The sequence below is a fragment of the Paenibacillus sp. NN59 genome, assembly GCF_057597225.1.
Genome location: NZ_CP199678.1, coordinates 2,364,272 through 2,421,942 on the forward strand (window position 1 = coordinate 2,364,272; position 57,671 = coordinate 2,421,942).

General features: G+C 46.3%; 44 protein-coding genes (2 of these 44 running past the window's edge). 34 read left to right on the top strand and 10 right to left on the bottom strand.

Going from position 1 to position 57,671, the window contains the following annotated elements:
• The 3 genes in view from ACT89M_RS10565 to ACT89M_RS10575 are tightly spaced (at most 20 nt apart) and all read left to right on the top strand, a layout consistent with a single transcriptional unit that may run on beyond the window.
• Nucleotides 1–963, top strand: the 3' portion of a protein-coding gene (locus tag ACT89M_RS10565) for a sensor histidine kinase (RefSeq protein WP_308722061.1). Its footprint begins 855 nt before the window's first position; the window shows 963 of its 1,818 coding nt (coding positions 856–1,818); its start codon lies off the left edge, out of view; the stop codon is at nucleotides 961–963.
• Entirely contained in the window at nucleotides 960–2,561 is a 1,602-nt protein-coding gene (locus tag ACT89M_RS10570; RefSeq protein ID WP_308722060.1) for a helix-turn-helix domain-containing protein, read from the top strand. Before ACT89M_RS10565 ends, ACT89M_RS10570 begins: the two co-directional genes overlap by 4 nt.
• 20 nt (nucleotides 2,562–2,581) lie before the next feature.
• Entirely contained in the window at nucleotides 2,582–5,161 is a 2,580-nt protein-coding gene (locus ACT89M_RS10575; RefSeq protein ID WP_308722059.1) for a beta-mannosidase, read from the top strand.
• Nucleotides 5,162–5,267: 106 nt separating this feature from the next.
• Here ACT89M_RS10575 and ACT89M_RS10580 read toward each other — a convergent pair whose 3' ends face one another.
• Nucleotides 5,268–6,398 (bottom strand): FAD-dependent monooxygenase, encoded by a 1,131-nt coding sequence (locus tag ACT89M_RS10580; protein WP_308722058.1) that lies wholly within the window; start codon nucleotides 6,396–6,398, stop codon nucleotides 5,268–5,270.
• A 286-nt stretch (nucleotides 6,399–6,684) separates the two neighbouring features.
• On the opposite strand from ACT89M_RS10580, the gene ACT89M_RS10585 reads away from it, so the two are divergent.
• Entirely contained in the window at nucleotides 6,685–7,167 is a 483-nt protein-coding gene (locus tag ACT89M_RS10585; protein WP_090924395.1) for a MarR family winged helix-turn-helix transcriptional regulator, read from the top strand.
• Between the two features lie 95 nt (nucleotides 7,168–7,262).
• Here ACT89M_RS10585 and ACT89M_RS10590 read toward each other — a convergent pair whose 3' ends face one another.
• Complete coding sequence (locus tag ACT89M_RS10590; RefSeq protein ID WP_154886493.1) at nucleotides 7,263–7,562, bottom strand: hypothetical protein; 300 nt, start codon at nucleotides 7,560–7,562, stop codon at nucleotides 7,263–7,265.
• Nucleotides 7,563–7,770: 208 nt separating this feature from the next.
• On the opposite strand from ACT89M_RS10590, the gene ACT89M_RS10595 reads away from it, so the two are divergent.
• The 4 genes from ACT89M_RS10595 (at nucleotide 7,771) to ACT89M_RS10610 (ending at nucleotide 11,785) form a co-directional block, all read left to right on the top strand.
• A complete protein-coding gene (locus tag ACT89M_RS10595; RefSeq protein WP_154886491.1) occupies nucleotides 7,771–9,801 on the top strand; it encodes a Na+/H+ antiporter in 2,031 nt (676 codons plus the stop codon).
• A gap of 79 nt (nucleotides 9,802–9,880) precedes the next feature.
• Nucleotides 9,881–10,672 (top strand): polysaccharide deacetylase family protein, encoded by a 792-nt coding sequence (locus ACT89M_RS10600; protein WP_154886488.1) that lies wholly within the window; start codon nucleotides 9,881–9,883, stop codon nucleotides 10,670–10,672.
• 292 nt (nucleotides 10,673–10,964) lie between these two features.
• The gene (locus tag ACT89M_RS10605; protein WP_090924399.1) at nucleotides 10,965–11,177 is read left to right on the top strand and encodes a YwbE family protein; all 213 of its coding nucleotides are present in this window, start codon (nucleotides 10,965–10,967) and stop codon (nucleotides 11,175–11,177) included.
• Entirely contained in the window at nucleotides 11,174–11,785 is a 612-nt protein-coding gene (locus tag ACT89M_RS10610) for a DUF4269 domain-containing protein (protein ID WP_154886486.1), read from the top strand. The genes ACT89M_RS10605 and ACT89M_RS10610 overlap by 4 nt, the downstream gene beginning before the upstream one ends.
• On the opposite strand, the gene ACT89M_RS10615 is transcribed toward ACT89M_RS10610, so the two are convergent.
• Nucleotides 11,778–13,193, bottom strand: coding sequence for a hypothetical protein (locus ACT89M_RS10615; protein WP_253500242.1), 1,416 nt, complete (start codon nucleotides 13,191–13,193; stop codon nucleotides 11,778–11,780). The genes ACT89M_RS10610 and ACT89M_RS10615 overlap by 8 nt on opposite strands.
• Before the next feature lie 517 nt (nucleotides 13,194–13,710).
• Between ACT89M_RS10615 and ACT89M_RS10620 the strand changes: the two genes are divergently transcribed.
• The 20 genes from ACT89M_RS10620 to ACT89M_RS10715 all read left to right on the top strand — a co-directional run bounded on the left by ACT89M_RS10620 (nucleotide 13,711) and on the right by ACT89M_RS10715 (nucleotide 43,341).
• Nucleotides 13,711–15,504 carry a sensor histidine kinase gene (locus ACT89M_RS10620; RefSeq protein ID WP_090924401.1) on the top strand — a complete coding sequence of 598 codons (1,794 nt, stop codon included), beginning with the start codon at nucleotides 13,711–13,713 and terminating at the stop codon, nucleotides 15,502–15,504.
• On the top strand, nucleotides 15,479–17,086 hold the full coding sequence (locus tag ACT89M_RS10625) for a response regulator transcription factor (RefSeq protein WP_154886484.1): 1,608 nt from the start codon (nucleotides 15,479–15,481) through the stop codon (nucleotides 17,084–17,086). Before ACT89M_RS10620 ends, ACT89M_RS10625 begins: the two co-directional genes overlap by 26 nt.
• A gap of 181 nt (nucleotides 17,087–17,267) precedes the next feature.
• Nucleotides 17,268–18,254: an ABC transporter permease gene (locus tag ACT89M_RS10630; protein ID WP_186809556.1), complete on the top strand. Its 987-nt coding sequence runs from the start codon at nucleotides 17,268–17,270 to the stop codon at nucleotides 18,252–18,254.
• 17 nt (nucleotides 18,255–18,271) lie between these two features.
• Entirely contained in the window at nucleotides 18,272–19,180 is a 909-nt protein-coding gene (locus ACT89M_RS10635) for a carbohydrate ABC transporter permease (protein ID WP_090924403.1), read from the top strand.
• A 143-nt stretch (nucleotides 19,181–19,323) separates the two neighbouring features.
• Nucleotides 19,324–20,853 carry an ABC transporter substrate-binding protein gene (locus ACT89M_RS10640; RefSeq protein ID WP_090924404.1) on the top strand — a complete coding sequence of 510 codons (1,530 nt, stop codon included), beginning with the start codon at nucleotides 19,324–19,326 and terminating at the stop codon, nucleotides 20,851–20,853.
• Between the two features lie 175 nt (nucleotides 20,854–21,028).
• Entirely contained in the window at nucleotides 21,029–21,727 is a 699-nt protein-coding gene (locus ACT89M_RS10645; RefSeq protein ID WP_154886482.1) for a hypothetical protein, read from the top strand.
• A gap of 509 nt (nucleotides 21,728–22,236) precedes the next feature.
• Nucleotides 22,237–23,991, top strand: a complete 1,755-nt coding sequence (locus tag ACT89M_RS10650) for a sensor histidine kinase (RefSeq protein WP_154886480.1) — start codon at nucleotides 22,237–22,239, stop codon at nucleotides 23,989–23,991.
• 26 nt (nucleotides 23,992–24,017) lie between these two features.
• Nucleotides 24,018–25,646: a response regulator gene (locus ACT89M_RS10655; protein WP_154886478.1), complete on the top strand. Its 1,629-nt coding sequence runs from the start codon at nucleotides 24,018–24,020 to the stop codon at nucleotides 25,644–25,646.
• Between the two features lie 124 nt (nucleotides 25,647–25,770).
• Nucleotides 25,771–27,462, top strand: coding sequence for a type 2 periplasmic-binding domain-containing protein (locus tag ACT89M_RS10660; RefSeq protein WP_154886476.1), 1,692 nt, complete (start codon nucleotides 25,771–25,773; stop codon nucleotides 27,460–27,462).
• Between the two features lie 282 nt (nucleotides 27,463–27,744).
• Nucleotides 27,745–28,635, top strand: a complete 891-nt coding sequence (locus tag ACT89M_RS10665) for an ABC transporter permease (RefSeq protein ID WP_090924409.1) — start codon at nucleotides 27,745–27,747, stop codon at nucleotides 28,633–28,635.
• A gap of 29 nt (nucleotides 28,636–28,664) precedes the next feature.
• Complete coding sequence (locus ACT89M_RS10670) at nucleotides 28,665–29,543, top strand: carbohydrate ABC transporter permease (protein WP_090924410.1); 879 nt, start codon at nucleotides 28,665–28,667, stop codon at nucleotides 29,541–29,543.
• A 32-nt stretch (nucleotides 29,544–29,575) separates the two neighbouring features.
• A complete protein-coding gene (locus tag ACT89M_RS10675; RefSeq protein WP_308722057.1) occupies nucleotides 29,576–30,661 on the top strand; it encodes a glycoside hydrolase family 53 protein in 1,086 nt (361 codons plus the stop codon).
• Nucleotides 30,662–30,713: 52 nt separating this feature from the next.
• Entirely contained in the window at nucleotides 30,714–32,786 is a 2,073-nt protein-coding gene (locus ACT89M_RS10680) for a beta-galactosidase (protein ID WP_308722056.1), read from the top strand.
• A 273-nt stretch (nucleotides 32,787–33,059) separates the two neighbouring features.
• Nucleotides 33,060–34,499: an NAD-dependent malic enzyme gene (locus tag ACT89M_RS10685; RefSeq protein ID WP_308722055.1), complete on the top strand. Its 1,440-nt coding sequence runs from the start codon at nucleotides 33,060–33,062 to the stop codon at nucleotides 34,497–34,499.
• Nucleotides 34,499–35,167: an HD domain-containing protein gene (locus ACT89M_RS10690; protein ID WP_154886468.1), complete on the top strand. Its 669-nt coding sequence runs from the start codon at nucleotides 34,499–34,501 to the stop codon at nucleotides 35,165–35,167. The genes ACT89M_RS10685 and ACT89M_RS10690 overlap by 1 nt, the downstream gene beginning before the upstream one ends.
• A gap of 318 nt (nucleotides 35,168–35,485) precedes the next feature.
• Nucleotides 35,486–36,553: an FUSC family protein gene (locus tag ACT89M_RS10695; protein ID WP_090924416.1), complete on the top strand. Its 1,068-nt coding sequence runs from the start codon at nucleotides 35,486–35,488 to the stop codon at nucleotides 36,551–36,553.
• 162 nt (nucleotides 36,554–36,715) lie between these two features.
• A complete protein-coding gene (locus ACT89M_RS10700) occupies nucleotides 36,716–37,162 on the top strand; it encodes a pyridoxamine 5'-phosphate oxidase family protein (RefSeq protein ID WP_261771721.1) in 447 nt (148 codons plus the stop codon).
• Between the two features lie 271 nt (nucleotides 37,163–37,433).
• Nucleotides 37,434–39,809, top strand: a complete 2,376-nt coding sequence (gene helD / locus ACT89M_RS10705) for an RNA polymerase recycling motor HelD (protein WP_154960113.1) — start codon at nucleotides 37,434–37,436, stop codon at nucleotides 39,807–39,809.
• Nucleotides 39,810–40,195: 386 nt separating this feature from the next.
• Nucleotides 40,196–41,998: an adenine deaminase gene (locus ACT89M_RS10710; RefSeq protein ID WP_308722263.1), complete on the top strand. Its 1,803-nt coding sequence runs from the start codon at nucleotides 40,196–40,198 to the stop codon at nucleotides 41,996–41,998.
• A 413-nt stretch (nucleotides 41,999–42,411) separates the two neighbouring features.
• Nucleotides 42,412–43,341: a hypothetical protein gene (locus tag ACT89M_RS10715; RefSeq protein ID WP_154886462.1), complete on the top strand. Its 930-nt coding sequence runs from the start codon at nucleotides 42,412–42,414 to the stop codon at nucleotides 43,339–43,341.
• Between the two features lie 144 nt (nucleotides 43,342–43,485).
• Here the strand turns inward: ACT89M_RS10715 and ACT89M_RS10720 are convergent, their stop codons facing one another.
• A complete protein-coding gene (locus ACT89M_RS10720; RefSeq protein WP_308722054.1) occupies nucleotides 43,486–44,421 on the bottom strand; it encodes a helix-turn-helix domain-containing protein in 936 nt (311 codons plus the stop codon).
• 169 nt (nucleotides 44,422–44,590) lie between these two features.
• On the opposite strand from ACT89M_RS10720, the gene yicI reads away from it, so the two are divergent.
• From yicI to bcbE, 3 genes are all read left to right on the top strand, one after another.
• On the top strand, nucleotides 44,591–46,909 hold the full coding sequence (gene yicI, locus ACT89M_RS10725; protein WP_154886460.1) for an alpha-xylosidase: 2,319 nt from the start codon (nucleotides 44,591–44,593) through the stop codon (nucleotides 46,907–46,909).
• Nucleotides 46,910–47,026: 117 nt separating this feature from the next.
• Nucleotides 47,027–48,103, top strand: a complete 1,077-nt coding sequence (locus tag ACT89M_RS10730) for a phosphotransferase family protein (RefSeq protein WP_186809555.1) — start codon at nucleotides 47,027–47,029, stop codon at nucleotides 48,101–48,103.
• Nucleotides 48,104–48,198: 95 nt separating this feature from the next.
• Nucleotides 48,199–49,578 carry a bacillibactin exporter BcbE gene (gene bcbE / locus ACT89M_RS10735; protein WP_308722053.1) on the top strand — a complete coding sequence of 460 codons (1,380 nt, stop codon included), beginning with the start codon at nucleotides 48,199–48,201 and terminating at the stop codon, nucleotides 49,576–49,578.
• 209 nt (nucleotides 49,579–49,787) lie between these two features.
• Here bcbE and ACT89M_RS10740 read toward each other — a convergent pair whose 3' ends face one another.
• Both ACT89M_RS10740 and ACT89M_RS10745 read right to left on the bottom strand, forming a co-directional pair.
• Nucleotides 49,788–51,134, bottom strand: coding sequence for an MFS transporter (locus ACT89M_RS10740; RefSeq protein ID WP_308722052.1), 1,347 nt, complete (start codon nucleotides 51,132–51,134; stop codon nucleotides 49,788–49,790).
• 29 nt (nucleotides 51,135–51,163) lie between these two features.
• Complete coding sequence (locus ACT89M_RS10745; RefSeq protein ID WP_487345223.1) at nucleotides 51,164–51,631, bottom strand: MarR family winged helix-turn-helix transcriptional regulator; 468 nt, start codon at nucleotides 51,629–51,631, stop codon at nucleotides 51,164–51,166.
• Nucleotides 51,632–51,796: 165 nt separating this feature from the next.
• On the opposite strand from ACT89M_RS10745, the gene ACT89M_RS10750 reads away from it, so the two are divergent.
• A complete protein-coding gene (locus tag ACT89M_RS10750; protein WP_154886452.1) occupies nucleotides 51,797–52,270 on the top strand; it encodes an RbsD/FucU family protein in 474 nt (157 codons plus the stop codon).
• A gap of 13 nt (nucleotides 52,271–52,283) precedes the next feature.
• Here ACT89M_RS10750 and ACT89M_RS10755 read toward each other — a convergent pair whose 3' ends face one another.
• Genes ACT89M_RS10755 through ACT89M_RS10770 form a run of 4 tightly spaced genes read right to left on the bottom strand, consistent with a single transcriptional unit; the run spans nucleotide 52,284 to nucleotide 56,292 of the window.
• Nucleotides 52,284–53,402 (bottom strand): GerAB/ArcD/ProY family transporter, encoded by a 1,119-nt coding sequence (locus tag ACT89M_RS10755; RefSeq protein ID WP_154886450.1) that lies wholly within the window; start codon nucleotides 53,400–53,402, stop codon nucleotides 52,284–52,286.
• Nucleotides 53,403–53,419: 17 nt separating this feature from the next.
• Nucleotides 53,420–53,626: a hypothetical protein gene (locus tag ACT89M_RS10760; protein WP_090924428.1), complete on the bottom strand. Its 207-nt coding sequence runs from the start codon at nucleotides 53,624–53,626 to the stop codon at nucleotides 53,420–53,422.
• A gap of 48 nt (nucleotides 53,627–53,674) precedes the next feature.
• A complete protein-coding gene (locus ACT89M_RS10765; protein WP_154886448.1) occupies nucleotides 53,675–54,850 on the bottom strand; it encodes a Ger(x)C family spore germination protein in 1,176 nt (391 codons plus the stop codon).
• Nucleotides 54,847–56,292 carry a spore germination protein gene (locus tag ACT89M_RS10770; RefSeq protein WP_154886446.1) on the bottom strand — a complete coding sequence of 482 codons (1,446 nt, stop codon included), beginning with the start codon at nucleotides 56,290–56,292 and terminating at the stop codon, nucleotides 54,847–54,849. Before ACT89M_RS10770 ends, ACT89M_RS10765 begins: the two co-directional genes overlap by 4 nt.
• Nucleotides 56,293–56,562: 270 nt before the next feature.
• On the opposite strand from ACT89M_RS10770, the gene ACT89M_RS10775 reads away from it, so the two are divergent.
• On the top strand, nucleotides 56,563–57,054 hold the full coding sequence (locus ACT89M_RS10775) for a GNAT family N-acetyltransferase (protein WP_154887396.1): 492 nt from the start codon (nucleotides 56,563–56,565) through the stop codon (nucleotides 57,052–57,054).
• Nucleotides 57,055–57,107: 53 nt separating this feature from the next.
• Nucleotides 57,108–57,671, top strand: partial view of a TraX family protein gene (locus tag ACT89M_RS10780; protein ID WP_253495521.1) — the 5' portion only. Its footprint extends 57 nt past the window's final position; 564 of the gene's 621 nt are visible here — the first part of the coding sequence; its start codon is at nucleotides 57,108–57,110; its stop codon lies off the right edge, out of view.

The following is a 57,671-nucleotide window of genomic DNA, read 5'->3' on the forward strand; positions in this document are numbered from 1 at the left end:
GAGAATAGTTACATTATCATTTTGACAGCAATTGCGGTTGCCTTGTCAGCGTTAATCAGCGGTGGCTTGGTCTGGTTCACGGTTCGCAGGATTACGAGGCCGCTGATTGTATTAACCAGACATTTGTCTCGAGTTGACCCGAAGCGCCCTCTGCCGTTATTTCAAGCAGAAAGTGATGACGAGATTGGCAAGCTTGGGGAAAGTTATAATCTGCTTGGTGCACATATTGAATCGCTTAAGGAAGAGATCATTCGTGGGGAAGCTCGCAAAAAAGAAGCAGATCTGCGTGTACTCCAGGCTCAGATTAATCCTCATTTTCTGTATAACACGCTCTCCTCCATTCATTGGATCGCGCTGATGTCCAAAGAAAACCGGATCGCGGATATGGTAGAGGGACTAAGTGATTTTCTACGAATCAGTTTGAATAAGGGACAGGATTACTGCCCGGTTGCCCAGGAGATTGCGCATATCCGTCATTATGTACGGGTACAGTCGATTCGTTTTCCGGATCAATTCGTGCTGCATTATATTGTTGATCCTGCATTGGAGCAACGAATGATGTTAAAGCTTCTGCTACAGCCACTGGTGGAGAATGCGATGATTCACGGGATTCAACAGGCAGGAAACCAAGGCACGATAACGATTATGATTCAGAAGGATTCCGCGGTTGAGCGCATGAACATTTTGGTACTGGACGACGGTGCGGGCATGGGACTGGAACAATTGGAGCAATTGCGGGCCAGTATTATCCCCGCGGATGAGAGTAACATGTTGCCGCAGGGCAGTCATTCCCAAGGGAAGCAACTGGGGCAGTCGTTGTCCGATGGAGGGTATGGTCTCCGTAATGTAAACGAAAGACTGTTTCTTCACTATGGGACGGATGCGTTACTTGAAATACACAGCAAAAAGGGTGGGGGCACCCGAATTTCGTTCTCCATTCCAATTCTGGAGGAATCGCCATGAGATTATTGATTGTGGACGACGAAGTCATCATTCGCACAGGGCTCGCGAGTGTGATCGCCTGGCATGAACTTGGCATTGAGATTCTTCCGCCAGCTGCTTCTGCCGAGGAGGCTTTAACTCGACTAGCGGAGGAACACCCGCATATTTTGATGACCGATATTCGAATGAACGGCAAGTCGGGGCTGGAGCTAGCGGAAGAAGCACAGCATCTGCTTCCGGAGCTGGAGGTCATTATTTTATCGGGTTACGATGATTTCTCTTACGCCCAGCAAGCGATCCGTAATGGAGTCACAGACTATCTCTTGAAAACGAGCAAACCGGAAGAGATCATCAAAACGGTGTTGCAGGCCAAAGGAAGAATTACAGAACGATGGGCAGAGAAGTCCCGTGAGGGACAATTGTTACGTGAGAACCGGGAGAGGAAGTTTGCCAGATGGGTGATCGAAGGTCATACGAATTCGGGGAGTTGCCCATCCTTTCTCGCATTTGATGTGGAACATGCGCTCCCCGTTCAATCCATAGAGCAAGTTAGTGGGGACAAACGGCCTGTGAGCAGGCAAGTTGTTGTGATTGAGGCAGAGGGTTGGGGCCGCTCTTCCGATGCGCTGCTCCGGTTTGCAGTGCAGAATATGATTGAAGAAGTGCTCCCAGGAACGATTGCTCAGGTTGACAAACAATATATTGTCTGTGTTCTACCTGTGGCTTCCGAAAATGAAGTAAGCGTATACAGGATCAAGGAAGGCATAGATCGTATGGAGGCATGGTTGAAATGTTCACTTCGCGCTGTGCTTGGTGAACCTGTTAACCACTCTTCTGAATTGCACCGTAGTTATCAAACGGCGTTGTTAGCTTTACAGTACCGTGGACTGCTGGATTCAAAAGTGTGGCGATATCAAGAGGTTAACGGCAGGCGAGGTGGCAAAACGGTGTTGACACATGAGGAGGAGACCACCCTCGGTACGTTGCTCATGGACAATGATCCAGTCACACTTACAACATGGATACGTGAACTGATTACGAGGTTGATTGCAGAACCTGATGTCACACCAGGATCATATGTAGCTTGTCTACATTCGGTGATCATTGCAGGACACCGCTGGCTAGCGCGAACACTTCAAGCGATTGGAAGGGAACAACCCTCCAGGCTTGAGCCTTGGACTCCTGAAACCGACAAGAAACCGGCAGAGATCGGGGATGAATTGTTCCACCATTTATATGATGTGATGCAGGCATATCACAGTCGTATGGGACAAGGGCAGGCCGCACATGTGCAAAAAGCGATAGGTTATATTGAAAATGCACTGGCACAGGATATTAGCTTGCAGCAGGTGGCCGGACAGGTTCATTTGCATCCAGGACATCTTAGTGAATTGTTTAAAAAAGAAATGGGTGTAACCTTTGGTGACTTTGTTACAGATATGAGGATCAGGCGGGCAATGGATATGCTCGTTGTGTCTCCGGCAAAGGTCAGTGAAATCGCAGCAATTAGCGGTTATGAGGATGTGAAGTATTTCAGCAGACTGTTCAAAAAGCATACAGGCAAAACACCGAGTGAATACCGGGAGCAGGCACTTGCATTTAAATCTTCAGGCAGCTAGACGGGAGGAGCAGGAGTACAATGGTCAACGTTTGTCGTACAAGTCAGGATTTATCAGGACAGTGGAAGATACAACATTACGAGGTTGAAGAAAAGCGAGCAATGGATGTTGCCGCTGCAGCGCTGGATGACCGATTCTGGATCGGGGCAACCGTGCCTGGTGATGTTCATGGGGCACTTGCAGAGCGCGGCATTATAGATCCGATTTATTTTGGACATAACGATGTCAAGAGTCGCTGGATCGAGCAGAAGGAGTGGTGGTATCGCACCACCTTTAATTTGGACGCGGGTGCATCTTCCGAGGAACGTATTGAACTTGTGTTTGAAGGCTTGGACACGTTTGCAACGGTATATGTCAATGGACATGAGGTTGGAAAAACCGCTAATATGCTGATGTCTCATACATTGGATGTGACCCGTCTGGTGCGAAGCGGTTGGAATGCGATTGCGGTACGCTTTGACCCGCTTCATCTTCATCATCGTGAGAAGGAGACGTTTGACTGGTCTTCGTATACGAAAGAACGCCCGTGGCTGCGTAAAGCGGCTATGAATTTTGGCTGGGACTGGGGGCCGCGCATCGTTACGGTAGGGATCTGGGGAGCGGTCCGTCTGGAGCGAAGCACGATTGCCAAACTGCAACATGTGTATGCCCGAACCAACGCCGTAAGCAAGGAACAGGCTCAAGTACAAGTCACTGCAGAGGTACAATCTGTTTTATCTTTGCGTAGCAAGCAAGAACGGACACAACCAGTTGTGACTACTTGTGATATCCGGCTTCTGGATAAGCATGGAGAGGTTGTAGCCAGTGCTATTTCTTTGCCTGTAAAACAGGGGGAGGCAGAGGTAACGTTAGATGTGGCTCATCCCTGCCTATGGTGGACTCATGATCTGGGGGAACCCTATCTGTACACACTTGAAGTTACGCTGTATGCAGATGATATAGCAGTGGATCGGTACTGTCAGTCATATGGCATACGGACGATTGAGCTAGCTTTGCATAATGAGCAGGGAGAGAGCCGGTTTGCTTTTATCCTGAACGGGGTCAAAATCTACGCCAAGGGAGCAAACTGGATACCTGCCGATCAGCTGATTGGAACGATTCCGAATTCGCGGTACCGCGAGCTTGTGGAACTGTCCGTTGAAGCACATATGAACATGCTGCGTGTGTGGGCAGGCGGCATCTATGAGAAAGAAGTCTTTTACGACGAATGTGATCGGCAAGGGGTACTTGTCTGGCAGGATTTTGCCTTTGCCAACGCTTTATTTCCGGATTTCAATCGTGACTTCATGCAAAATGTACAGCAAGAGGTCGAGAATAACGTACTTCGTTTACGTAACCGGGCTTCGCTAGCGATCTGGTGTGGCAACAATGAAATCGACTGGCTGTATGACATGAAAACAGCTAGCGGTGATATCACAAGTCCGTTCTACGGCGAACAGATTTACCACGAACTGATTCCTGAGGCATTGGAGCGGCTTGATCCGTCCAGGCCGTACTGGCCTTCTTCACCTTATGGCGCAGATCATGGACAGGATGCGAATGACCCGGATACCGGAGATCGGCACAACTGGCAAGTGTGGCACGGTTCTGTATACCCGAGGAAACAGGGAGAAGTACCTGTGCTGGACTATAGCATTGAAGGGGTCACGTTCAAAAATTATAAAAAGGATCAAGCACTCTTCAGCAGTGAATTTGGCATGCATGCTTCAGCTAATCGGTATACGCTGGAGAAAAATATACCTGCCGGCCAGTTTTACTGGGGGAGTCCCGAAATGGCCTATCGTAATAAGGATACGAATCATCAGAAAGGTATTTTGCTAATGGAAGGGTACACGGGCATTCCACAAAATGTAGAGGATTACATGAACTTCTCCATGTTGACCCAGGCAGAGGGGCTACGCTATGGGATAGAACATTTCAGGCGAATCAATGACCGTAACAGCGGTGCGCTGGTATGGCAGCTGAATGATAGCTGGCCGGGAACAAGCTGGTCGATGATCGATTATGAACTGCTGCCGAAGGCTTCCTTTTATTATGCCAAAACGTTCTTTCATCCTGTACTATTGTCGCTCGAGCATGAGCCAGGACATTCGCTTAACGTATGGGTAGTTAATGATACACAGGATGAAGTGGGAGGACAACTTCGACTGAATGTTTATGGTCTGACTGGAGAGCGACTGTACACTTCAGCATATGGAGTGAAGGTGCCCGCTCAGTCATCTATGCAGATCACAGCTTTAGAGGAAGCCGAAGTGCTTGGAACCAAACGGGCGGAAGAAGTGATGGTGGAATTGCAAGCCGAAGGGTTTGTTGCACCCATGAATCGTTACTTTTTGCGTGATCCCAAAGATGTGATGTTACCGCACTCACGGCTCAGCGTTCATGTAAACGAGGAAGAACAATCCGTAACCGTTAATGCGAGTGTCGCCATTGCACGTATGGTGAAGCTGGAGTTGCCGGTTGGCCGGGTTCGATTCAGTGATAACTATTTTGATCTATTGCCAGGAGAGAGCCGCACAGTAACGCTACAGCATCCAGAGATGCAAGCTTTACCACTTAAAGAGCTGCGAGTAAGTGCGATGAATGCAAGCGAGGCTTGATTTAACCCAGAAAAACCTCCATTGGCGTGGAGGTTTTTTAGATTGAACGGAAAAATATATCACGAAAAAAGAAATACGCTGATGTTGTGTATTCATGGATTCGCAATCAGCGAAAGGATTCATACCGTTGCTGAAAAGAGGACTCCATGTGCACTTGGCGTGCCAGTTGTTGCTGTACTTTGGAGCCACGAATGACCTGCAGTTGCTGTAGCACATCGGAAGATGTGAATTTATTTTGTGCCATCTGCATAAGCAGTTCGGCAAGAACATCGGCATCCTCAAGCGCAGCATTCAAGCCAAATGCTCCTGTAGGTGTCATCGTATGAGCAGCATCGCCAATGAGTACGACATTATCCTCCGCCCACTTGGAGCTATAACTGCTCTCTACAGACAGTAGCACAAAGTCACTCCAGTCCTTAATATGCGCAGCGACAGAATCCGCAAGACAGGGGAAAGCTGCTACCAGCTTGCCTACAAAAGGAGCAAAGGGTTGTTCACGCAACTTAGCATATCCTCCTTCGGGAATGTTCCATCCAATCTGTACATAACCGCCGTATTGTGAAAATAACGCGAGTTGTTGCCCATCCATACTTGCCATACGAACAGCAGGTTCCCATCCTGGTGGGGCAGGAATACGAGCCCATAACAGATCGTAGCCGTGTTTGCGAATCTCGGGTGCAAGGCCGGCATGTTTGCGCACCGCCGAATATCTACCGTCCGCTCCAATAACGACAGATGCTCTAATGGAGGCAGGAACACCGTTTTGACGCACGTTAATGCCAACAACATGACCATCTTTGTCCCGAAGCAACCCGGTCATGACTGTATTGAAGCGAACCTGATATAACGGGCTTAGCGCTTCAGTCTGGGCCGTAATCGCTTCGAGGAGATGATCTTGTGGTACGTGAACGCCAACATGATGCTCCCCTTTGCTTGGATCGGGGTTAATGGTATGGATGATGTTTCCTTCTTCCCAATATTGAATCTGCTCTAGATGCAACAAGCCCTGCTCTTGAATATGGGAATATAATCCGTGTTTGTTCAAAATAGCTTCGCCATCTGCATTCAGCAGTTCTCCACGGAATGATTTATGCAGATGAGGCTGTCGCTCAATGAGTAATGTAGAGATACCTTTCTGGTTAAGCAAATATGAAAGCAAGGCGCCTCCGGGCCCTGCCCCGACAATGCAGACATCCGTGTAGAGTGTATCGTTTGTCTGAGATTTCATCAATTTCATGTACATTATTCCCTTGCTATATAGTAGTGAAAATCTAGTAGTGGACGGAAGTTTACTTTATGATAACAAATTTATTTAAATAATTAAGTAACTAAAAGTAACCTAGTAGATATACGTTATTATAAACAAAGTGTTCTTTATATACAATAGGCCAAATTCAATTTTTTTATCAACATAAAGGGACGCAACCATTTTGCTCACCAGGCAATCTTTTTTTTCACAACCAAATGTGTGTAAATATGTTACAATATAAGGCAGGTTACAATGAAAGGCAGGAGGAACGGATATGAGCCCGAATACGGAGCGAAACTCGCAATTGGCAAACGTTGATCAATTGTTGGAGGCCTTCTTCAGATATAAAAACAAAGTATTGGATCAACAGCAAAAGTCAGAAACGAACTGCAAGCTGAATCCAACAAAAAGCCATATATTGGGCATGATTTTACGTGAAAAACGCTGCATGGCAGTTGATGTTGCGCGTCAGCTTAGTCTGTCCTCTGGAGCTACGACGATTGTACTTAATCAACTTGAAAGCGAAAATTTGATTCAACGTGAACGCAGCGAGGAAGATCGCAGAATCGTCTGGCTATCCTTAACGGATGAGGGAGAGCAATTAGCCAGAACGTTGAATGCTAATCGTGGCCGCATGACATGGGAACTGTTACAAGCGCTTACGGAGGAAGAACAGCAGTTAATGCTGGGCATGCTCAAAAAAATAGAAATGAAGCTGCTGGAAAATATGAAATCTTTCGAGCAGACCTATCGTTAATGCATATGACACCTGAAGACGTCAGTCCTCATGCATTTGTACCCGGTACCGGGTATGAATATGTGAAGACTGGCGTTTTGCGTGTTATAACAGAGCTATAGATGAAAGCGAGATACATGATCGCTGAAGCCTTCCTGTATAAGAATATCTTTCTGCCGGCTGCCCATTAAGTCAAAATGAGGGAAGGGCTGTCTTCGGTGAATATAACGCGGGTCTAACCCGTGTTCACGACACCATTGTTCCAGGCGGTCAAGGTCTGCACAGCCTACTTTGGTGACACTGGTTATGCCGGGAAATCTGGAATCGATCCAGAAATGAGTGAGATAGGCGATTTCACCGCGAGCGACTCGTTCTTTCCAAGCTGTAAGTTCTTGCCGTTTAATCCCAAAAGCCATAGTTGAACGTTCCTTTCCGACTGAGTATGTCCTTAACATATTGTACATCTTATATATGAACTCAATCAAAATGTTTCGGTACGATGTGTATCAGCATGATTGAAGTGGGTAAATGAATATGAAAACTTTGTTATAAACATCAATGCTTTTGTTAAAATAAAGGCATCACGAACGATTCATGACTTATATAGCGGAAAGGGTTGTCATCATGGAACTATTCATTGCGGTACTTGCACTACTCGGACTGATCGGTCTATCTAACGTGTTGAACCGGTTTGTCCCTTTTATTCCCGTTCCGCTTATTCAGATTGCACTGGGAGTAGCTGTAGCTCTGCTACCAGCAGGTGTACATCTACCATTGAATCCGGAATTGTTTTTTGTGCTATTTATTGCGCCCTTATTGTATAACGATGGAAAAAGAACGCCAAGGAACGAACTATGGAATCTGCGAGCGCCGATTCTTTTGCTTGCACTGGGACTGGTATTTGTTACGGTTGCTGTTGCCGGATATGCCATACACTGGCTGATTCCGACCATTCCACTTCCTGCCGCATTTGCGCTTGCGGCCATTCTTTCTCCGACAGATGCAGTTGCTGTAGGTGCCATGGCCGGACGTGTACATCTGCCCAAAAGTATACATAGACTTCTTGAAGGAGAAGCATTAATGAATGATGCTTCGGGCCTGGTTGCATTTAAATTTGCTATCGCAGCTACGGTTACGGGTGTTTTCTCACTCACTCAAGCCACATTCAGTTTCATTATCATTGCCGTAGGAGGTCTGCTTGCTGGTGCGCTCATGTCTTTTTTGTTTATTCGGCTCGGGGTATGGATTCGCAGACTGGGCATGGAAGATGTAACGATTCATATGTTGCTTCAGATTCTGACTCCATTCGTCATCTACCTCTTGAGTGAAGAAATCGGGGTCTCCGGCATTCTGGCCGTGGTTGCAGGCGGGATCATTCATGCGATTGAGCGTGACCGGGCAGAATCGGTTCAGATTAAGATGCAAGTGGTGTCTGCGAGCACTTGGTCTGTTATTTTATTTATATTGAATGGTCTGGTGTTTGTCATTCTCGGCGTGCAGGTTCCCGATGTGCTTAGTAAGATCTTTGTTAACGTATCATTCAATAACTTCGAGGTGCTGGGTTATGTACTGATCATCTCCGTTCTACTTGTGTTGTTACGTTTCTTGTGGATTTATCTGTTCTGGCAAGTCAATGAATGGCTACGTGCGAAGTCCGCTATTGGCAAACCACGCTTCAAGGAGATTACTATTCTCTCTCTATCGGGAGTAAGAGGTGCAGTGACACTGGCTGGAGCATTTTCGATTCCATTTGTGCTTCAGGACGGGTCGCCTTTTCCCGAACGTGATTTAATTATTTTTCTGGCGGCTGGTGTTATTTTGTTCTCTCTGATTGCGGCGAGCGCGTTGTTACCTGTGTTAGCCAAGGAAGAGGGGAAATCCTCCGATGAAAATACACCTCAGAAATCTGAACGCAGAGCACAGGACATTATGCTGAATGCCGCTATTCGAGCAGTCAAGTCTGAAATGAACGATGAAAATAAAGCTGCCGCACTGGCCGTTGTGTCTGACCTGTCCAAATATATTAAACAGGCGACAGGGCAGTTTACAGCAGATAATCGTAAAGCAATGCAGAAGCAGGAAACAGCGATCAATCTAATTGCTACCCGGGCTGAGCGCAAAGAGATTGAAGTGATGATGGATGAAAATGCCCTTGGGCCTGAAGCGGCTTTCAAATGTGATAACTGGCTGGATCGTAAGGAGATGATGCTCTCCAACCGGACGAACACTCAACTGCTGGCGTCGCTCAATGAGATTGGACGAATGCTGGGTCAACTGTTCACCAACCGTTCCAGCAAACCAGATCAGCCCTTTATGCTTGAAAATGCCGAACTGTTCCGCAAGGTGAAGCTACGCACCTCTCAGGCAGCAATCAAAGCCATCCGGGCACATATGAATGACTCCAATCGTGTGGCGGCTCTCGCGGTTATTTCCAAATATGAACGGGTGATCGCAAAGTTACGTGCGTGGAATCAGGATAAGACGACGGAAGATCCGTTCAATCAGGATAAACTGGAACTTCAGATGGTAGCTATTCAGGAGCAACGCAATACAATACAACAGCTGTATGAGAACGGAGAGATTACACGCGATGTTGCAGCCAGATTACGTCGTTATATCAATGATGTAGAGGCAACAGCTCTTAAAAACGATTAATGGATTATTCATGAGTTCGCATGAATCGGGCAATGCTAACGTAGAGTTTGACGTATGAAATTCAAAGTGAGGATATTACATGAACCTGAAAGCTACCCGATTCATCGCATTGTTCGTACTGACTGGAACAATCCTTGGCAGTTCGACAAGTTGGGCGTATGCCAAGCCAGTGCAGAAGAACCGTCAGTATTATGAAGAACGGGGAGAGATCGTATGGGAAGTCCCCACGCAGGACAAACTGATCGCTCTGACTTTTGATGATGGACCAGACCCTGTTCAGACACCGCAGATTTTAGCTTTGCTCAAACAGTATCATGCGAAGGGAACTTTTTTTGTACTCGGCAAATGGGCAGAGAAATTTCCTGACATCGTCATGCAGGAGCAACGTGAAGGACATGAGATCGCAAATCATACATTTGCACACACGTATGCGGTTCGTTCAACAACAGCGGACAAGTACTTGAAAGACATGCAAGAGGCAGAAGCTTCGATTGTAAATGCTGGTGCGGAGCGCCCACTGTTGTTCAGACCTCCTGGGGGGTATTATAACGATATGGTGATTCAGGCGGCGAAGCAGAAGGGCTATACGATCGTATTATGGTCTTGGCATCAGGATACTCGAGACTGGGCTCTACCTGGTGTATCAGCGATTACAAACAAAGTATTAAATAATGCTCGTAATGGAGACATCGTTTTGTTTCATGACAAAGTGGAAAGTAAATCCCATACGATTGATGCTCTTCGAATGATTTTGCCCAAACTGCAGGAACAGGGTTATCAATTTGTTACCGTATCTGAACTTCTGGCTGTGAAAGCTCGTGAAGCTGCCAAGGGCGGGGTGTCGTCCTCATTACCACGAAAGCATCCGTAGTGCAGGCGATTGAGAGCGATTGAAAGATTCATCTGTAAAATCAGCTGCACCTAGAATGTGTTGGAAAGTAAGATTTTTTTAGTAAGTCTAAGCTAATCACAGCCGCAATCAAGCTGAACCAATGATGCTTTGCGGCTGTTTGTCGTGAAGTTATTCATTGAACCTCGGTTTGGCGGGTATGCTGCAAATTGATTGGAAATAAGTTCTAGGCTTTTGTTTTACAATCGAAACGTCTACAATAGATAAAGTCTTTATATCAGACAGTATTATGTTAATAGAGAAGGTGAACAAGTTGAATGGACAAAAAAGAGCTGACATCAGACCTGGTTTAGAGGTCGATATCGTACTGAAACAGGATCAATCCAGTGGCAAACTCACGAGAGGAATCGTCAAGGATCTGTTAACCAAGTCTCCTTCACATCCTCATGGAATCAAGGTGAGATTGACAAACGGTCAAGTGGGGCGAGTGAAACAAGTAATTTCTGCAGGAAATCATCCGCAATGAGTGTGAACGGGAGGCTGGATACGACCGAAAAAGTAATGGCGCACCTGTCGGTTGGCAATCAACAGCAACAAGATGCTTACCGTGTGTTGCACGAGAGCGGACTACTTTTCATGCTTTCTGCCCACGCTGCGTTCCCTGCGGGGACGGTACCGATTGACGTGCATCTTCCTGATAGTGATCTGGACATCCTGTGTTATTCAGAAGATCTGAACGCTTTCCAAGTTAAGATGGCTAGGCAACTAGAGAGCATTGCGGTGAACGGAAGGACAGAGTGGACGTTCGGAGATAGTGCCTCAGGTCAGAACGTATATGTCACATGTAAACTGAGCTTGGGATTATGGCCTGTTGAAATATTTGCCCAAGCAACTCCTGTCGATCAGCAGAATGCCTACTTACATATGCAGGTCGAATGGAGTTTGTTGCAGTTATGGGGAGAGGTAGGGCAACGCGAGATTCGCAGACTTAAGCAAGCAGGGTGGAAAACAGAGCCTGCCTTCGCCCATGTACTAGGGTTAGAGGGTGATCCTTACATAGCAATGAGAGATCTAGCCAGCCTGCAGAAACCGGAGCTGTGGGACTTTGCCAGATCACGCGTCACATTTAAATGAGAAAGATCGCTACAATTGTAGTTACCGTTAATCCGATGATAACCGGTTTCAGATTACGCCTCGCAAGTTCAAACGGGCTGACCCCGCAAATTGCGGCAGCCGGAATTAATGCCCACGGAATCAACGTTCCGCCGCCAACCCAGATTGCGGCTACCTGGCCCAGTGCGGTAAGTACCGGAGCCGAGTTTGTCGTACCTGCAAACATGGCAGCAATGGAACCTACGAGGGAAATTCCCGAAAAACCAGAGCCATCCAGACCGGTTACAGCTCCAGTGACGGTCATCGTAATCGCCCCGACGGTTCCATTCATTGGCACAATCCCCGCAAATGCAACGCCAAGATCATTGACGATCCCGTGTGAGCCTTCAGGAAGTGGATTCATAAATAACTCCGTTATAGCAGCATCCCCGAGATAAAAGAATGCGGCAATCGGAATGACCGGACCAAATACTTTGAATCCGAACTGGAATCCTTCGATAAGATAATTAGTCGTTTCCTCTGATCCGTTATGGCGGTGTGCGGCAATGGAAACAGCAATCAGAATAACGACGGCGGTTCCCCCGATTAGTGCCGTTGCATCCCCGCCCTGAAGGTTCAGCACAAACATCAGTACGACATCCAGTGCGAATAACAACGGAATGAGTATAGCGAATATTTTTCTCAGACGAAGAGGCAATGTGGTAACTGGTGCAGACTCATTTGGTTCTGACTGTGACTTAGACGCCGGCTGCTGCCGTGGAGCAAACTCCTGTTCCTTCCATTTGGGGGTCTTCATTTCTTTGCGAAGCATCCAAAAGGCGGTAAGAGTAGATACCGTGCCCATGACGACGACGAGAGGAACACTCGCAACCATTACTGACGTAACTGGAATACCTGCTGCGTCTGCAGTAAGTTTGGGAGCACCTTGGATAATGTAATCCCCTGACAAGGCAATGCCATGCCCAAACAGGTTCATTGCAATGGCGGCTCCAATCGGAGGTAAACCTACACGAACCGCTACCGGCAAAAGTACTGCTCCAATCAAGGCTACTGCAGGAGATGGCCAGAAAAATAAAGATACGACCATCATGATAAGTCCAATGCCCCAGTATGCAGCTTGAGGCGTGCGAATAAATCGGGTGAGCGGTGTGACCATGATTTCATTAATACCTGTACGGATCAGAACACGGCTCATCGCTACGATAATTGAGATGATAAAGATTGTACTTAACAATTCCTTCGTTGCATAGATAAAACTGTTAAAAACCCCGGTGACGGAGCCACTTAATGTTTCAGTTGCCAGCAGTCCGATGGTCATAATGCCTGCGACACAGATAATGGTTGTATCTTTGCGCCGAACCATGACAGCGATAATCAGGACAATAAATGCCAAATATACATAATGCAACGGGACAAGTTGAATATTCATCATGATGACAGCCTCCTGCACTCCCTGGTCATTGATCCTGGGAGTGCTATATCCTATGCATGTCAGACCCGCATGTTCAAGGAGGTGGTGATTATCTAAGGATATGTCCTGCTTTTATAAATTGAACTATTCATTTACACAAAAACGGAGAGGACAGAAAAAACCTGGAAAAGCGGAGCGCTCGCCTTTATCACCGGATTTTCCCTTTAATAAAAGGGAATCAAAAAATCTGGGGATAACAGCGATTGGAAGGTTATTCTGTTATTGGAGTGCCCCGGTGTAAACGTCTTTAGTTCAACTTATAGAGCAGGATTTTTTTTACATCCAGAGAATTATATGAGTGAAACGAGCAAACACACGACAGGGGACTACGACTATAGCAAGTCACGATAACACACATCAGCGGGTCACCGAACCTGATAGACAACGGCAAACTGAGGTGATTACAATATACATGCCATCTTCAGGTAGAAATTAGAAAAAATTCAGCCAGCCTGAATCAAAAGGACGTTAATGTATGAACTTGATCCGTTCATTACGCTTTAAATTTATTGTGGGACTTACGTTAATCATGCTACCGCTGTTTATGCTGTTGTACTATAACAATGTGTATGCCATGAAGGTCGTACGTGATAAGGTATCCCTCACCAATATGAATCATTTGGCCAAAAACGTGGAACAAAATGAGCGTGTATTACAGGAAACCAATCGATATTTATACAGCTTGGGTGAGCGTGACCCTGATATTATCTCGCTGTTTTTTCTTGAATACGGAAGCGGAGATTACATCATTGCCAAGCAGCGAATCATGAACAAGTTTATGACCGATATCGGTTTCTATAATCTTATCGATTCTTTTTATTTGTATGATGCGGTGAATGATGACCTGTTGCTGGCAACCGCGGGCAATTATGATATTAAAAAATCGGTGGTACAGCGCAATATGCCTGCACAGATGCGGCAGCTCGAAGGGGATATCCAAAGGCCGGAATGGAGCATCGTCCGCGGAGGATCATTTAATGCACTTGTGAAAACGGTACGTATCAATCAGCAGTTCTATGCTGGCGCACTGGTCGATATGAATGCGCTGAATGACACACAACAGTTTGCTGAATCAGGTGACAGAGGTGGAGCGGTGATCGTTACACCTGATGGCAGAGCATTATCTGATTCTACGTTAAATAAGGGGCAGATCAAGCTGGTCGGCGATCATTTGACCGATTTGGAGAGTCCGTATCAGGTCATCTCGGAGCCGGATAGTACTGCTCGTCAGTATTTAATGGTGGGTATTCCCTCAGCCATGTCGGATATGAATTATATCGTCTTGTTGCCAGAGGAAGATATGATGCGTAACCTGCCGTTTTTCCAACAGATCATCAGGCTACTTCCGATCGGGGCGGCCGTTATTTTGATCACAGCACTTTTCTTCCTAAGACAGCTTCTGTTCCGTCCAATGAATGCGCTTATTCGGGGAATGAGAAGGGTTAGCCGAGGGGAACTCGATGTAACGCTGGAGGCACCGTCTTCGTCTGAACTGGAGTTTGTGACACGTAGCTTCAATCAGATGATTCAGGAAATTCAACATTTGAAGATTGATGTATATGAAGAGCAACTGCGTACGCGAGAGGCGGAGTTCAAGCAATTGCAGATGCAGATTAATCCTCACTTTTATCTGAATTCCCTGAATATTATTCATAGCCTCGCTTCCTTGCAAAAACATGAACTGGTGCAACAGATGGCTGGTCATCTGGCTGATTATTTCAGATCCAGCTTAAGGGCTGGCAAACGAGTGATCACGCTAAACGAAGAGATGGAGCACATTCGACATTATCTTGAAATTCAGAAGTTAAGGTTCCCGAGCAAGCTGGATTTTGAACTGGATATCGATCCAGAAGTGGGACATGTTGTGCTTCCGCCGCTGACAATTCAGCCTTTTGTCGAAAATGCAATTATCCATGGTTTTCAACGCAGAATGCAGTCGTTTGTGATTCGGATTACCGCGCGTCTGACGGAAACGTCCAGTAGTCAGGCCGAAGATGGTATGCTCCTGCTACAGATTGTGGACAACGGGGTCGGGTTCAAGCCCGTGCTACTAGAACAACTACAACGGGGAGAATATGCCAAAGATCCCGGGGGGCAACACATCGGGATATGGAATGTTGCACATCGGTTACTGGTGAAGTATGGTCCGGAGGCCGGGTTAACGTTTGAAAATAGGATAGACGGAGGCGCTGCAGTAAGCATTTATTTGCCTGCTCAGACCGAGGAGCAAGAAGGAGGAAATCATGCGGAACCTGTTGATCGTGGATGATGAAGTGTATGCCCTGCAAGCCATGCTGGAGGGAGTGGACTGGAATGCAGCCGGAATTGACCAGGTATTCGGTGCATGTGATGTGGAGGAAGCCCGGCAGGTCATCCGAACCCATGCTATCGACATTCTGATTTGCGACATCGAGATGCCCGGGGAAACCGGGCTCGACCTGCAGAGCTGGGTATTGAAGCATGACCCTGGCATTCTGACGATTTTTCTGACAGGTCATGCGCTCTTCGATTATGCCCAGACCGCCATCAAACTGAATAGTTTTGATTATCTGTTGAAACCTGCTCCCGCAGACCAACTGCTCAAAGTAGTTACAAGAGCATTGGAGAAGATTAGAGACGGAGAGCAACGCACACGAACGAACGAAGTTTACGAAACCGTATACAAACGCTGGAAAACCCATAAACCACTCCTGACGGAACGTTTCTGGAAGGACGCAGTATCTCAGCGAAGTGCACTTACTCCACAACGGCTGCAAAAACTTGCCGAACTGTACGGTGCAGAGATTGATCCTGAGGTTCGTGTACTGCCCATCGTAATCTCCGTTGAAGAGTGGGTACGTGAATTTAATCTGCGCGATGAAGAGGTACTGGAATATGCTCTACGCAATGCAGCGAGAGAAATATTACTCGGAGAGAAACCGGGTGAAGTGTTCCAGGATCACAGTGGCTTAAATATAGTGCTAGCCTATGAGCAAGATGATGTCATCCTTGCAGCTAGTGAAGCGGAGCAACGTTGTCAGCGTTACATTCAGGAGTGCGGCACATACTTCTACTGCCGGCTATCCTGTTATGTAGGTGCACCGGTAGCTGTAACCGAATTGCAAGGCATGTTGAATGAACTCATGGACATGGAGCGCCGCAACATTAAAGAGCTCGAAGAGGTTTTTGTGTATGATGAGCGGGATCAGGAGGATCGGTTTTTGCCTATCCCGTGGTTCTCGGAGCTGTCTATCCTTTTTGAAACCGGCAAGGTAGAAGATTTGCGTGAACGTGTGGATGAAATTTTTGATTTACTTGCTGCCCAGGATGGGTTATCTCCAGAGATGTTACGGCTCTATTATCATGCGATGTTGCACGTTGTCTACCCGCTGCTGCATCAGAAAAATGTATCCATCCGCAGCTTGTACCCCGGAGAACGGGAGCCGGAAGAAGCCGTAGTCACGAGGTCATTACCGCAGTTGAAACAATGGACTCTGGATCTCATAGATCGTGTCATTCCCGTATTGTACCCGGATGATCAGAACCCGATGTCGATTGTAGATCAGTTATGTATCTATATTGAAAACCACATTGGAGAAGAACTGATGCGGGAGGAACTGGCTGCTTTTGCCGGATTTAACCCGGCATATTTGTCACGTTTGTTCCGTAAAGAAAAGGGAATGTCTCTGTCCGAGTTTATCCTTCAGCGCAGAGTGGCCATGGCGAAAACGTTGTTATCTCAATCCACCGTCAAGGTAACGGATATTGCGGGTAAGGTCGGATACTATAATTACTCTCATTTTACGAAAATGTTCAAAAAATGTACCGGCATTACACCACAGGAGTTTCGCAAACAATCCAGAACCATGTAATCAGGCGCAGCATGCTGCGCTTTTTGTTTGTTTTTTATGGCATCAAAGTCATAATTTGATAACTGAATAGGTCACCACAGCAGATAGAGGACTTGATCGCCCCGCCGTATACTTGAACCACAGGAGGCGCACGGAGCTTCATCCTGAGGAAGAATTCAAGAGGAGTGAGGGAGAACACGTTATGAAGACACAACCCCAAGCGGGTAAGGGCGTACGGATATCGGAGATACCGGAAGGCACGGTTCGAAAGCGCAAGTCCGTGTTGTACAATCTTGGCAAGTACAAGGTACTTTACCTGATGTTTTTGCCAGGCATTCTGTTTCTGCTGGTAAACAATTATATGCCGATGTTCGGCGTTCTGATCGCATTCAAAAATGTAAACTACGCGGATGGAATCTGGGGAAGCCCGTGGAGCGGGTGGGACAATTTTAAATACCTGTTCTCGACCAGCGATGCATGGGAAATTACGCGAAACACCCTTGCATACAACACCGTGTTTATTGCACTCAATCTTACTGTCGGTGTAGGTCTCGCCATTTTGCTTAACGAAGTTAAAAACAAAGCGATGTCCAAACTGTATCAGTCGCTGATGTTGTTACCTTATTTTCTATCGATGATTGTGGTTAGTTATCTCGTTTTGGCTTTCCTCGGCAAGGACTCGGGATTCATGAACTCAACCATACTGCAAATGTTCGGAGGACAGCCAATTGACTGGTACTCGGAACCGAAGTATTGGCCGTACATCTTGCCGCTTGTGAATACGTGGAAAAATATCGGTTATTATGCCGTCATTTATCTGGCCGCTGTTGTGGGCATTGATGAAGAATATTATGAAGCGGCTGTGCTGGATGGTGCATCGAAGTGGCATCAGATTCGTTTTATCACCATTCCGTTTTTGATCCCGCTGATTGTCATTATGACATTGCTTCAGATTGGCCGGATCTTCTATGCAGACTTCAGCTTGTTCTATCAGGTTCCGCTGGAATCAGGTGCGTTGTTCCCTGTAACCAACGTTCTTGATACGTATGTATATCGGACATTCCTCATTGGTGGAGACATCGGGATGTCATCTGCAGCAGGTCTATATCAAGCGATTGTCGGATTTGTACTGGTGCTGGTGTCCAACACCATCGTCAGACGGATCGACAAAGATAATGCACTATTTTGAGAGGAGGCAAGTCAGTTGTGAAAACACGTGATCCATTAGCTGTATCCAAGCGTTCTGCTGCTGTCATTCATTTCATGTTTTTATTCTATGCCATTGCCTGTATCGTGCCGATCATACTGGTCTTCGCCATCTCTTTCTCGGACGAAACAACGGTTATTGCGAATGGCTACAAGCTTATACCGGAGCAATTCAGCCTCACGGCCTATGAATTCCTCTTTAAAGATATGGATCAGATCATCCACTCGTATGGAATTTCTATCATCGTAACGGTTGTTGGTACGATTACGAGTGTTGCGCTGACCGCATTATATGCTTATCCACTATCACGGAGAGATCTGCCATACCGAGGTTGGTTCGCCTTTTTCATCTTCTTCACCATGTTATTTAACGGTGGACTTGTTCCCTGGTATCTGGTTTACGTCAACGTGCTGGATTTGAAAAACTCGATTCTCGCTTTGATCTTGCCGTTGCTCTTATCACCGTTCTTTGTACTTGTCATGCGTACTTTCTTCGCGAACTCCATTCCCGTTTCGATTCTGGAATCGGCACGTATCGATGGAGCAGGTGAATTGAAAACGTTTTTGCGAATCGTACTGCCGCTTTCATTGCCGGTTATGGCAACCGTGGCGCTGTTCAGTACGCTGAACTATTGGAATGACTGGTATCTTAGTATGATTTTTATTTCGGATAACCGGACGATTAGCCTTCAGTACCTTATGTACCGGACGCTGCTCGATATTCAATATTTAACAACCAACTCTAACGTTTCTTCACAGATCTCATCGCAGGGCGGACTTCTCAATCTGCCAAACAAAACGTTGCAAATGGCGATGGCTGTCGTCGGTATCGGTCCAATCGTACTGGCGTACCCGTTCTTTCAGCGTTACTTCATCAAAGGTCTGACAGTAGGTGCTGTGAAAGGATAACTCCGGCCGGTTAGGGAGGGAGTATGGTCAATCGAAGATAGACGAAAGGGCATATACAGAAAGCTTGCCGTTTATGAGGAATTGGGGAAGAACGGTAAACGTGTGGAAGACAATGGTCCATTATATGAACAGGAGGGGTTCAATTGGTTCAATCGTTAAAAGTATGGTCACGTATGACGGCGGCGGCCATGGCACTGGCACTGGTGCTTGCAGGCTGTTCGTCAGACAAGGGAAACTCTGCAACACCTGGTGCTGAGGGCAGTACGCCGAACACAAACAATGAAAAGCCTTATGAGGTTTCCTTGTTCTATCCGGGAACACCTCAGAAAGATGTCGCTCTTGTGGAAGCAGAAATTAATAAAAAGATGGAGCCCAAGATTGGGGCAACCATCAAAATTAATGCTGTGGACTGGGGACAGTGGGATAACAAGCTGAACCTGATGATCTCATCAGGGGAAAAAGCAGACATTATCTTTACCGCTGCTTGGCAGAATTACACGGTAAACGTGGCGAAGGGCGCATTCTTGCCGCTGAATGAACTGCTTGATAAATACGGTCAGGATATCAAGAAAAATCTGGACCCTGCTTTCCTGGAAGGTTCCCAGGTAGATGGCGTGAACTATGGTGTACCAACGAACAAGGAGCTTGCTGCCACACGTGGCGTGCTGGTGCGCAAGGATCTGGCTGATAAATACAAACTGGACCTGACAGCAGTTAAAACATGGGCTGATCTGGAACCACTGCTCAAAACAATTAAAGAGAACGAACCGTCTGTTACTCCGTTCTACATGTCCAATACGAATGGTAATGGACTCTTGGAAAATCTGGATTGGGATTACCTCGGTGATGCATCTGTACCTGGCGTAATCTCTAAGACCGCAGGAGAGACTACCGTTTTGAACGAGGTGGAAACACCGGAATTCAAAGAAGCAGCCGAACTTGCACGTAAATGGTATCAAGCGGGTTACATCAACAGTGATGCAGCTACGTCCAATGTATTCCCGAAAGATCAGGCGAAAGCCGGTAAAGCCTTCATGTGGACGGATGGTATGAAGCCAGGTAAAGACAAGGAAGAGGAAGGTTATGTAGGTCATCCGCTCACGCAAATTGAGATGACCAGTCCAACGATTACAACTGGGGATGCCTCTGGTGCAATGCTTGCGATCTCCCGTTCTTCCGAACAACCGGAGAAAGCAATGCAAGTCATTAACTTGTTACACTCTGACAAAGAAATTAACAATTTGCTCAACTTCGGTATTGAAGGCAAACACTATGTAAAAGTAGAAGGTCAAGAGAACATCATTAAGTTGCCTGACGGCGTAGATGCAAACAGCCGTACCTACAATCCAGGTGCACAATGGCAACTGGGTAACCAGTTCCTGAACTATCTGTGGGATAACGAAGATCCACAGAAATGGGAAAAGTTCAAAGAGTTTAACGCAAAAGGTGTAAAATCTCCTGCCCTTGGTTTCACGTTTAACAGCCAGTCGGTTAAAAATGAAATTGCGGCCGTAAATAACGTCAACAAACAATTTAAGCCGGGAATGACTTCGGGTGCCGTTGATCCGAATGAAATGATTCCGAAGTATTTGGAAAAATTGAAAGCAGCAGGCATCGATAAGATTATCGCAGCCAAACAAGAGCAACTGGATGCATTTTTGGCTCAAAAATAATAAAAGAGCTGTCCTGAGAGATCGCATGATTCCATCATCCAATGCATCTCATCAGGCAGGACTCCAAAAGGGATGTTATCGGTAAAAACCGATAACTCCTTTTTTTGTGTCTGGATCGTTAATCAAAAATAGGAAAAATATGATATAATCAGGTGGTTGATTAGGAGGTGCTTTCGTGTCGAGAACCAGGCTTGTGTTCTCAGGGGGATTATTGCTGTTTGCCATCATCTTTACCTTTAAACATCATCTCGGTTTCTCAGTAGGGGATTCGCTGTTATTATTCATTGGTATTTCTCCGTATACCACATCCTATTTAAGTGGTGTACACATCACGATGTACTTTGGACTTGGAATGCTTGCCTGTGGATATTATCTTACGCGTAAAGAGATCATGTGTACGTTTCCACTTGTAGCAAAAACGTTATGGATTGCTGTTCTGGCTATCATACTCTGTTATTCATTTATGACAGACAAGTTGATGTACGTGGTGAAATGGGGAGCAACAGGTATGAATAGCATATCTTACATGCAGAATGACAGCTCATGCACCTATGATGTGTCATCTAATGGATATGCCTTGGCAACCTGTGAATTGACGCTGAAAAATTACAGTAACTCTGCGGTTGCTGTAATGGTTAAACCTGATTTGTATGGAAGCTATTCAAATCAGGATGATCCGCTGTCCGAATCATTACAGTCGGTTCATCTAGAGGCGAGACCGATTCGGATTGAGCCGAGGAAGACATTCACGGGTACACTTGAATTTTCAGGTGTGGCGGAAAGCCCGCTCGAAGTGAGGGGCAGATTGAAGGATATTGTATTAGATGTGGAAGTCGATGGAAGAAATACGGTTTTTGATTATGACATTCCTTAGTTCGTGATAAACAGACTCTAGTTTCAAGTACATAACATATATAATGAATCACTTGCAGAAGGAAAACATAAAAAACAAGCTTGGCTTATACGGACGGAACCGGCAGATATGCCGGTTTTTTTCGTGAACAGAAGTTGAATTTAGTGCTGATAAATTGGTTTTATCTCCTTTTTCATAGGGGCTTTAACGCTTAAAATGGATAGTGGGGCACTCTATTGATTTGGTTTGCCCTCGTTCAAGAAATAGATTGTATTTACAACCAATTTGATTACAATTAATGTCACGATATAAGTTAACTCTTTTTTACACGTTAACGGAGAGGACAGAAAAAACCTGGAGAGCGAAGCGGTCGCCTTTATCACCGGATTTCCCCTTTTATAAAAGGAATCAAAAAATCTGGGGATAACAGCGAATGGAAGGTTATTCTGTCATCGGAGTGGATTGTGTAAAATCGTTAGTTCCACTTCTATAGTAAAAGTAGAAAACAAATAAAGCGAGATGAAACTTCCATGTCATACCGGACAAATCTGTTTTCCAAGATGGTCATTTTAATTCTGATCATGCTTATTCCCGTTGTGCTCCTGTACTGGTATTCCAATCATAAAACAACAGCCGTACTAAGGACTGAGCTTAATCGTTCGAACAGCAATCAGCTTGAATTTTTCCAGAATCAGGTCAATACCCATATTGAATTATTATCGTCTTGGCCGAACCTGCTGATTCATGACCCCGATATTGCAAGCTTTCGGCGCATATTTGCGGAGAGCCGTTATTTTGATCTGGATGCCATCAATCTCGTCAAGCGAATCCAGAACAAGCTGAGTATCCAGGAAAGCTCTTCTAACTGGGAGACCAAATTATATCTGTACTCTCCATCGCTTGGCAGGGTGATCTCGGAAAGGGATGCCCGTACTTATGACAAGCAGGCTTTAAAAGAAAGCCTCATCTCTGGCTGGGATGTGCACAAGATTAAGGACGGGCAAAATGATCGGTTCAAATTCAGCTGGATTACGGTGTCGCCTTATGGCATCGAGAATCCTGCGGAGAATGCAGAAACGATTATCAAGCTGGAGTTCGATAGCGATAATATCCGTGACATGCTCGATAAATTCAAAGGCGACGGCAGGCATGACCCGTTCTATTTTCGCGAAGGGACAGGGGTGATCTATAACCGGACATCAGATCGTACGTTAACTAATCAATTAATCAAAGAATTATCTAGCCACACACTGCAAGACGTAGAAAATCGCACGATCGTCATTGGAAATGAGCCATACATGGTCAATTCTGTGAAATCGAGTACAACCGGCTGGTATTTGGTCGATTACATGCCGCTTTCAGATATTTTGAAACCGATTCACCAGTCGAATCAGCTGTTTTATTCTGCAATGATTTGTCTGCTGCTGATGAGTTGTATTGCGGCGTACTTGTTATATGTGCAAGTTCAAGTACCAGTAAAGCAACTGATTCGCGGTTTCCAGCGATTGAAGCAAGAAGATTATTCGGTTCGTATTGAGCCCAAAGGCCGTAATGAGTTCAGTTTTTTGTCTGAACGTTTTAATTCCATGGTGGAAAAGATTCAGCAGTTGTTTGAGCATGTATACCTTGAGCAAATCCATGTCCGGGAAGCACGTTTAAAGCAATTGCAGTCACAGATTAACCCGCATTTCTTCTATAATTGCTTTTCGTTCATTACGAGTATGGCGAAGCTGAAGCGAGTCGATGCCGTTGTGGCTATGTCGCATAATCTATCGAGGTATTACAGGTACACTACAAGACAGGAGCGGGATGTTGTTCCGTTATCTGAAGAGATTGAATTTGTGACCAACTATCTTGAAATTCAACGTATGCGTATGGAACGTATCCACTACACGCTGGACCTGCCAGAAGATATGTTGCGGATCGAAGTGCCACCGCTAATCGTACAACCTCTGGTTGAAAATGCGGTCATCCATGGTATCGAAGCGGATGCAGAAGCCGGAGAGATCCGGGTGTCCGGTGAGCAACGAGACGGTACACTTTTTTTGATTGTCGAAGATGATGGTCAAGGAATGACGCAAGAAGAGCGAGAAGCGATGCTGATCAAACTTGCAGGTACGATGGATCAGGAGATGGGCTGCGGATTGTGGAACGTGAATCAGAGGTTACAACTCAGGTATGGAGGGAAGGGTGGCATTGAGCTGGCGGAATCAGAGCTCGGGGGAATTCGTGTGACCTTGTCATGGCCAGTGGAACAGCAACCTCTGCTGAAAGACAAAGAGTGAATATAAGGGACTAGGGAGTGACCACATTGATTGATATATTGCTTGTGGATGATGAAACATATGTAACAGAAAGTTTGGAGTTAACGATTCCTTGGGGGGAACTTGGAGTCACAACGGTGTTGCGTGCAGCATCGGGCAAGGAAGCGCTGGAGATTATGGAAGAAAATGCAGTGGACATCGTCGTGACGGATATTCGCATGCCAGGTATGACAGGCCTTGATCTGATTTCGGAAGTAAACCGGCGCTGGCCTCATGTGCGCTGTATCCTGCTGACAGGTCACAGTGATTTTGATTATGCTAAAAAGGCAATTCAATTGCAGGCGGCTGACTATATTTTAAAACCTGTTAATGATGATGAGTTTATGAATTCGGTATCAGCGGCGATTACCTCTCTGCGGGATGAGTGGGATGAGTTCGACAAATATCATCGTCTCCTGTACAGTCGTAAATCCGATTACAAGATTCTGAGAGAGAACCTTATGCATGATTTGCTGCTTGGCCGAGAGGTTTCGTCGAAAGCGCTGCGCGAGCAATTAGAGCAATATGAGCTTCATATAGAGCCGGAACACCCTGCTGCGATGATGCTGATTCGTCTTGCTGGACGTTTTGCATCCATGGATCAGCAGTCCATTGATTTGATGGATTTTGCTGTTGGAAATATCGCCGAGGAAGTGCTCGGGGAGACCTATCATGTCTGGTTCAGCCGCGGGCCACATGATTGCTTGGTGATGTTCCTACAGAACAGGGAACAGGCGGAAGAATCCCTGTTGGTTAACAGTCCATTACGTAATGTCGCCGAGACCTTCCGGGAGCATGTGGTGCGTTATCTTCAAGGAGATTTATCCATCGTTGTGACCCCTCCGTTTCCTTTTAAAGAACTCACCAACGTTTATCGAAAAAGCCTGGGTTCTCTTGTCCTTTCTGGACCGGAAGAACACAAGATCATCTATATGGATATGGAAAATACCATCAACAAGCGCCCCGAAAATGATGCGGCTCAGGCTCTTGAAGAGTTGTACAAGCCACCGGTACTGCCGCAGCTACTGGAGACCAAACAATGGGGGACAGCAGCCGCCAAGTTGAATGCCGTTTTTGACGCGGCGGATCAGGTTTGCTTGTCCAGAGAGTATGTGTATGAGATGTACTTGTCGGTTACCAATGCTTTTATGTACATCGCCCACAAACAGGGTCACTTGGTGCACGAGATCGACCATGCGGGGTTTGACTTGTTGCTGGCTCATCAATTGATCCAATCTCCAGAGAAGCTAAGGCGCTGGGCCATGGATATGCTGGCGAAGCTGCAGGAGGAATTGTCCGATCAGGAGGGAGCACAGAGTCGTAGACATGTCATTAAACAGGTGCAGGAACTGGTGACCAGAGACACCGGGCAAGACCTCTCCGTGAAGATGATTGCGGATAAAGTCTATTTACATCCGGTATATCTTTCGAAAATATATAAAGCAGAGACAGGCGAGGGCCTGGGAGATTATATGATTCGCATGCGTATGGAGCGGGCGCTGTATTTGCTTAAAAATACGAATAAAAAAATATATGAGATCACAAGTGAACTTGGATATCAAAATCCGCAATATTTCAGCAAAATGTTCAAAAAACATTATGGGTTGACACCGAATGAATTCCGGGATCAGACATAAATACAACATCATTCGAGCATATAGGTTGGCAAAGGTGCAGAAATCTTGATTTCGTATCATAGGCTGATGTACCTGACCCGTCCTATAATGAAAGGGTAACCAAAACGATTTAAGGGGGAACAACATGAGAGCGCAATCAACGAAAAAGAGATTCTTGTCGCTTCTCGCTACAACGCTGTGTCTGACTGTCGTGCTTGCAGGATGTTCAGGTGGCAATGAAAGCAAAGAGAGTGCAACACCCAGCTCCACAGGAGCTCAAAATGAATACAAAGAAAAGTATGATCCTGCAGTAACGATCACGACGGCTTGGGGGATTGACCCGGAACTGAAATTTAAAAACGGTGAATCCATGGAAAATAACGTAGCTACCAAATGGGCAAAGGACAAATTTGGTATTGATATCAAATCCCTTTGGTCCGTGACGGATACGAACAGTGCATTCGCAACAAAATTGCGTTTGGCGATGTCTTCCGGTCAGGAAATGCCTGATATCGTTACGATTGGACAACCGGACAATCTGGTGGCTCAAGACTTAATCGACTCGGGTATGTATCAGGAAGTTGGACCGTTGTTCGATAAATATGCTTCAGACACATGGAAAAAAGCGATGGAGCAAGATCCAAACGTATGGAATCAATACAGCCGTGACGGTAAAAGAATGGGTATTCCCGTACTGGATTACGCATACAACAACGACTACCTGCTCTGGATTCGTCAAGACTGGCTGGACAAGCTGAATTTGAAAGCACCAACAACCATTGATGAGCTGGAAGTGGTTATGGATGCATTCAAAAACAAAAATCCGGATGGTCTTGCGCCGGATAAAGTAACACCCCTGAGCATTGGTTTCAAGAAATCCATGAATACATGGATGGGTGATCCATCTTGGATCTTCGGCGCTTATGGTACATTGCCTTCCCAATGGAATGTAGGTGCAGATGGCAAGCTGGAGTATGGTTCGATTAACTCAGGCATGAAACAAGGGTTGACAAAACTGAATGAATGGCTGACAAAAGGATACATTCCTCAGGAAGCAGCGCTGTGGGATGAGAACAAAACGGCTGAGCCGGCAGTGGCAGGTACAGCAGGAATTATCCCTGGCCCTTACTGGATGAGTGGATGGCCATTGATCGATACCGTGAAGAACGTACCAAGTGCCGTATGGAAGCCCATTGCTATCCCGGCTGGACCCGATGGTAAAGCGATGCGTCACGGAACACAGTTTGTTAACGGTGTGACATTGATCAAAAAAGATATGGCACATCCAGAAGCATTCTTTACGTATCAAAACTACCTGTTTGATAATTATGCAGATCCGAAGCCAGGAAGTGAATATGATAACGGTTTGTTCGATGGATACGACTATCAATTGGATGCGAGCGGCAAACAGAAAAAACCGGATGAAATCGATGGTGGATATGTCAACGTCGTACGTTACCTGCTTGTTCGTGACGGCGCGCGTATTCCGGATGCTCAGATGAAAGCATTGATGAATCTTGCAGACGGTAAAGAGCCGCAAACGAAGCTGGAAAAAGACGTAGCGGTGAACTACGGACCTGAAACGCCTGCAGCAGCGAAAGTGTTGCTGGAACAGAAAGATATTTCTTTCAAAGACATGTTCACAGGGCCTACAACGAAAACGATGAAGTCCAAACTGGATTACCTCAACAAAATCGAGAACCAGACCTTTAATGAGATCATCTATGGCAAGAGTCCGGTCGATTCGTTTGATACCTTTGTTCAAACATGGAAATCCGGTGGCGGCGATCAGATCACTCAAGAAGTGAACGAATGGTATGACGGCGTGAAAAAATAATCGGCTATACACGATGAAAATGTAAAGCCAAACGTGACGCACAGACGATAAAAGTCTGTGCGTTTTTTCATTTTTCAAACCTTGAAGAATGCATAAAAAAACCTGCGAAACGGGGGAATACAGCTCCAAGAGTCCCTCTTTCCAGTACATGTCCAAAGTAGTTGCTTTTGTGCCATTTATATTGCTTTTATGCGCTGTTTTGGGGTGCTGGTAGGTTGATATAATTTGCCTATAGAGCCACTCAGGAGTACTTGAGTAGGAAGAATTACAGGGGGAGCAATCATGAGAACTTTAAAACGAACTTGGCCATTCCACGTAATGCTGCTGCCAGCCATCATCTTTCTGATTATTTTCAGTTATGTGCCTATGGGCGGAATCGTTATGGCATTCCAAGACTACAAACCATGGATGGGTATCAGCGGCTCGGATTGGGTCGGGCTTGATAACTTTAGATATTTATTTGAACGTGATGATAGTTTGCAGGTTATCTGGAATACCCTCATCATCGCGGTACTCAAACTGATTTTTAATTTGTTTGTCCCGTTTGTGTTCGCCATTCTGCTCAATGAAGTTCGCAAGATGGCCATTCAGCGTACGATCCAGACGCTCGTATATCTGCCTCACTTCTTGTCCTGGGTTATCCTGGGCGGAATTCTGCTTGATCTGTTGTCGACGGGAGGACTTGTAAACCGGGTGCTCGGCACATTTGGCCTCGGACCCTACTTCTTCCTTGGAGATAACAGTTTGTTCCGACCAACGATCATTTTGACGGATGTGTGGAAGGAATTCGGGTATAACATGATTGTTTTCCTGGCAGCCCTCGCGGGCATTAACCCGGCGCTGTATGAAGCGGCAGAGATCGACGGAGCAAACCGCTGGAAGCAAACACTTCACATTACGATTCCTTCGCTTGTACCGATGTTGATGGTCGTTGGAACGCTGGCTTTGGGTAACGTACTCAACGCTGGATTCGATCAGATCTTCAACCTGTACAATCCGCTCGTATATCAATCAGGAGACATCATCGATACATTCGTATATCGCTCGGCGCTGGAAAATGGAGAGATGGGTTTTGCAACTGCGATCGGATTGTTCAAATCCGTGATCAGTATGGTTCTGATCCTCGTATCCTACAGCCTGGCTAAGAAATACGCCGGATACCGCATATTCTAATCGAATGAACAGAGAAGGAAGGGACTACGATGTATCATAAATCACCATCATATCGCATTTTCAATGTCATCAATATCAGTTTTCTTATTCTGATTGCTATCATGTGTATTGTGCCAATGATTCATGTACTGGCTGTATCGTTCAGTAACAAGGCTGCGGCAGATGCAAATCTGGTCAGTCTCTGGCCGGTAGGGTTTTCCCTCGAAGCCTATAAAAAAACAATGAATAATCCGATTTTCCTGAACTCACTCTGGATTTCACTGCTTCGTACCGTCATTGGTACAGGTATTACACTCCTGATTACTTTCCTGGCGGCATATCCGCTATCCAAGGAAAATAGTGAGTTCAAAGGCAGAACGGTATACTCCTGGATTTTCGTCTTCAGCATGATTTTCAACGGCGGTTTGGTACCGTTCTACATGGTTATTCAAAAGATTGGTCTAATGGATTCCTTCTGGGTGCTGGTGCTTCCGGGTGCAGTCAATACGTTCCTGGTCATCCTGATGCTTAACTTCTTCCGCGGCATTCCGAAAGAGCTGGAAGAGGCGGCACTGATTGACGGAGCGAACCATTTCAGAACCTTGTTCAGCATCTTCCTGCCGATCTCCATGCCTTCCATTGCAACGATTGCACTGTTCAGCATGGTGTTTCACTGGAATTCGTGGTTTGACGGTCTCTTGTACATGAACAATGCGAAAGATTATCCTTTGGCAACCTTCATGCAGACGGTCATTATCAAACGTGACATGAGCACGATGGCGATGAATCCGCAGGAAATGGCAACGATCTCGCAAACGACGGTGCGTGCAGCCCAAATCTTTATCGGAAGTGCGCCGATTCTCATTGTGTATCCATTCCTGCAACGTTTCTTTGTAAAAGGTATGACACTGGGCTCAGTAAAAGGCTGAGCCTCAATCCCTAATCACTGGAGGCTGATATTTTGAATTCATCAACCAATCAACCATTTGTTCTCGGCATGGATGTGTCATTTATGGACGAGATCGAACAGCATGGGGGAACATATTGTGATGTGGATGGCAAAGAGGAAGATTTGCTGACCATTCTCAAACTGAATGATGCGAATGCGATCCGTCTTCGCATCTGGAATGATCCCATCGGCGGATACTGTAATCTGGAGCGCACGGTAGAAGTAGCCAAACGAATCAAGGCACAGGGATTACAGTTTCTGCTCGATTTCCATTATTCTGACCGCTGGGCCGATCCGGCAAATCAGTGGAAACCGAAAGCATGGGAGAACCTGTCCTACGAACAGCTTAAACTGGCTGTATGCACATATACGGCGGATGTGCTTCGCACATTGAAAGAACACGATGCCTTGCCGGATATGGTTCAGGTTGGTAATGAAATTACGCCAGGCATGCTATGGGATGATGGACGTGTCGGTGGTGAAGAGCATGATACAGACGAACAGTGGCAACGTTTTGCAGGGCTTGTGAAGTATGGTATTGCAGCGGTTAAATCCGTTGATCCCTCCATTCAAATCATGATTCATATTGACCGCGGTGGCGACAATGCCGAAAGCCGTAAGTTCTACGATCGTTTCGAGGCGTTAGGTGTAGAGTTTGATGTCATCGGTCTGTCTTATTATCCTTGGTGGCATGGAACACTGGACGCGTTGCGTGATAACTTGAATGATCTGGCCAAACGCTACGGCAAACCAATCAACGTGGTTGAAACGGCATACCCGTGGACGTTGGAACAGCCAGAAGGCATCGAATGGATCATGAATCAGGAAGACATGCTACTGCCAGGTTATCCTGCAACGGTAGAAGGACAAACCCGATATCTGAAGGATATGTTACAGATTATTCGTGATGTTCCCGGCGGTCTGGGCCATGGATTCTATTATTGGGAGCCTGCGTGGATTCCGAGTAAAGAAGAATGGTCTGTGGGGCACCCGAACAACTGGGGTAATCTGACGATGTTTGATTTTAAAGGGCGCAAGCTTGAATCATTTAAAGCATTAACTGCGGCGCAAGAATTGAATGTTACAACTTTTGTTTAAAAGATATGCATAGGTAAATTATCGTAATTCAACAGCAAGGGAGTTTTCATAAATGACGTACAAATTTCCACCCGTAAGTTCCAAAGCCCCGCACATGCTTCATGGTGCTGATTACAACCCGGAGCAGTGGCTTCGTTATCCAGAGGTACTTGAAGAGGACATTCGTTTAATGAAACTGGCGAAGTGTAATGTGATGTCCATCGGTATTTTCTCCTGGGTATCCCTAGAGCCGGAAGAAGGCGTGTATACGTTTGAATGGCTGGATCAGGTGCTGGACCGTTTTGCCGCGAACGGGATCTATGCGTTCCTCGCAACACCAAGCGGTGCCAGACCGGCCTGGATGTCGGCAAAATATCCTGAAGTGTTGCGTGTCTCGGAAAATCGGGTTCGTAATCTGCATGGTTTCCGCCATAACCACTGTTATACCTCTCCGGTGTACCGGGAAAAAGTAACGGCGATGAACAGCAAGCTGGCGGAACGTTACTCGGATCACCCGGCTGTCATCGGCTGGCATATTTCAAATGAGTTTGGTGGGGATTGTCACTGTGACTATTGTCAGCAAGCCTTCCGCGGATGGGTTCAAAACAAGTACAAAACACTAGATGAATTGAATCACGCGTGGTGGACAACATTTTGGAGCCATACGGTAACGGATTGGAGTCAAGTCGAGTCTCCGGCACCACACGGCGAAACTCAGGTTCATGCGATGAATCTGGACTGGCGTCGTTTCGTAACGGATCAGACAGCGGATTTCATCGTACACGAAACGAAGCCGCTTAAGGCAAAAAATCCAAACTTGCCGGTAACGACGAATCTGATGGAATTTTACGGCGGTTTGAACTATTGGAAGTTCGCAAATATTCTGGATTTCCTCTCTTGGGACAGTTATCCGACATGGCATGATGCAGAGGACGATGCGAAACAGGCATCCCGGATTGCGATGATGCATGATATTGTTCGTTCAATCAAAGGCGGACAGCCTTTCCTGCTCATGGAGAGCACGCCTAGTTCTACGAACTGGCAGGATGTAAGCAAGCTGAAGCGTCCTGGCATGCACCTGTTGTCCTCCTTACAGGCGGTAGCTCATGGATCAGATAGTGTTCAGTACTTCCAGTGGAGAAAAAGCCGCGGATCAAGCGAGAAGTTACACGGTGCGGTAGTAGACCATGTAGGCACAGAGCATACCCGTGTGTTTCAGGATGTGACCGATGTAGGTACAGCACTGCAGAGCATGGAGGATATTGTAGGAACTACGGTTCCTGCTGAAGTTGCGATTATCTTTGATTGGGAGAACCGCTGGGCTGTCAATGACTCCCAAGGTCCACGCAACATCGGGGTGAAATACGAGCAGACAGTAGAAGCTCACTACGAAGCGTTCTGGAAAAAGGGCGTAGCGGTTGATGTCATCGATATGGAAGCTGATCTATCCAAGTACAAAGTGTTAGTGGCGCCGATGCTTTACCTCGTTCGTGAAGGAGTAGGCGAACGGATCGAGAAGTTTGTAGAGCAGGGCGGTACATTTGTGGCAACCTACTGGTCTGGCATTGTAAACGAGAATGATCTGTGTTTCCTGGGTGGATTCCCGGGACCGCTTCGTAAAACGCTCGGCATCTGGTCAGAAGAGATCGACGGATTGCATGATCGTGAACTCAATGGAATTATTCCAGCGCAGGGGAATGAATTGGGACTCACTTCGGAGTATGATGCAATTGAGCTTTGCGATCTGATCCATCTAGAAGGTGCGAGGTCACTTGCGGTATATCGTTCTGATTTCTACGCTGGCCGTCCAGCTTTGACCGTGAACGAGCTTGGTTCAGGGAAAGCTTATTATATGGCTGCACGGATGAAAGCGCCGTTCTATGATGACTTTTACGGCAAGCTGATTGCTGAACTGGATCTGGAGCGTGGTCTGAAATCAGACTTGGCTGCAGGGACTACTGCACATGTTCGTACCGACGGTAATTCCGATTATGTGTTCATTCAGAACTACACCGAGCACGAGAAACAGGTTCAGTTGGACGGTCCGTCGTATACAGATGTACTTAGCGGAGAAGCGGTTGAATCAAGTCTGGACTTACAGCCATACGACATTCGTGTATTGCGCAGAGCGGCGAATCGTAAGTAAGTTTAACGGGAGATATGAATAGGGCATTGGAGTTTATCGGAAACATGAGCCTTAGGAATGCACTCCGATAAATGAACGAATGTTACACCTAGAGAGATATTAAAATGGATTGTCTTGAGCCTTCAAACAGGTGCCAGGACAATCCATTTTATTTTGTCTCTTATGGGACTTGAGGGCTTTTTTTGGACAAGATAAAGGATAATCGTGTCCACGTAGCGAAGACAAACACGTAACTTGTCAACTTAAGACTTTCATTGTCTGGGAGGAATTGAAATGAATCAGAGAAATCTGGACGGCAACAGCATTATTATACGGCTGGAAATGACAACGAAAGATATCAAGTTTGGCGAAGTGGCCTCGGCCATCTCGGAAGCTGGAGGAGACATTATTGCCATCGACGTCATTTCGACCAATCAGGATGTCAGTGTGCGCGACTTGACTGTCGCGGTCACCGATTCACAGGATAACAGCAAAATTATAGAAGCAGTACGCCAGCTTAAAGGCGTGTCCATCGTTAACGTATCAGATCGTACATTCCTGCTGCATCTGGGCGGCAAGATTGAAGTTACACCGAAGACACCGATTCACAACCGGGAAGATCTGTCCCGTGTGTACACACCGGATGTGGCTCGGGTATGTTCGGCTATATCAGAAGAGCCCGGCAAAGCTTTTTCATTAACGATTAAACGGAATACCGTAGCGGTGGTTTCTGATGGTAGTGCAGTGCTTGGACTTGGTAATATTGGCCCGCGTGCAGCCATGCCGGTAATGGAAGGTAAGGCGATGCTGTTCAAACAATTCGCAGGTGTGGATGCGTTCCCGATCTGCCTGGATACACAGGATACCGAAGAGATCATTCGCACTGTGAAAGCGATATCACCTGCATTTGGCGGCATTAACCTTGAGGATATTTCTTCTCCGCGCTGTTTCGAGATCGAACGTCGGTTAAATGAAGAGCTTGATATTCCGGTATTTCATGATGATCAGCATGGTACAGCCGTTGTATTGTATGCAGGTCTGATCAATGCGCTCAAACTGGTTGGCAAGTCTATCGACGAGGTGAAAATTGTCGTGTGTGGCATCGGAGCTGCGGGTGTAGCTTGCAGTAATATCTTATTATCTGCAGGAGCGAGGCGGCTGATCGGTGTGGATCGCGACGGAGCGATCGTACGTACGAATTCCTATGATAATGATGTATGGACGGAATATGCGGCACGTACCAATCCCGATCTGGAGACAGGTTCCCTCCGCGAAGTTATCTGTGATGCCGACGTATTTATTGGATTGTCCCGCGGTAATCTATTGACACGTGAAGATGTGCAGACAATGGCGGACAATCCTATCGTATTTGCCATGGCGAACCCGGTACCTGAGGTTATGCCGGCTTTGGTTGAAGATATTGTTGCGGTCATGGCAACCGGACGTTCGGATTATCCGAACCAGATTAACAACGTGCTTTGTTTCCCAGGTATGTTCAGAGCTGTTCTCGATTGCCGGGCGACGGAAATTAATGAAGAGATGAAACTGGCTGCTGCTCAAGCGATCGCCTCGTCCATCTCAGATGAAGAGCGTACACGTTATTACATTATCCCAAGTGTATTTAATGATAAGATTGTCAAATCGATGCGCAATCGTGTTATTGAAGCTGCAATCAAGACAGGTGTGGCGAGACGTGTCCCGCGTGAACAAGCACGTGAAGGCGGAGAATCCTGATGACATTAGATTCATCCACTAATGAAAGCATTTTGGAAGCGGCTCGTATCTTTGTGCAAGATGAGGCTTCCAAACATTCCGACGGACATGACTGGACACATATTCAGCGTGTCACTGCCCTGGCGGTCAGGCTAGCACGGCACATGGGTGCAGATCCGTTTGTATGCGAGCTGGCTGCACTATTGCATGATGTACCGGATGAGAAGCTCAATGACAGCTTGGAGGCCGGTATGGCAAAGCTGAACACTTGGCTGGACAACCAGCCACTACTAGAGCCTTCCACACGGGAAGTGGTAGTAAACATAATCAGTACGATATCCTATGCGGGTGGGCAAGGGGCTGCAGTCGAATCGTTGGAAGCACAAGTGGTGCAGGACGCAGACCGGCTTGATGCGCTGGGGGCGATTGGAATTGCCCGTACGTTTGCCTTTTCAGGAGCCCGTGGGCGTGAAATGTATGATCCATCCTTACCGCCTCGGGAACAGATGACCCGTGAGGAATATCGCAATGGGCGCAGCACGACGATCAATCATTTTTACGAAAAGTTATTCAAGCTTAAAGATCTGATGAATACATCCTACGGCAAGGAACTGGCGCAGCGGCGTCATGAGTATATGGTGCAGTTTGTGGAGCAGTTCAAGCAGGAATGGGAAGGCACGGACGTATAAATGTATAGAAGGTCACCATAGGTCTTTAAAGGCTAAGTGGTGACTTTCTTTCTTAGATTAACCCTTACATAACCAAGGTTCAGGACAAAAGAAACGGGAAGGAAGCTTCTTCTGTCTTCGTAGTGGCGATATAAATAATTTACTTATTTGAAATCGTGTCTAAGACTTATGAGAATGAAGATGCAAAGCCATAAGCTCTCATGGTACAATAAATCGTTCTCCTGAACTCATTCGGGCAAAATAAGAAATATGGGGTAATAATGAACATGATTATCATCAAACGTAAACGAACAGGTCGGGAAAGAGGAGGGAGATGCCATGTCATTTGGAGCACGTGTACTTAAGACAGGTATAGCGGTCACGCTGGCTTTATATCTGAGCAGTTTGTTCTTGAACCCGCAATCTCCTGTGCCTGCCGCGATCGCAGCGATATTTGCCATGCAACCTTCCATCTATCGTTCATGGAAATATTTCCTTGATCAGTTGCAGACGACCACGCTGGGCGCAATTGTAGCGCTACTGGGTGGGATGGTGCTGTCCAACGAGCCCATTGCCGTGGGCTTGATTATTGTGCTGGTTATTATGATCTGTCTTAAATTAAATATGGGTGAAACGGTTGGGCTAACACTGGTCACGGTGGTATCGATTATGGAAGCTTCAGGAGATTGGCACTTTGCGCTGAATCGCTTCTTGTTAACCCTTGTGGGCATTATATCCGCCTTCCTGATTAATATCTCGGTGTTTCCTCCTAAACCGAAGGTGCAGTTTGTGAAGCAGATTCAGAGTGTGTTTAATGGGATGTCACTGCTACTTCGTACATCGATCTCCGATGAGATCAAAGAGGTTGTTTTTCGGGAAGAGAAAAGTAATCTAGGCGGATCGATCAAGTCTTTATCTGACAAGTATCATTTGTTTGAAGAAGAGCAGAAGAAGATGAAACGTGCCAAATTCAGTGAAACCCGTCAGATGGTTGTATATAAACAAATGCTGTTAAGTTTGCAAAAAGGATATGATGTACTGGATTCGGTAGAACGCCATTACTTTCAGGCACAGCGAACACCGGAAATGGATTTGTTTTTTGATACTCATCTCGAACGGGTTATTAAATTTCATGAGCATGCCTTGCTCAAATTTGAAGACAAACTCAAACCAAATGGCGAAGAGGCCGCACTGTTTGTAACCGAGAATGATCATTTCATGGAACAGGCCATTACCCAGTTTGATGTCGATAAGGACGGCATGTTAAGGTTATCTATTGTGGCTGCAGCGATATACGATTACGGATATCAGCTGGAGCGGTTGAATCGACTTGCGGACCATGTGCGCACTTCAAGTGAAGATAAAGAGTCGCATGACCACATGCTAAACTGGCTGAAATGGCCTTAGATGGCAAAATAAGATACAATATAGGCAATATAAAGCCCGGACAGTAGCGTCCGGGTTGTTTGTTCTATCGGTGAATGCAAGTGACCTGAATCGCTGAAAATCGATAGGAATCAATGGTAACCATTATGAATGAACTGAGGGGTAGAAATGGAGATCAGGCAGTTGGATGGAGAACTCTTGGAATGGTTAGGCGGAAGCGATCTGGAGAGCAAACAGCATGAAGCGATACAGTTATTAACCGTCACTGGTGGACAATGGCCTCATCTGGCGATGATCAGCATGGGAGAAGTTATCGCTATAAGCCCTGATTGCCTTCGGTTGGCGCTCTGGCAAGGGACACAAACGAGTATGAATATGATGGAAACGGGTAAGGCTACGTTAATTGCAGTGCATGGTCAGCGTATATTGCATATTCGGCTTGAAGTCCGTTTACTTCCTGAACTCGGGGACACGATTCACCCGCGAGATCGGTATGAGTGTAACATCCTTCATATTCGGATCGATCAGGCACCATATGCAGAAATTACGTCTGGTATTACGTTTCAATTAAAAGATCAAACGGGGGCATTAGCACGCTGGAATGCAACCATTGAGGACTTGAGGAAGTAGAGGGACAGGCACATGTGGGTAATACTGTGTGACGCGGTAAAGCTCCTAGATCAATGAACAAAGCGACAAGACCACAAGCAAAAATAACAAATAACGTCTCCGCTTGCATCGGGACGTTGTCACTGGTACAATATAAAATGGTTTTCAGAAAATTAGAATTAATTAACATAAAGTTAAAATATTTACTTTCTAATAATTATACCATTGCCTTTTCGGGCTTGTCAAATGGATATTCGAAGACACAATCCGGGGAAAGAGAGGCGCATAACATATGAGTAATGAGCAACAGTGGAACCAGGAACAGGAGCGGGTGAATACCGTGACTGATCAGATTGAGCGCAAAATCGCTACATTGGAAGAAGAGGTAGGCTCCTTCCGTGACGAAGTGGTCGGGATGCGTAAGGATTTCTGGGATGAAGTCACAATGAACTTTAGTGAAGCCGATGATGTCGGGGAGACGTCAACGAGTATGCGGCAACAATCGCAGGTTTTGTCCGATCGTGAACGAAGTCATCTGAATACAGCTGCGGCTTTGGATAAAATGAAACGACTGCATCATTCACCTTATTTCGGACGAATTGATTTCAAGGAGGATGGATATCCGGAATCGGAACGTATCTATCTGGGCATTGCATCCCTGCTGGACGAGAAAGAGGAGTCCTTCCTGATCTACGACTGGCGTGCACCGATCTCCAACCTGTATTATGATGGTGCGCCTGGACCGATCTCTTACCGTACCCCAAGCGGCGAGATTAGTGGAGAGATAGAAATGAAACGTCAATTCGTCATTCGGGATGGGCGTATCCGTTTCATGTTTGATACAGGGGTAACGATCGGAGATCAGTTGCTTCAGGCTGTGCTGAGCCGAACGTCTGATGCACAGATGAAGAGCATTGTGGCAACGATCCAGAAGGAACAGAACCGGATCATTCGTAATGACCGGACGCGTATGCTGATTGTTCAGGGCGCAGCAGGAAGTGGCAAAACCTCTGCCGCTCTCCAGCGAGTCGCTTATCTTCTCTATAAATACCGCGAGCATTTGCAAGCAGATCAGATGGTTCTTTTTTCACCGAACCCGATGTTTAACAGTTATGTATCTACGGTACTTCCAGAGCTTGGGGAAGAGAATATGTTGCAGACGACGTTTCAGGAGTATCTGGAACGCCGTTTGGGACGGGAATATCAGCTTGAAGACCCATTCATCCAGCTGGAATATGTGCTGACAGGAACGGAGGAGCCTGGTTACGATGCACGAATGTCTAGCATACGATTCAAGTCCTCTGCATCATTTTTGAAAGTCATTACACGTTATAAAGAAAGCATGTTAACCGGAGGCATGAAATTCAAGCCAGTTCGTTTTCAGGGTAAGGCGATTGTCGATGCGGAAGCGATGGCAGCGAAATTTTACAGCTTCGGTTCGTCTGTCAAACTTGTTAGCCGCCTGGAACTATTACGCGATTGGTTGCTTAAGGAACTTTCGACGTTTGGTAAAGGTGAACTAGGTGCACCGTGGGTTGATCAGCAGCTTGATCTAATGGAAGCGGAAGATTTGCAGCGCGCTTACCAACGCTTGAAACGTAAACAAAAGGGGAAATCACATACGTTTGATGATTTTCAGCAAGAAAGAGAGATTCTGGCGAGAATGGTGGTCAGTGACCGACTGAAGCCTTTGCGTAAATGGATCAAATCACTGCGTTTTGTGGATGTCCGTCAGTTGTATGCAAACCTGTTCGAGGATCAGGCGCAGATGGTTCGTCTGCTTGACAGGGAACCTTTGCCTGTCCACTGGGAAGAAATCTCGACCATGACGTTACGCAGATTAAAGATCCAGGAGTTGGCTTATGAGGACATTACGCCGTACCTGTATTTGCGCGAACTGTTGCTAGGATTCCATATTAATTCGAACATCCGCCATGTCATTATTGATGAAGCTCAGGATTATTCTGCCTTTCAGCTCGCATTTATGAAAAGACTCTTTCCACACGCGAAAATTACGGCTCTGGGTGACTTTAACCAGGCTATTTACGCCCATTCATCCGTACTCAGCGGCACTGGACCATTAAGTGACTTATACGGGCCAGAGAACACGGAGGTTATTGTGCTGACACGCAGTTACCGCTCTACGATGGAAATAGTGGAATTTACACGCGGCATGGTTCCTGGTGGGGAGGAGATCATCCCGTTTAACCGAAATGGAGAGAAACCTAAAGTCATCGTGACTTCTGATCCAAAGCAGCATGTGCAGCAAATTACGGCAGATCTTCATCATCTGATGCAGGAGGGGTATGAATCCGTAGCGGTCATCTGCAAGACGGCAGAAGAGAGCCAGGAAGTACACAACCTACTAAGTCAAAAGCTGAATACTGCCCCTAAGCTGATCAAAAAAACAACGCTGGCTTTTGAACAGGGCGTTCATGTGATTCCTGCTTATTTGGCGAAAGGTGTGGAGTTTGACGCAGTCTTAATCTATAATGGCTCCGCTGATGCCTATTCCCGTGAGCAGGAACGTAAGCTATTCTATACTGCCTGTACCCGGGCAATGCATTTACTGCATGTATACTCTTTAGGAAAACCAAGTCCATTTATCACCTCACAGTCAGAAGAGTGGTACGAGATGAAAGATATCCCTGCAACTCGTGTGGAGTAAAAAGAGCACTAATCTCCGAGCGATATGTTGGGGTGAATACTCTTGCAAGATGAGGTCAGCCAGACATGTTCTGGTTGGCCTTTTTTGTGTATGCTATGAAGAGAAAGTTGCCAACAATAGTGACATGAGCAGACATATCTTAGTTGTTATTGATAAATAAGGTGAATCTCCTTGTGCATGTATTCAATAGATGTAATTTTTCTTTACACACGAAGCTCAGGCTCATATAATCGTAACAATCTATTTTTTCGAGCGTTGCATGATGATGGGGAAAAAAATTCATTGTATGAGTAACAAATACTTTAATTTTAAGAGCAGGCAACGGAACAGGGAATCTAACGAAGGAGGCAGGTAATTTGAAAACAACAGCTTTTGAGCGGCCGCTGATGGCCGATTGTGTACCGGATCTGGTCGCTACAGCCCGAGGAGATAAGAAGGCAACTTTGGTGATTCGGGGCGGTACTTTGGTTAACGTGATATCAGGGGAAATCTTGCCGGATATGTCTGTCGCTGTGCAAGGGGCACGAATTGCGTATGTTGGCAGAGATGTAAGCCATACGATCGGAGAACATACCCGCATTATTGAGGCAGATGGAAAGTATATTGCTCCGGGACTATTAGACGGTCATTGCCATATTGAGAGCACACAGATGAAAGTATCGGAGTTCGCAAGAGCTGTACTGCCTTCCGGTACGACAGGTGGATTCTTTGATCCGCATGAAATTTCCAATGTGCTTGGGCTTAAAGGACTGCGGCTCATGCTGGATGAAGCACGTACTACTCCCATGGCGGCTTACATGCAAGTAGCTTCATGTGTACCTTCAACTCACCCAGGGCTGGAGACTACAGGAGCTTATATTGGGCCGGAAGAGGTAGCAGAGGCACTATCATGGGGACCGGACATGATCGGCCTTGGTGAAGTGATGAACTTCCCGGGAGTGGTGTACGGGGATGAGACCATGATTGGGGAGATTCAGGCGACTCTGCGCGCTGGCAAAGTGGCTGATGGACATTTTACTTGGGCCTCGGACGACTGGCGTCTGCCTGCTTATGCGGCGAGCGGTGTGACAGGAGATCATGAGTGTGTTAAGAAAGAAGATGTAGTGGAGCGCTTGCGGCTGGGGATGTATGCGAAGATGCGGCAGGGTTCTGCATGGCATGATGTCGCGGAGACGATTAAAGCATGTACGGAGCTTGGACTCGATACTCGGCGAATGATGCTGGTAACGGATGATCGCAGCTCGGAATCTTTGCTGAAAGAGGGTCATATGGACTTTGTCGTTCGACTTGCCATTTCTCAGGGCGTGAAGCCGGTAACAGCATTCCAGATGGCTACGATTAATACGGCAGAACGTTTTGGTGTGGCGCGTGATATCGGAGCGGTGATTCCGGGTAACATTGCCGATATTATTTTGTTAGATGGACGCCTTGCGGATGTACGTGTAGGCACAACGATTGCTGCAGGGCAAGTCGTAGCCGAGAACGGTAAAATGACAGCCGTGTGGGACACGTTCACTTATCCAGAGGAAGCGCTCAATACGGTGAAGCTGGAAGCAAACATCCAGCCGCAGGATCTGGAACTGTCTGCACCTGTTGTGGAGGGAACTATAGGCGCACGCATCATCCATGTGACGGAAAATCATGTGGAAACGAAGCAGAAGCATGTGCAAGTGAATGTGCAAGGCGGCAAGGTGGTTCTGCCTGCTGCTGGTGAGGTATGCAAAATTGCCGTGCTGGAACGCCATAAACAAACGGGAAATCGCGCAGTGGCATTGGTCGGCGGGATCGGGTTCACTTCGCCAGCAGCTATAGCCATGACGGTAGCCCATGACAGCCACAATCTGTTAATCATCGGAAACGATGATGCACTTATGGCAGAGTCCGGTAATCGTGTCATTCGTATGCAGGGTGGTGTAGCTGTTGTAACAGATGCGGGTGTAACCGAGTTTCCTCTTCGAATCGCGGGACTGATGTCGGTGGAGCCCTTCGAAGTGGTAGCGGAACAATCGGCAGCAATCAGTGAAGCACTGCAATCGGCAGGATGTACGTTGAACAATGCGTTTATGACCTTATCGCTGCTCGCGCTGGTGGTTATTCCTGAACTGCGTTTGTCTGACATCGGACTGGTACGCATCTCTGCAGAGGGCATTGAACGGGTCTCTTTGTTTGATGAAATGAATGTGGATTAAGCAGATAAAGCAAAGGTAAAGCATCAAATGAGAGTATATCGAGTAATAAATATCGATGTTTCATTGCAAGCCTCGCCGCCTTCGGGCGGTTTTTTGTTTTGGAGAAGAAAACGCTTCCTGGGTCTACAGAATCGAAGTATTAAAAGGAAATATAGACTGAAGTCGTAATTGAAATTCTGATTTTTTACATATAACATTAAATTTTGTGACTTTTGGACTATATATTCAGAACTGTGAATTCCCGAAATAAGTTATATGATTCTTTCGTCGTGAGTCTTAAAGGTGATGTTGCGTATAAAAGCAGTTTGAATTCATCGTACTTCCGTAATCGTGCGAAAAATGAATCTTAAACGACATCCTTTTACCCGGATTTATACGTAAGAGCTGCCATAACTTCAAGGGAGTGTACAAATATGAAAATCAAAAAAGAATTTCGTTTTATTTTGCTTATGAGTTGTCTGGTACTGTGTTTAAGCACAGCCTGTTCTACCCGAGTGGATGCGGTAGGTTCGGTAGAACCGGTAGACAGTTATGCCACAATACATGGCAAGCTGGATCGGCCTGTGCGGGGGACGTGGGTGTGGGATACGACTCAAATCCGAAATAATGCGCAGGATATTTTAAGTTTTGCGAAGGCCAACAACATTAATACGATCTATCTGCAGATGAACCGGGACATTAAAATCCCTGAATATAAGAACTTTATCCGTCTTGCACGGGCTCAAAATATCGCTGTGGATATCATGGACGGACGTTCCGCTTGGGGACTGACTGAAAGCAGGGAACAGATAGCTTCCTTTATGGACTGGATTGAAGCTTATCAAGCACAGGCACTGGCTAACGAGAAATTTGCAGGGATTCATCTGGACATTGAACCTCATGTGCATCCGCAGTGGAAGATCAATCAAGCCAGCGTCATTACGCAGTGGCAGGGAAATGTGAATTATATTATAGACCGTGCTGCGCGTATGAAAATGCCTGTGGCCGCTGATCTGCCGTTCTGGCTGGACAATTACAAAATTCCGGGTTCAACGATGGCGGTAAGCAGCTGGATGATCCGCAAATTTGATTCCATTACGATTATGGCTTATCGGGATACAGCTGCTGCTATCTACAATGTGGCAAAGGATGAACTTATCGATGCGGCTTCTGTAGGTAAGAAAATATCGATTGCGGTGGAAACGAAGCAAAGCAAGGAAGGCGACTTCATTACCTTTTACGAAGAGGGAGACGCCTACATGGAAGAACAGTTGAAGCTGGTAGAGAAAATGGCGAGTGTCCACACTTCCTTTAATGGTTTTTCTGTACATGAGTATTCTTCATGGAAGACGTTAAGAAAGTAGAGCAACCCACCAAACCATAGAGGTTAACGTAAATAAAAGGTGCTTGCAGCTTACGTGCTGAAGGCACCTTTTTGTTGACCTTGTAAACATATATTCTATCAAAAACTCATCAATGGTAACCGCCCGATGTGATTCATTCCTTTTTTAAACCAGCAAAGTCTCTGTAAACGTAACAGGCACCAGTGTCATATTTTCGGAAAATATTTTACGATACTGAGAAGGGGTTGTGTTCTTGTGTTTCTTAAAGGTAGTAATGAAATAACTCAAATGCTCAAATCCAACATCCATAGCGATATCAACAATCTTATGATCCGTATTCTCCAGCTGTGCGCAGGCCTGCTGAACCCGATAATAATTGATGTAATCGACAGGGCTCTTCTGCACCAACTTTTTGAAAAAACGACAGAAATGTCCCTCGCTCATATTGGCTTCATCCGCCAGGTCTTTCAGCTTCAGCGGTTCAGGATAATGCTTATGAATGTAACTGAGCACTAATTTTAGACGCTCCATCTTATCCGGTGTGCCCCCGTTAACTGCGCTTTTGAGCGGAAGCACCTTCCGCTGTTCAAACATGCGAGCAAGCATGAGATAGAGATAGGCTTTCGTGGATATCTCACAGGTGTCTGTCCCGCTCGCGTGATCTGCGAAGATGCGTTTCAGATAGGCCAGAACTTCTGAACCCCAAGCTTCATCAGCTGTGATGTGATAGGGGAGCTGTATACTTTTTCGCAAAATAGGTCCGATAAACTTCTCCTGCACCGCATCAAACGTATGACTACCGAGCAGATCCGAATGAAACACAATGGAAGAAAATATACAAGGCTCATCGCCCATCAGATATCCTGCATGAATCTCACCTCGATGAATAAAAACAGCCTCTCCGGCCTTCACCTCAACCCGGTTCATGTCAATTTGAAACACAGCAGAGCCTTGCGTCACCATCGTAAACTCCATCTCATCATGCCAATGGCAATCGAGAATGCTGTCCCCATTTAATTGCTGAATATCGGGGTACACACTGACCGGATACATGGCATTGCCGTGGATTCGATCTTCCCGTAAATGCTCGCGTTCCATCATGAAACCTCCTTATGCATATAAATAGATGTAATCGTTTGCAAATTATTATAGGAATTCGTCAGAATTACGTTTGAAATATCAAAATACTGATATAAATGATCAAAATCCAAGAAGAAAATCGTCATTAATATCAATATCATTATAGTATAACTGAAGGAGGTAATCCAAGATGAAATTTACCGATGGCTACTGGCAGATCCGTGATGGATATCATGTTCAAAATCCGGCGGATATTCGAGATATTGTACAAAAGGGTGATTCCTTTACTGTATATGCAGCAACGAAACGCATTGAGCGCAAAGGCGATACACTGAACGGAACGTTGCTCAAAGCAACCTACAGCTCCCCGATGCCTGATGTTATTCGTGTGCAATTGAACCACCATAAGGGCAAAGTTAATCCAGGTCCCGAGTTTGCACTGAACACGCTGAATACCGATGTGCAAATTGCCCAGGATGAGAACGGTGCAGAGCTGAAAAGCGGAAATCTTCGTGTAACCGTGAACAAAACAAAAGGCTGGGATATCGGCTTCCATTATAATGAAAAACGCCTGACAGGAAGCGGCTGGAGAGGCCCGGCGTACATTGAGTCAGCATCAGAAGGTACGTTCTTCCGGGAACAACTGGAGCTGGGTGTGGGCGAGTATGTCTATGGCCTTGGTGAACGATTCACCCCGTTTGTGAAAAATGGCCAGGTTGTGGATATCTGGAATGAGGATGGCGGTACAAGCAGTGAACAGGCGTACAAGAACATTCCGTTTTATCTGTCGAACAAAGGATACGGTGTATTCGTCAATCATCCTGAGAAGGTATCCTACGAGATCGCTTCCGAGAATGTATCGAAAGTGCAGTTCAGTGTTCAGGGTGAGACGCTGGAATATTTCATTATCGGCGGTGCTAATCCGAAAGAGGTGCTGGATAACTACACTAAGCTCACAGGTAAACCGGCTCTGCCGCCGGCATGGACATTTGGTTTGTGGCTAACAACATCGTTTACGACAGATTATGATGAAGCGACCGTTAATCATTTTGTTGATGGCATGGCTGATCGTGATCTGCCACTATCCGTATTCCACTTCGACTGCTTCTGGATGAAGGAATATCAATGGTGTGATTTTGAATGGGACAAAGATATGTTCCCTGATCCGGAAGGCATGTTGAGACGGTTGAAGGACAAGGGACTCAAAATCTGTGCGTGGATTAACCCGTATATTGCCGAGAAATCCATTCTGTTCGATGAAGGTATGGAAAAAGGTTATCTTGTCAAGACAGCCGATGGCAGTGTATGGCAGTGGGATAAATGGCAGGCGGGCATGGGGCTGGTGGACTTCACGAACCCAGAGGCAACTGCATGGTACAAAGACAAGCTGAAAGGTTTGATTGACCAGGGCGTGGACTGCTTCAAGACCGACTTTGGCGAAAGAATTCCGACCGATGTTGTGTATTATGACGGTTCCGATCCGGTGAAAATGCACAACTATTATACCTTCTTATACAACAAAGCGGTATTTGATGTACTTGAAGAAAACCTGGGTAAAAACGAAGCCGCTCTGTTTGCCCGCTCAGCAACCGTAGGTGGTCAACAATTCCCCGTACACTGGGGTGGCGATTGCTCGTCCAACTATTCGTCCATGGCAGAATCACTGCGCGGTGGATTGTCGCTCGGTCTTTCCGGGTTTGGCTTCTGGAGCCATGACATTAGCGGTTTTGAAGCGACAGCCGAGCCTGATGTATACAAACGTTGGGTACAGTTCGGGTTACTCTCTTCACACAGCCGCCTGCACGGTAACGAATCGTATCGTGTGCCTTGGTTGTTCGATGAAGAGGCTGTCGATGTTGTGCGTGACTTTACGAAGCTGAAGCTTAGTCTGATGCCGTACCTGTTTAATTCCGCGGTAGAGTCCTCTGTGCAAGGATTGCCAATGATGCGGGCGATGGTGCTGGAATATCCAGATGATCCGACTTGTGCGACACTTGACTTACAGTACATGTTCGGAGATTCTATCCTGGTTGCACCGATCTTCAACAAAGAAGGTAACGTTCGTTATTACCTGCCAGAAGGTACATGGACCAATTATCTGACAGGGGTAAAAGTTCAAGGTGGGCGCTGGATCAGTGAAAATCATGACTTCAAAACACTGCCAATGATGATCAGACCGAACAGTTTGATCGCGGTAGGTGCGATAGACAGCAAGCCGGATTACGATTTTGCGGACAACGTATCATTGCATTTGTTTGAACTTGCCGACGGGCAGACAGCGCAAGCGGTTGTTGTAAATCAAAGTGCTGAGTGTGAGTTGCAAGTGACCGCCACACGTAACGGTTCGAAGCTGGAAGTTCGTGCTGAAGGTGCAGGCAAGCCATGGAAAATCGTGCTTCGGGGCATTGATTCCGTATCCAACGTGGATGGCGGATCACAAGAAGCTGGCGAGCAAGGCATCATCGTAACGGTATCAGCAGGTGCAAGCAAACTTACAATTGAGCTGTAACATGTTAGAATAGACCATAAAGGGACGGTGCCTGAAGGCGCCGTCTGTTCGTTTATTTATACGAAATAAATGCATAGTTCCTTCAAGGAGAGAACGGAAAGAGGGAGGCAATACAATATGGCACACCAACACTCAGATAACCAACAGCATGCAAATCAGAACCAACACCAACATTCGGGCTTACATAGCCCAATATCAGCAGAAGTTTTGCATGCACTGGTACATCGACATTTTGGAGATCACGTTGTCGTAAAACAGTACGGACTGCTGCAGGGTGGTCTGTTTAACACGACGTATCGCATCCAACTGGAGCATACGGCGATTACGGACGTCATTTTGCGCCTTGCACCGGAGGGTGTACAACCACTGCAACTGACGAACGAAAATCGTAAGCCGATAACCGAGTGTGATCCTTTATTTTCATTTGAACGCACAATGATGGCCTCGGAACCTGTCGTCTATGAGCATTACCGTAAGGCAGGTATTCCTGCACCGGAAGTACTGGCTTGTGATGACAGCGCTCAGGATGTTCCGCGAACCTATATGTTTATGGCGTTTATCCCAAGCGTGCAGCTTGATCATGCGTCTATCGAAGAGAAAGATAAAAATCATTTGTATACCCAATTAGGCATGTACACAGCCACCATGCATCGGATCGAAGGAGCATTATTCGGTTGGCCTCAGGCGGATGGCACGATTCGTGGATCGGATCACTGGTCTGAGGTCTTGATAGCTATCGCAGATGAAACAAGCAAAAAAGCGGCCCTAGTAGGGTTTATGCCTGGCATAGGCGAAAAGATTACGGCAATCTTCAAGCAAAATAAAGCTCTTTTTGATCAAATTAAACAACCTGTGCTTGTCCATAATGACCTATGGGCAGCAAATGTGCTCGTGCACGGTAAACAAGGGGGAATGAGCATTGCCGCTGTTATTGACGGAGATCGCTCGATGTTCGCCGATCGGGAATACGAGGCCATCCTCAACACGGATTCTGCCGCATTTCACGCAGGTTACGGCCGTTCCCTTGAATCCTCACCAGAAGGGCAAGCACGCCGGCTTGCGTATCGTCTATTGTCCTCATACTTTAACGCCTACGTTCATCAGCATCAGGTAGACCAACCGGAAGATGGCCGAATATTTGAGGAGCGTACGTTGGATTTGTTGGAAAAGTGGAAGATCGAACAATTCCGCTAATGGAACCTATCCATTTTGACATATGCTGAATAATCGCCCCCGGATTAACCAACAATAACGCTGTTGTGTGTAGAATCTGCGAAGGTGGTTAGGGTATGTCTGATAAAAAGTGGGACCTTGTCGCACTTGCTTCCATCCCTGTTATTATGACACTGGGGAACTCCATGCTTATACCGATTTTGCCACAGATTGAACGGGAATTGAAGGTATCTTCATTCAAGGTCAGTATGCTAATAACGGTATATGCTGTAGTGGCCATCTTGCTCATTCCATTGGCAGGATATTTATCGGATCGATTCGGCAGGAAAGCCGTGATTATTCCCAGTCTTGTCATTGCAGCAGCCGGAGGTGCTGTGGCCGGGATTGCCGCATGGTTCATGAGCGGTAATATCGCCTATTGGACGATTCTTGGGGGAAGGTTTTTGCAGGGAGTGGGTGCAGCAGGCGCATTTCCGATTGTCATCCCTCTTGTTGGAGATATGTTCAAGAATGAAGATGAGGTTAGCAAAAGTCTGGGTATTATTGAAACTTCAAACACCTTTGGCAAAGTGCTTAGTCCGATTCTAGGTGCTGCGCTGGCGGTGTGGTTGTGGTATTCGCCGTTTTTAGCGATTCCAGTACTATGCCTCATTTCACTTGTGCTCGTAGTATTTTTGGTGAAAACACCGAAGAGGAAGGAAAAACCGCCTACATTTTCGGAATTTGTTGCTTCTATCCGTGACGTTCTCAAAGTAAAGGGACGCTGGTTGTACGCTTTGTTTGCGATCGGTGGAATTTGTATGTTTCTTATTTTTGGCGTCCTATATTATCTTTCTGAGACGCTGGAGAGTGAGTTTGCGCTCAAAGGTGTAGTCAAAGGACTGGTTTTGGCCATCCCTTTGGCTTCGTTATGTCTGGCTTCGTTTTTCGCAGGCAAGTGGATTGGTAAAAATAAATCACGCATGAAATGGCTCGGTTTTGCCGGACTAGCCTTGGTAACGGTATCGCTGGGGATCATCGGCATGTTCGATAATATTTACGTTGTGGTGGGATTGTTCACCCTAGGGAGTGCGGGTATTGGTGCTGCACTGCCATGCCTCGACACGTTGATTACAGAAGGTGTAGACAAAAAGCAACGTGGTACCATTACAGCCCTGTTCAGCAGCATGCGTTTTATCGGCGTATCGCTCGGTCCACCCATTGTTTCTTTGTTGATCGGTTCTCACCATTTTTTGCTTTTTGGCATTCTGGCTGCGTCAGGTGCTGTCGGAGGTCTGCTCACATTACTGGCGGTTAAACCAGAGAAAAAAGGCGAGCCTACTTCTGGGAGTGATGAGAAGCAAGATGATCAGGAGAAGCAGGACGAAGAAGACAAGCACGGTAATAAAGAGAAGCAAGACGGTCAAGACAAGCTACGCAAAAGGCGTGTGCAAGAAAGTGAAACCGACCAAGGATACAGACCTTCGCCACTGCGCCGCAAAAAAAGTCCTTACTGACGGGTGGATGGAATACTCCCTTACTTTAAAGGGAAACCTGAAAACGCGTTTACGTCTCAGAAAGCAGCGTAGCTGCTTGCCAGATGTAAACGCGTTTTTTGTACTGAATACGTCACAGGTGATATTGTCAGTGTGGATATTTTTATGAACACCCATGTTAAGGTAAGGCCTCAGTAAATACATATTATGAAGGAAAACGTAATTATCTATTAGTTTCTTTTATCAGGTGCTACTTGCACATCACTCGTATCATGTGAAGCAGCGCTATCCGTTGCCGTGATATGTGTATGGGATAACAGCGGATGTGTTTCGATCTGGAAACTGCCACTTCGTTTACCCTGAATCAGATAGATCAGCAGGAACAATGCCATAAATAAAACAGAGTAGCGGTACATTTCCGTATAACTTGTCAAGGAAGCGATAGCGCCAAGCAGAATTGCACCCGTAGCAATACCAAAATCAAGTGTGTTCAAAAACATCCCGTTCGCCATCCCCCTTTGAGCAGGGGCGACGACTTGAATCATCCAGGTCTGTATGGATGATTGCATAGAGCCATATCCAATACCATAGATAAAAGCAGCGACAAACAAGATGGGCATCGTCGTTGCCCAGGAAAGCGTGACAAGTCCAAGTGCGATACATATTGCCCCAGGAATCAATAAAGCTTTAGGACCCTTACTGTCGTAAATTCGACCGGCGAACGGTCTGACGAGTAGAACAGCCAGTGCATTAAACAGGAAAAACAGCGCTGGGTTAGCGAGATGCGCTTCTTTGCCATACAAAACGATAAATCCAACCAATCCGCCGTAGGTAATAGACAGCAAACCGTTCAGCACACTTGGAAGGATCAGTTTTCGGTTAAACGGAGCCTTTTCTTTAGAACTCGGTTTTGCTCCTGAAACAGATGCAACATCGCGAGTAGCTTGCTCTTGATGTGACGATTGCATCGAAATAGCCTGCGTAGTCTTTTTCTTGGCTATTTTTTTACGTGTCAGGCTGTAACTGAGTGGATAGATCACAGCAATCACTCCGGCTGTACTGAGCATAAGGGTGACAAACCCAGCTCCTTGTAGCAAAGTGACACCGATAATCGGCCCCATGGACATCGCCAGACTGGTGGACAATCCAAAGTAACCCATGCCTTCGCCCATTCGTTTGACGGGTACAATATCAGATGCCATGGTTGGAAATGCAGTGCTGCTGAGCCCGAATCCAACCCCAAACACCATGCGGAGCAGAAGCAGAACAGCGATACCCGCAGCAAAATAATAGCCGAGCGTAGCAAGCAGGGCTACAGACAAGCCAATATAGATCATCGCATTACGAAAACCTTTCTCAAGCGCTTTCGCAGAAAAGAGTCGTGCTACGATGGCACTTAATGCAAACAGGCAGGTGAACAGGCTGACTTGAAATGCATTGGCATGGAATCGATCCTGTACATAGGAAGGTAATGGTGAAACGATCATGTGTAGCTGCAGAAATAATAGAAAATTACACAGCATGAGCAAAATAAAATCGGTCGTCCATAATCGGACAGGTGCAGATTGTTCTTTCATGGTGAAACATTCCCCCTGAGTTGTAATAGTTACAGATTGTGATTAATGAGGGAAAGAGTATGTTTAAATGCTTCCATCTGGTCTTCCGGTATACCTTCAGCAAGTTTTTTATTCATTTCTCTTTCAATTGGAACAAGCACATCAATTAATGCTTTGCCATCTTTGGTAGGATACAGCAGATAGGCTCTACGGTCCTGGTCGCTCGTGCGGCGCTCGACCCAGCCTTTTTTCTCCAGTAAATCGATAATCCGTGCGGTGGTGGGCTGGTCTTTGAACACAAACCCTGCCATTTCTTTCTGATTAACGCCTTCCTTACGTACCACATTAAAAAGCACAGAAAATTGCTCTGTGGTAATATCGTAGGGTTTAAATTGTGCCGCTAGAAGGGCAGATGTTTTGCGGTGGGTGAGTCCGAGCATAAATCCGACGGACTGCTCCAAAGAATAATCCATGAATTGATGAACCTCGCTTCCGTAGAAAATGTCTCTAAAATTCATATAGTTGTTATAACAACTATATGTGGAACAAGTAATTTTGTCAAAGGAAATGGTAGTGCCGCAGGAGCGGAGCACATCGATGCAAAACGTTAAAAATCCTGCTAGAATAGGGATGAAACGGCTTCCAAAGTAATAAAAAATTTGTTATGTAAGGAGCGTTTAATAATGCTGAAAAATATTCCTGCGATTCTTCCGCCAGAGTTACTTAAATTGATGTCCGAAATGGGACATGGGGATGAACTTGTGCTAACGGATGCGAACTTCCCTGCTGCCAGTCATGCTGAACGTTTAGTACGTTGTGATGGCATAGGCACTGTGCAGCTATTGGAAGCTATATTACAGCTATTTCCGCTAGACACCTATGTAGAGCGACCAGCCGCTGTCATGCAGGTGGTTAAAGGTGATCCGGTCATTCCGATCATCTGGGAAGATTATCGGCGGTTAATCGAGGAATACGAGGATATGAGCGAAGCACTCGAATACGAGGATCGTTTTGATTTTTATGATCGTGCCGCCAAAGCTTATGTCATTGTGGCAACGGGTGAACGTGCTCAGTATGCAAACCTCATTTTGAAAAAGGGAGTTATTTTCCCTGAACCAGGACATGTTCAAGAGCGGCTGAATTCAGAAACCTATTAAAATCCATATGCGTTTAGGGCGACGGAGCTGGCGAGGCTTTCGTCGTTTTTTTACGTTTGCCTGATCGGAGCCAGTAGACGGCGACATATACGATGGGCATGGATTCCACAAGCAGGGTGAAAGCCGGTATGGCGTAGGAACGGATTGCAAGCTCGTAGGCAGCTGCATCTCTGGCATATTGCATCACAATGACGGCAGCCGTCCCTGCAATAATAAACGTAAGGGACTTGTGTTGCCGTACACCGCTGATGCTGGATAGACAGACCGAGGAGACGTATAACAGAAAGGAGCTGCGTGTAAACATCGTTGTTGACCAGATGGCGATCAGAACAGGATCAAGGTTGTCCAGAAAATCACCGTATCGTGCAAAACGGACCAATTCCAGTAAAGGATACCTTAGACTCGCTGCCACATAAGGACCGAAATTCATCAGGATAAAGACCCAGAAGAACAGAATAAAGATGACAACAGTGCACCCTGCCCACACCATGCTTGTAAACATGGGACGCCTGAATGCGACAGCAGGAGCAAGGAATAGAAACAGCATCCATTCAGAGAACCACGGCATAGTGGAGATAGAGCCCATAAAAATTTCGGACCAGTCATGATGAGTTGCCATAGCTATCAAGATTTCCGGGTTACCTCCGCCTCCCACAGAGGGCATTAACAAGGATGAGGTGAGAAGCTGAACCAGAAATATGCCCTCAGATATAAAAACGATCGCTACCAGTCCTGAACGTGCTGTCAAACAAATACACAGAAGGGTAATGGAGGACGTTAGCCAGATCGGTGTCTGGGGCAAGTACATCGATTGCAAAAAGATAATGAAGTTCTCCACATCAATGGAGAGCAGATACAGACATAACAGCGCGATTAAACTGGTGAAAAAACGATGTATCATTTTGCCGACCACTTCTTCACCATAGGAGAGCCAAGCTCGGTCAGGGTAGAGCGAGCCCAAACGATACGTGAACATCAGAAGGATCAAACTAATCAGGAACCCACCAATGGTTGAAATCCAGCCTTGATATCCGCTCATTTTGAACAATCGCTGCAGAAGAAAAGCCACAGGCTCGGAGTACAGGTACACAAACATAAAACGGTATGCCTGTCCGGAGGTAAGGTGATTCACGGCTGTTTCCCCTTTCTTTATAACATGAGATGGTCAACCCATCCGAATAACAGCAACAGTACCTGATTGGGATTGGGCCAGGTCGGCCAGATCAATGCCAGTGTGTTCCAAGCGAGGAACAGCGTAAGTACGGCAAAATAGGATCGTTTTATGGATTTTTTACTCGTTTTAACAGCAGGCCAATCCAGTAAATATAGGCCCGCGAAGAGCAAGACAGCAAACACAAGATCAAACCTCCTTGAAAGAGCCCAGACAGCTGTACATTTTAGATTCTAGAAACTGGACTCTGAGCCGACAAACTGGATGTCGACAGCGGTATGCACATCAAACTGCAGTTCATTCTTAACATACTGGTTCCAGACAGGACGAAGTTTTTTCCAGGTTGCAGGATGCCTCCATTCAAGCCGATATCCGAGCGAAAGGATATCCGCCCCATGACGCTTCGCCTTATGCAACGCAGAAGTTAGGTATGCAGTAATCTGTTCATTGACGGCTTGTTCGATATCCTTAACACTGAGGACATCTTTTACTTTTAATACGGGAATCACGGAGATCAATTCAGCCTTCCCTGTAAGATGAATGGTGAAAAAAGGCTCGCCATTCCGGAGCTCAGCTTGTATCTTGGACTTCATATCAAACAGTGACATACTAGCCTTTTGTTTGCGTGTACGCACGGATAGTGTCAATGTATCCAGTTTCTCTGAAGCCCAGGCCACCCCGCGAGCCTCTTGCTCTGTCAGCGTATCAACCATTCGCATCTGCCTGAAAACAGCGCCACCAATCTGGCTGACCCACTTTTTAGTTTCGCCTTCTTCGCTCGCCATAGGTTTTATCCGGGAGTCTAATATGGAGGCGGCAAATCCTTGATTCATTTTGTCAGCGGCAAGGATGTTCAGCATCTGTGTCTTTAACAAATTTTCCTCGGTGGAAAACTCCCGTAACACATCGCTGGGGGTTTCCTCAAAAACAGGTGTCAAATCGGAGATGTCTTTGGCTTTGCCTTGGGCAACCATGGCGTAACTGCTTAGATGAAAGAGTGGCTGGCGTGAAATCCAGGCCATCGTGTCATCAATTCCCTCCCGTGCATAATCTTGTCCAAAGACAATTACACGAGTATGCCCCCATGAAATTTTCCGCGTTAAATCCGTCTGAATTTTCTCGATAGCATCAGCAATGGTGGGCGCAGTTGCGGAAACCGATGCATAAGGAGCTTTACCTGTTCCGCTTCCTTCGGGAGACAGACGATTGGGCAGGGGCATGCTTAGCGTGACCTCGATCTCCCCTGGATTGTCTGTGGTATCAACAAAAAGAGTGGTTATAAAGGTGCGTTCATTAATTTCTACTTTGGACCAGCACCCGGTGCAGACGATGCAAAACATGCAGATTAGTCCAAGTTTTAGTGACCACTGCTGGATATTCGTATCTTTCGCAGCCCTGATGTTTCTCATGTCGTATCCTGCCGTGGTTCATTATCCGGTGTGTAAGCCTGGGTTCTTTTTTTCATGCCGAACCAAGGGACACGAATAAATGTATCTTTGAGATCTCGCAAGACGAAAGGAGCAAAGGGTTGCATATAGGGAACGCCGAACGAGCGAAGACTCACCATGTACCAATAGATCAGGTAGACAGAGATGACCACCCCGAACAAACCAAGGGTACCGCCCATAAGTAACACTGGAAAACGCAGTAACCTGAAAGCTAGCCCGAGCTCGAAATGCGGAATGATAAACGAGGCGATGCCCGTAATCGAAACGATAATGACTAGAGGTGCAGAGACAATGCCCGCCTGAACAGCGGCCTGTCCCACCACGATTCCACCAATAATGGACACCGTTTGCCCCAGTGGCTTTGGAATACGTATTCCGGCCTCCCGCAGCCCTTCAAACGTAATTTCCATCAGAAGTGCTTCAACCAGCGCCGGGAACGGGATATTCTCTCTAGCCGATGCAATGGTAATTAACAAGTTGGTGGGGATGATCTCCGGATGAAAAGTCGTGACCGCCACATAGGCTGAGGGTAGCAAGAAAGCGACGATGGCAAACAATAAACGAATCAGCCGAATAAACGTAGCGGAATGAAACCGCTGATAATAGTCCTCGGATGATTGCATCAGAGAGAAGAACGTAACCGGAATAAGCAGGGAGAAGGGAGTACCATCTTGCATTACAGCGATCCGTCCTTCAACCAAAGCGGCCGCAACCGAGTCGGGCCGTTCCGTATATTGATATTGTGGAAAAGGAGAGAGCGGATGATCTTCAAGGAATTCAGAGAGGTAACTCACGCCCAGACTACTATCCATGTTGATTTCACCTAGACTCGTCAATACATTTTCCAAAATATCAGGTTTGCACAGTCCTTGAATGTAGATTACATATACTTCAGTTTTTGTATATTTTCCGATGCTGAATTGAATCATCTTGAGATCAGGGTGTTTGATCTTGTGACGTAACAGCGACATGTTTACGTGGATATCTTCGATAAAAGCTTCTTGCGGGCCAACGACAACGACTTCATTGGTGGATTCGGGAACAGAACGTTTTTGATAACTAGGTATAGAAAAAACAAGCATGCTTGACATGCCTTCCAGCCACAGTGCAACATTCCCGGAAACAAGGTCATTCACAACAAGTTCCGCAGTATCCGCGAGCCTATTTTCGATTGAAAAAAAAGTCCCGCTTACGATCTGGCCGATTAAGTCGGAGCCGACCTCGGTTCGTACAGCCGCTTCAAGCAATGGTTTGACAATCGCTTCCCGTAGGACCTGGTTATCAATAATGGATTGAATGTAGAGCACGGTACAGGAAACGGGCCCAATCTGAAGTGGCTGGTACATCATATCGGATACACCGATAAGTCTGGACTGTACTTGCAAGAGCATGTTTTCTTTCATAGAGCTTTCCTCCTGACTGCAAGATGAAACAGCATCTGTCAGTGAACAACGATCACTATAGTGTGCAACAATTGGGTAGAAATATACTTTATGCCTGGCATGTTTCGGGAAAGGGGACATAAATGCAAACTTTACTCCTGTTGATGAATGGGGGAAAGGTATGATTTCTTTTACAATGAACTTAAGGAAGATTTGATTCGATGGATGTGTATCGTAAGCAAATGAATGAAGTGAAAGAGGGGGAAAAAGTACGTGGAAAATACAAAGAGAATGACAATTAAAATTAGACAAGCGACTTTAAATGATATTTCGGAAGTATCGAGGCTTTTTAATGAGTACCGCATATTTTATGGTCAACATTCGGATCTAGAGGCAGCGACCTTTTTCATTAAAGAACGAATGAGTAAGCAAGAATCAATGATTTTTGTTGCTGAGTGTAACGAAGGGAGAGAAGAAGGTTCAGTCGCAGACACAGTCATGGGTTTGGTACAGATTTATCCCAGTTATAGTTCCGTCTCGATGGGACTGATCTGGATTCTCAACGACCTGTTCGTGGACTCAACATATCGGCAGCAGGGGATAGCCCGAAAGCTGATGCAGGCCGTGATGAAGCAAGCGAAGAAACAGCAGATTCTTCGTATTGTACTTTCTACGGCGATCAGCAATCGGCAGGCACAAGCATTATATGAATCCGAAGGATATACACAGGATCAGAGCTTCATGTATTATGAATGTAACGTCGAGCGTGAACATGAATCCTGATTAAAATGCTATAGATCATCTGGTATTGTCGGGATGAGGAGGGATAACCAGATATGATGCAGTGGATTGCGATGATTACGATGTTGATAGATCATATCGGAGCTGTGTTTTTTCCACATGTGGTTGAACTGAGAATCATCGGTCGTATTGCTTTTCCAATCTATGCCTTTGCCGTATTTATCGGCTACAAGCATACACGTAATGTTCAGAAATACATATGGCGGTTATTCTGGATCGCAGTGATTTCCCAAGTTCCGTTTATGGCTGCGTTTAATCATTTTTCATTAAATGTGGTCTGGACCCTGTGGTCGGCACTGCTTGTTCTGCTGGCCCTAGATAAGCTTCCTTCGAAGCTGATTAGTATCCCGATTGCGATCGGGGCGGGATGGTTAATGGAATGGTCACATATGGATTATGGTATGTATGGCCTGCTTCTCGTGCTGTTATTCCGTTATTTCAAAGGGCCGATGCTGGTTATGGCACATGTTATATTAAATGCCTTTTACCTGATGCTGCACCATAGTTTTCTGCAGATGTACAGCGTAATTGCAACAACTGGTATTGCCATCGCACAGTACTACCAAGCAGGTTTCCGTTTGAAAGGACCCCGGTGGATC

What these genes read in the sequence shown, in the direction of transcription:
- ACT89M_RS10570 (WP_308722060.1), top strand. Translation starts at nt 960, where the DNA reads ATGAGATTATTGATTGTGGACGACGAAGTCATCATTCGCACAGGGCTC.
- ACT89M_RS10575 (WP_308722059.1), top strand. Translation starts at nt 2,582, where the DNA reads ATGGTCAACGTTTGTCGTACAAGTCAGGATTTATCAGGACAGTGGAAG.
- ACT89M_RS10580 (WP_308722058.1), bottom strand. Translation starts at nt 6,398, where the DNA reads ATGAAATTGATGAAATCTCAGACAAACGATACACTCTACACGGATGTC.
- ACT89M_RS10585 (WP_090924395.1), top strand. Translation starts at nt 6,685, where the DNA reads ATGAGCCCGAATACGGAGCGAAACTCGCAATTGGCAAACGTTGATCAA.
- ACT89M_RS10590 (WP_154886493.1), bottom strand. Translation starts at nt 7,562, where the DNA reads ATGGCTTTTGGGATTAAACGGCAAGAACTTACAGCTTGGAAAGAACGA.
- ACT89M_RS10595 (WP_154886491.1), top strand. Translation starts at nt 7,771, where the DNA reads ATGGAACTATTCATTGCGGTACTTGCACTACTCGGACTGATCGGTCTA.
- ACT89M_RS10600 (WP_154886488.1), top strand. Translation starts at nt 9,881, where the DNA reads ATGAACCTGAAAGCTACCCGATTCATCGCATTGTTCGTACTGACTGGA.
- ACT89M_RS10610 (WP_154886486.1), top strand. Translation starts at nt 11,174, where the DNA reads ATGAGTGTGAACGGGAGGCTGGATACGACCGAAAAAGTAATGGCGCAC.
- ACT89M_RS10615 (WP_253500242.1), bottom strand. Translation starts at nt 13,193, where the DNA reads ATGAATATTCAACTTGTCCCGTTGCATTATGTATATTTGGCATTTATT.
- ACT89M_RS10620 (WP_090924401.1), top strand. Translation starts at nt 13,711, where the DNA reads ATGAACTTGATCCGTTCATTACGCTTTAAATTTATTGTGGGACTTACG.
- ACT89M_RS10625 (WP_154886484.1), top strand. Translation starts at nt 15,479, where the DNA reads ATGCGGAACCTGTTGATCGTGGATGATGAAGTGTATGCCCTGCAAGCC.
- ACT89M_RS10630 (WP_186809556.1), top strand. Translation starts at nt 17,268, where the DNA reads ATGAAGACACAACCCCAAGCGGGTAAGGGCGTACGGATATCGGAGATA.
- ACT89M_RS10650 (WP_154886480.1), top strand. Translation starts at nt 22,237, where the DNA reads ATGTCATACCGGACAAATCTGTTTTCCAAGATGGTCATTTTAATTCTG.
- ACT89M_RS10660 (WP_154886476.1), top strand. Translation starts at nt 25,771, where the DNA reads ATGAGAGCGCAATCAACGAAAAAGAGATTCTTGTCGCTTCTCGCTACA.
- ACT89M_RS10665 (WP_090924409.1), top strand. Translation starts at nt 27,745, where the DNA reads ATGAGAACTTTAAAACGAACTTGGCCATTCCACGTAATGCTGCTGCCA.
- ACT89M_RS10670 (WP_090924410.1), top strand. Translation starts at nt 28,665, where the DNA reads ATGTATCATAAATCACCATCATATCGCATTTTCAATGTCATCAATATC.
- ACT89M_RS10680 (WP_308722056.1), top strand. Translation starts at nt 30,714, where the DNA reads ATGACGTACAAATTTCCACCCGTAAGTTCCAAAGCCCCGCACATGCTT.
- ACT89M_RS10685 (WP_308722055.1), top strand. Translation starts at nt 33,060, where the DNA reads ATGAATCAGAGAAATCTGGACGGCAACAGCATTATTATACGGCTGGAA.
- ACT89M_RS10690 (WP_154886468.1), top strand. Translation starts at nt 34,499, where the DNA reads ATGACATTAGATTCATCCACTAATGAAAGCATTTTGGAAGCGGCTCGT.
- ACT89M_RS10695 (WP_090924416.1), top strand. Translation starts at nt 35,486, where the DNA reads ATGTCATTTGGAGCACGTGTACTTAAGACAGGTATAGCGGTCACGCTG.
- helD (WP_154960113.1), top strand. Translation starts at nt 37,434, where the DNA reads ATGAGTAATGAGCAACAGTGGAACCAGGAACAGGAGCGGGTGAATACC.
- ACT89M_RS10710 (WP_308722263.1), top strand. Translation starts at nt 40,196, where the DNA reads ATGGCCGATTGTGTACCGGATCTGGTCGCTACAGCCCGAGGAGATAAG.
- ACT89M_RS10715 (WP_154886462.1), top strand. Translation starts at nt 42,412, where the DNA reads ATGAAAATCAAAAAAGAATTTCGTTTTATTTTGCTTATGAGTTGTCTG.
- ACT89M_RS10720 (WP_308722054.1), bottom strand. Translation starts at nt 44,421, where the DNA reads ATGATGGAACGCGAGCATTTACGGGAAGATCGAATCCACGGCAATGCC.
- yicI (WP_154886460.1), top strand. Translation starts at nt 44,591, where the DNA reads ATGAAATTTACCGATGGCTACTGGCAGATCCGTGATGGATATCATGTT.
- ACT89M_RS10730 (WP_186809555.1), top strand. Translation starts at nt 47,027, where the DNA reads ATGGCACACCAACACTCAGATAACCAACAGCATGCAAATCAGAACCAA.
- bcbE (WP_308722053.1), top strand. Translation starts at nt 48,199, where the DNA reads ATGTCTGATAAAAAGTGGGACCTTGTCGCACTTGCTTCCATCCCTGTT.
- ACT89M_RS10740 (WP_308722052.1), bottom strand. Translation starts at nt 51,134, where the DNA reads ATGAAAGAACAATCTGCACCTGTCCGATTATGGACGACCGATTTTATT.
- ACT89M_RS10745 (WP_487345223.1), bottom strand. Translation starts at nt 51,631, where the DNA reads ATGAATTTTAGAGACATTTTCTACGGAAGCGAGGTTCATCAATTCATG.
- ACT89M_RS10750 (WP_154886452.1), top strand. Translation starts at nt 51,797, where the DNA reads ATGCTGAAAAATATTCCTGCGATTCTTCCGCCAGAGTTACTTAAATTG.
- ACT89M_RS10765 (WP_154886448.1), bottom strand. Translation starts at nt 54,850, where the DNA reads ATGAGAAACATCAGGGCTGCGAAAGATACGAATATCCAGCAGTGGTCA.
- ACT89M_RS10770 (WP_154886446.1), bottom strand. Translation starts at nt 56,292, where the DNA reads ATGAAAGAAAACATGCTCTTGCAAGTACAGTCCAGACTTATCGGTGTA.
- ACT89M_RS10775 (WP_154887396.1), top strand. Translation starts at nt 56,563, where the DNA reads ATGACAATTAAAATTAGACAAGCGACTTTAAATGATATTTCGGAAGTA.